Origin of the sequence: Pseudomonas agarici, from assembly GCF_900109755.1 — a bacterium.
GTDB lineage: Bacteria > Pseudomonadota > Gammaproteobacteria > Pseudomonadales > Pseudomonadaceae > Aquipseudomonas > Aquipseudomonas agarici.
Window position 1 is genome coordinate 1 of the sequence record NZ_FOAR01000031.1, and the last position, 57,671, is coordinate 57,671.

53 protein-coding genes and 1 tRNA gene (1 of these 54 running past the window's edge) are annotated in these 57,671 nt (G+C 59.2%); 32 read left to right on the forward strand and 22 right to left on the reverse strand.

The window, feature by feature from the left end; translation table 11 throughout:
* Positions 1-110: 110 nt before the first annotated feature.
* On the reverse strand, positions 111-1,310 hold the full coding sequence (gene tyrS / locus BMX68_RS21945; protein ID WP_017129857.1) for a tyrosine--tRNA ligase: 1,200 nt from the start codon (positions 1,308-1,310) through the stop codon (positions 111-113).
* Positions 1,311-1,520: 210 nt separating this feature from the next.
* Here tyrS and BMX68_RS21950 point away from each other — a divergent pair, with 210 nt between their 5' ends.
* A complete protein-coding gene (locus tag BMX68_RS21950) occupies positions 1,521-2,939 on the forward strand; it encodes a peptidoglycan DD-metalloendopeptidase family protein (protein WP_017129856.1) in 1,419 nt (472 codons plus the stop codon).
* A gap of 3 nt (positions 2,940-2,942) precedes the next feature.
* Positions 2,943-4,034: an anhydro-N-acetylmuramic acid kinase gene (locus BMX68_RS21955; RefSeq protein WP_017129855.1), complete on the forward strand. Its 1,092-nt coding sequence runs from the start codon at positions 2,943-2,945 to the stop codon at positions 4,032-4,034.
* Between the two features lie 75 nt (positions 4,035-4,109).
* Here the strand turns inward: BMX68_RS21955 and erpA are convergent, their stop codons facing one another.
* Complete coding sequence (gene erpA / locus BMX68_RS21960; protein ID WP_003176443.1) at positions 4,110-4,460, reverse strand: iron-sulfur cluster insertion protein ErpA; 351 nt, start codon at positions 4,458-4,460, stop codon at positions 4,110-4,112.
* 293 nt (positions 4,461-4,753) lie between these two features.
* Positions 4,754-5,788: an N-acetyl-gamma-glutamyl-phosphate reductase gene (gene argC, locus BMX68_RS21965; RefSeq protein WP_017129854.1), complete on the reverse strand. Its 1,035-nt coding sequence runs from the start codon at positions 5,786-5,788 to the stop codon at positions 4,754-4,756.
* Positions 5,789-5,923: 135 nt separating this feature from the next.
* Between argC and hemJ the strand changes: the two genes are divergently transcribed.
* The 5 genes from hemJ (at position 5,924) to coq7 (ending at position 9,483) form a co-directional block, all read left to right on the forward strand.
* The gene (gene hemJ / locus BMX68_RS21970; protein ID WP_017129853.1) at positions 5,924-6,352 is read left to right on the forward strand and encodes a protoporphyrinogen oxidase HemJ; all 429 of its coding nucleotides are present in this window, start codon (positions 5,924-5,926) and stop codon (positions 6,350-6,352) included.
* A gap of 33 nt (positions 6,353-6,385) precedes the next feature.
* A complete protein-coding gene (locus BMX68_RS21975) occupies positions 6,386-7,354 on the forward strand; it encodes an NAD(P)H-dependent flavin oxidoreductase (protein WP_017129852.1) in 969 nt (322 codons plus the stop codon).
* 133 nt (positions 7,355-7,487) lie between these two features.
* Positions 7,488-8,276, forward strand: a complete 789-nt coding sequence (locus tag BMX68_RS21980) for an SDR family NAD(P)-dependent oxidoreductase (protein WP_017129851.1) — start codon at positions 7,488-7,490, stop codon at positions 8,274-8,276.
* Between the two features lie 95 nt (positions 8,277-8,371).
* Positions 8,372-8,710, forward strand: a complete 339-nt coding sequence (locus BMX68_RS21985) for a histidine triad nucleotide-binding protein (protein WP_017129850.1) — start codon at positions 8,372-8,374, stop codon at positions 8,708-8,710.
* A 125-nt stretch (positions 8,711-8,835) separates the two neighbouring features.
* The gene (gene coq7, locus BMX68_RS21990; RefSeq protein ID WP_017129849.1) at positions 8,836-9,483 is read left to right on the forward strand and encodes a 2-polyprenyl-3-methyl-6-methoxy-1,4-benzoquinone monooxygenase; all 648 of its coding nucleotides are present in this window, start codon (positions 8,836-8,838) and stop codon (positions 9,481-9,483) included.
* Between the two features lie 50 nt (positions 9,484-9,533).
* Here the strand turns inward: coq7 and BMX68_RS21995 are convergent, their stop codons facing one another.
* Entirely contained in the window at positions 9,534-9,956 is a 423-nt protein-coding gene (locus BMX68_RS21995; RefSeq protein ID WP_017129848.1) for an OsmC family protein, read from the reverse strand.
* A 205-nt stretch (positions 9,957-10,161) separates the two neighbouring features.
* Between BMX68_RS21995 and crp the strand changes: the two genes are divergently transcribed.
* Positions 10,162-10,806 carry a cAMP-activated global transcriptional regulator CRP gene (crp, locus tag BMX68_RS22000; protein WP_017129847.1) on the forward strand — a complete coding sequence of 215 codons (645 nt, stop codon included), beginning with the start codon at positions 10,162-10,164 and terminating at the stop codon, positions 10,804-10,806.
* Here crp and BMX68_RS22005 read toward each other — a convergent pair.
* The 7 genes from BMX68_RS22005 to rpe all read right to left on the reverse strand — a co-directional run bounded on the left by BMX68_RS22005 (position 10,803) and on the right by rpe (position 17,119).
* Positions 10,803-11,504: a lipoate--protein ligase family protein gene (locus tag BMX68_RS22005; protein WP_017129846.1), complete on the reverse strand. Its 702-nt coding sequence runs from the start codon at positions 11,502-11,504 to the stop codon at positions 10,803-10,805. The two genes, crp and BMX68_RS22005, sit on opposite strands and share 4 nt — an antisense overlap.
* Before the next feature lie 65 nt (positions 11,505-11,569).
* The gene (gene trpC / locus BMX68_RS22010; protein WP_017129845.1) at positions 11,570-12,409 is read right to left on the reverse strand and encodes an indole-3-glycerol phosphate synthase TrpC; all 840 of its coding nucleotides are present in this window, start codon (positions 12,407-12,409) and stop codon (positions 11,570-11,572) included.
* Positions 12,406-13,455 (reverse strand): anthranilate phosphoribosyltransferase, encoded by a 1,050-nt coding sequence (trpD, locus tag BMX68_RS22015; protein ID WP_017129844.1) that lies wholly within the window; start codon positions 13,453-13,455, stop codon positions 12,406-12,408. The genes trpC and trpD overlap by 4 nt, the downstream gene beginning before the upstream one ends.
* Before the next feature lie 9 nt (positions 13,456-13,464).
* A complete protein-coding gene (locus BMX68_RS22020; RefSeq protein WP_017129843.1) occupies positions 13,465-14,058 on the reverse strand; it encodes an aminodeoxychorismate/anthranilate synthase component II in 594 nt (197 codons plus the stop codon).
* 13 nt (positions 14,059-14,071) lie between these two features.
* The gene (trpE, locus tag BMX68_RS22025; protein WP_017129842.1) at positions 14,072-15,559 is read right to left on the reverse strand and encodes an anthranilate synthase component I; all 1,488 of its coding nucleotides are present in this window, start codon (positions 15,557-15,559) and stop codon (positions 14,072-14,074) included.
* A 70-nt stretch (positions 15,560-15,629) separates the two neighbouring features.
* Complete coding sequence (locus tag BMX68_RS22030) at positions 15,630-16,448, reverse strand: phosphoglycolate phosphatase (protein ID WP_060781932.1); 819 nt, start codon at positions 16,446-16,448, stop codon at positions 15,630-15,632.
* A complete protein-coding gene (rpe, locus tag BMX68_RS22035) occupies positions 16,445-17,119 on the reverse strand; it encodes a ribulose-phosphate 3-epimerase (RefSeq protein ID WP_017129841.1) in 675 nt (224 codons plus the stop codon). The genes BMX68_RS22030 and rpe overlap by 4 nt, the downstream gene beginning before the upstream one ends.
* A 298-nt stretch (positions 17,120-17,417) precedes the next feature.
* On the opposite strand from rpe, the gene BMX68_RS22040 reads away from it, so the two are divergent.
* Positions 17,418-18,398: an alpha/beta hydrolase family protein gene (locus tag BMX68_RS22040; protein ID WP_060781930.1), complete on the forward strand. Its 981-nt coding sequence runs from the start codon at positions 17,418-17,420 to the stop codon at positions 18,396-18,398.
* Positions 18,399-18,425: 27 nt separating this feature from the next.
* On the opposite strand, the gene BMX68_RS22045 is transcribed toward BMX68_RS22040, so the two are convergent.
* Genes BMX68_RS22045 through BMX68_RS22055 form a run of 3 tightly spaced genes read right to left on the reverse strand, consistent with a single transcriptional unit; the run spans position 18,426 to position 20,891 of the window.
* Positions 18,426-19,193, reverse strand: a complete 768-nt coding sequence (locus BMX68_RS22045; RefSeq protein WP_017129839.1) for a DnaJ domain-containing protein — start codon at positions 19,191-19,193, stop codon at positions 18,426-18,428.
* Position 19,194: 1 nt separating this feature from the next.
* Positions 19,195-19,869, reverse strand: a complete 675-nt coding sequence (gene murU / locus BMX68_RS22050) for an N-acetylmuramate alpha-1-phosphate uridylyltransferase MurU (RefSeq protein WP_017129838.1) — start codon at positions 19,867-19,869, stop codon at positions 19,195-19,197.
* A complete protein-coding gene (locus BMX68_RS22055) occupies positions 19,866-20,891 on the reverse strand; it encodes an aminoglycoside phosphotransferase family protein (protein WP_017129837.1) in 1,026 nt (341 codons plus the stop codon). Before BMX68_RS22055 ends, murU begins: the two co-directional genes overlap by 4 nt.
* A 131-nt stretch (positions 20,892-21,022) precedes the next feature.
* On the opposite strand from BMX68_RS22055, the gene BMX68_RS22060 reads away from it, so the two are divergent.
* The 11 genes from BMX68_RS22060 (at position 21,023) to BMX68_RS22110 (ending at position 35,192) form a co-directional block, all read left to right on the forward strand.
* Entirely contained in the window at positions 21,023-23,854 is a 2,832-nt protein-coding gene (locus BMX68_RS22060) for an LPS-assembly protein LptD (RefSeq protein ID WP_017129836.1), read from the forward strand.
* Positions 23,835-25,160, forward strand: coding sequence for a peptidylprolyl isomerase (locus tag BMX68_RS22065; protein ID WP_017129835.1), 1,326 nt, complete (start codon positions 23,835-23,837; stop codon positions 25,158-25,160). Before BMX68_RS22060 ends, BMX68_RS22065 begins: the two co-directional genes overlap by 20 nt.
* Positions 25,157-26,146, forward strand: a complete 990-nt coding sequence (gene pdxA, locus BMX68_RS22070) for a 4-hydroxythreonine-4-phosphate dehydrogenase PdxA (RefSeq protein ID WP_017129834.1) — start codon at positions 25,157-25,159, stop codon at positions 26,144-26,146. Before BMX68_RS22065 ends, pdxA begins: the two co-directional genes overlap by 4 nt.
* Positions 26,143-26,961: a 16S rRNA (adenine(1518)-N(6)/adenine(1519)-N(6))-dimethyltransferase RsmA gene (rsmA, locus tag BMX68_RS22075; protein ID WP_017129833.1), complete on the forward strand. Its 819-nt coding sequence runs from the start codon at positions 26,143-26,145 to the stop codon at positions 26,959-26,961. The genes pdxA and rsmA overlap by 4 nt, the downstream gene beginning before the upstream one ends.
* A 119-nt stretch (positions 26,962-27,080) precedes the next feature.
* On the forward strand, positions 27,081-27,461 hold the full coding sequence (gene apaG, locus BMX68_RS22080) for a Co2+/Mg2+ efflux facilitator ApaG/CorD (RefSeq protein ID WP_017129832.1): 381 nt from the start codon (positions 27,081-27,083) through the stop codon (positions 27,459-27,461).
* A complete protein-coding gene (locus tag BMX68_RS22085) occupies positions 27,461-28,336 on the forward strand; it encodes a symmetrical bis(5'-nucleosyl)-tetraphosphatase (protein ID WP_017129831.1) in 876 nt (291 codons plus the stop codon). The genes apaG and BMX68_RS22085 overlap by 1 nt, the downstream gene beginning before the upstream one ends.
* A gap of 35 nt (positions 28,337-28,371) precedes the next feature.
* A complete protein-coding gene (gene glpE / locus BMX68_RS22090) occupies positions 28,372-28,701 on the forward strand; it encodes a thiosulfate sulfurtransferase GlpE (protein WP_017129830.1) in 330 nt (109 codons plus the stop codon).
* A 301-nt stretch (positions 28,702-29,002) separates the two neighbouring features.
* Positions 29,003-30,925 (forward strand): PrkA family serine protein kinase, encoded by a 1,923-nt coding sequence (locus tag BMX68_RS22095; RefSeq protein WP_017129829.1) that lies wholly within the window; start codon positions 29,003-29,005, stop codon positions 30,923-30,925.
* A gap of 135 nt (positions 30,926-31,060) precedes the next feature.
* Positions 31,061-32,332: a YeaH/YhbH family protein gene (locus BMX68_RS22100; protein ID WP_017129828.1), complete on the forward strand. Its 1,272-nt coding sequence runs from the start codon at positions 31,061-31,063 to the stop codon at positions 32,330-32,332.
* Positions 32,329-33,900: a SpoVR family protein gene (locus BMX68_RS22105; protein WP_017129827.1), complete on the forward strand. Its 1,572-nt coding sequence runs from the start codon at positions 32,329-32,331 to the stop codon at positions 33,898-33,900. Before BMX68_RS22100 ends, BMX68_RS22105 begins: the two co-directional genes overlap by 4 nt.
* Before the next feature lie 62 nt (positions 33,901-33,962).
* Complete coding sequence (locus BMX68_RS22110; protein ID WP_017129826.1) at positions 33,963-35,192, forward strand: multifunctional CCA addition/repair protein; 1,230 nt, start codon at positions 33,963-33,965, stop codon at positions 35,190-35,192.
* Between the two features lie 25 nt (positions 35,193-35,217).
* On the opposite strand, the gene folK is transcribed toward BMX68_RS22110, so the two are convergent.
* Together folK and folB are read right to left on the reverse strand one after the other, a co-directional pair.
* A complete protein-coding gene (gene folK, locus BMX68_RS22115) occupies positions 35,218-35,736 on the reverse strand; it encodes a 2-amino-4-hydroxy-6-hydroxymethyldihydropteridine diphosphokinase (protein ID WP_017129825.1) in 519 nt (172 codons plus the stop codon).
* On the reverse strand, positions 35,727-36,080 hold the full coding sequence (gene folB, locus BMX68_RS22120) for a dihydroneopterin aldolase (protein ID WP_017129824.1): 354 nt from the start codon (positions 36,078-36,080) through the stop codon (positions 35,727-35,729). Before folB ends, folK begins: the two co-directional genes overlap by 10 nt.
* A gap of 74 nt (positions 36,081-36,154) precedes the next feature.
* Here folB and plsY point away from each other — a divergent pair, with 74 nt between their 5' ends.
* Positions 36,155-36,724: a glycerol-3-phosphate 1-O-acyltransferase PlsY gene (plsY, locus tag BMX68_RS22125; protein WP_017129823.1), complete on the forward strand. Its 570-nt coding sequence runs from the start codon at positions 36,155-36,157 to the stop codon at positions 36,722-36,724.
* Between the two features lie 44 nt (positions 36,725-36,768).
* On the opposite strand, the gene tsaD is transcribed toward plsY, so the two are convergent.
* The gene (tsaD, locus tag BMX68_RS22130) at positions 36,769-37,794 is read right to left on the reverse strand and encodes a tRNA (adenosine(37)-N6)-threonylcarbamoyltransferase complex transferase subunit TsaD (RefSeq protein ID WP_017129822.1); all 1,026 of its coding nucleotides are present in this window, start codon (positions 37,792-37,794) and stop codon (positions 36,769-36,771) included.
* A 195-nt stretch (positions 37,795-37,989) separates the two neighbouring features.
* On the opposite strand from tsaD, the gene rpsU reads away from it, so the two are divergent.
* The 4 genes from rpsU (at position 37,990) to BMX68_RS22150 (ending at position 42,844) form a co-directional block, all read left to right on the forward strand.
* Positions 37,990-38,205 carry a 30S ribosomal protein S21 gene (gene rpsU / locus BMX68_RS22135; protein ID WP_002551877.1) on the forward strand — a complete coding sequence of 72 codons (216 nt, stop codon included), beginning with the start codon at positions 37,990-37,992 and terminating at the stop codon, positions 38,203-38,205.
* 435 nt (positions 38,206-38,640) lie between these two features.
* Positions 38,641-40,605 carry a DNA primase gene (gene dnaG / locus BMX68_RS22140; protein ID WP_026012955.1) on the forward strand — a complete coding sequence of 655 codons (1,965 nt, stop codon included), beginning with the start codon at positions 38,641-38,643 and terminating at the stop codon, positions 40,603-40,605.
* A gap of 67 nt (positions 40,606-40,672) precedes the next feature.
* Positions 40,673-42,520 carry an RNA polymerase sigma factor RpoD gene (rpoD, locus tag BMX68_RS22145; RefSeq protein WP_017129820.1) on the forward strand — a complete coding sequence of 616 codons (1,848 nt, stop codon included), beginning with the start codon at positions 40,673-40,675 and terminating at the stop codon, positions 42,518-42,520.
* A 247-nt stretch (positions 42,521-42,767) separates the two neighbouring features.
* Positions 42,768-42,844 (forward strand) — tRNA-Ile (locus BMX68_RS22150).
* A 518-nt stretch (positions 42,845-43,362) separates the two neighbouring features.
* Here the strand turns inward: BMX68_RS22150 and BMX68_RS22160 are convergent.
* From BMX68_RS22160 to BMX68_RS22180, 5 genes are all read right to left on the reverse strand, one after another.
* Complete coding sequence (locus tag BMX68_RS22160; RefSeq protein ID WP_060781917.1) at positions 43,363-44,352, reverse strand: M14 family metallopeptidase; 990 nt, start codon at positions 44,350-44,352, stop codon at positions 43,363-43,365.
* A 97-nt stretch (positions 44,353-44,449) separates the two neighbouring features.
* Positions 44,450-45,760: an MFS transporter gene (locus BMX68_RS22165; protein ID WP_017129819.1), complete on the reverse strand. Its 1,311-nt coding sequence runs from the start codon at positions 45,758-45,760 to the stop codon at positions 44,450-44,452.
* A 299-nt stretch (positions 45,761-46,059) separates the two neighbouring features.
* Positions 46,060-46,998, reverse strand: coding sequence for a LysR family transcriptional regulator (locus BMX68_RS22170; protein WP_017129818.1), 939 nt, complete (start codon positions 46,996-46,998; stop codon positions 46,060-46,062).
* A 594-nt stretch (positions 46,999-47,592) separates the two neighbouring features.
* Positions 47,593-48,288: a nucleoside/nucleotide kinase family protein gene (locus tag BMX68_RS22175; protein ID WP_039792017.1), complete on the reverse strand. Its 696-nt coding sequence runs from the start codon at positions 48,286-48,288 to the stop codon at positions 47,593-47,595.
* Between the two features lie 190 nt (positions 48,289-48,478).
* Positions 48,479-49,315 (reverse strand): hypothetical protein, encoded by an 837-nt coding sequence (locus tag BMX68_RS22180; protein ID WP_244159607.1) that lies wholly within the window; start codon positions 49,313-49,315, stop codon positions 48,479-48,481.
* A gap of 707 nt (positions 49,316-50,022) precedes the next feature.
* Here BMX68_RS22180 and BMX68_RS22185 point away from each other — a divergent pair.
* From BMX68_RS22185 to pqqC, 7 genes are all read left to right on the forward strand, one after another.
* Positions 50,023-50,484: an Lrp/AsnC family transcriptional regulator gene (locus tag BMX68_RS22185; protein WP_017129815.1), complete on the forward strand. Its 462-nt coding sequence runs from the start codon at positions 50,023-50,025 to the stop codon at positions 50,482-50,484.
* 283 nt (positions 50,485-50,767) lie between these two features.
* Complete coding sequence (locus BMX68_RS22190) at positions 50,768-52,450, forward strand: flavin monoamine oxidase family protein (protein WP_017129814.1); 1,683 nt, start codon at positions 50,768-50,770, stop codon at positions 52,448-52,450.
* A gap of 14 nt (positions 52,451-52,464) precedes the next feature.
* Positions 52,465-53,259 carry a carbon-nitrogen hydrolase family protein gene (locus BMX68_RS22195; RefSeq protein WP_017129813.1) on the forward strand — a complete coding sequence of 265 codons (795 nt, stop codon included), beginning with the start codon at positions 52,465-52,467 and terminating at the stop codon, positions 53,257-53,259.
* A gap of 48 nt (positions 53,260-53,307) precedes the next feature.
* The gene (pqqF, locus tag BMX68_RS22200) at positions 53,308-55,773 is read left to right on the forward strand and encodes a pyrroloquinoline quinone biosynthesis protein PqqF (RefSeq protein ID WP_074862624.1); all 2,466 of its coding nucleotides are present in this window, start codon (positions 53,308-53,310) and stop codon (positions 55,771-55,773) included.
* A gap of 154 nt (positions 55,774-55,927) precedes the next feature.
* Entirely contained in the window at positions 55,928-56,002 is a 75-nt protein-coding gene (gene pqqA, locus BMX68_RS22205) for a pyrroloquinoline quinone precursor peptide PqqA (protein WP_010444206.1), read from the forward strand.
* A gap of 86 nt (positions 56,003-56,088) precedes the next feature.
* Complete coding sequence (gene pqqB / locus BMX68_RS22210) at positions 56,089-57,000, forward strand: pyrroloquinoline quinone biosynthesis protein PqqB (protein ID WP_017129810.1); 912 nt, start codon at positions 56,089-56,091, stop codon at positions 56,998-57,000.
* Positions 57,001-57,012: 12 nt separating this feature from the next.
* Positions 57,013-57,671, forward strand: the 5' portion of a protein-coding gene (gene pqqC, locus BMX68_RS22215) for a pyrroloquinoline-quinone synthase PqqC (protein WP_017129809.1). Its footprint extends 94 nt past the window's final position; 659 of the gene's 753 nt are visible here — the first part of the coding sequence; its start codon is at positions 57,013-57,015; its stop codon lies off the right edge, out of view.

The window sequence follows — 57,671 nt, forward strand, 5'->3', positions numbered from 1 at the left end:
TCTAAATCTACTTAACTCACTGAATGAAAAGGAGTTTTTCGTTTCGACCGCGTCGGAAGTGGGGCGAATTATAGGCCCATGGAATTCGCCGTCAAGGGCTATTTTCAGGTTTATTCGGATTTCAGCGTAATGCGCGCAAATGCTTTCTTCCCGGCCTGACAAACATGGGTAGCACCCAGCTTGTATATAAAGGTGCGATCAACAACCTCGCCATCTATACGCACCCCCCCCGACCCTAGCAGATCACGAGCGACCGCCGAATTCTTCACCAGACCCGCTTTATTGAGGATCGCGGCGATTGGCATGTCTTCAGCCGCCATCAACTCAATCTCCGGCAGATCATCCGGCAGTTCGCCATCCTTCATCCGATTGCCGGCACCACGGTGAGCATTGGCGGCAGCTTCCTCGCCATGGAACCGCGCAACAATTTCTTCCGCCAGCTTGATCTTGATATCACGCGGATTCGCACCCGCCTCGACATCTTGGCGAAACCGGTTGATCTCATCCATCGACCGAAAGCTCAGCAGCTCGAAGTAGCGCCACATCAGCGCATCGGGAATGGACACCAGTTTGCCGTACATCACCCCCGGAGCCTCCTGGATACCGACGTAGTTACCCAGGGACTTGGACATCTTCTTCACGCCGTCCAGACCTTCGAGCAACGGCATAGTGAGAATGCATTGCGCCTCCTGCCCATAGGCACGTTGCAACTCACGCCCCATCAGCAGATTGAATTTCTGGTCGGTGCCACCCAGCTCGACATCGGCGCGCAACGCAACGGAGTCATATCCTTGCACCAACGGATAGAGGAACTCATGGATCGCGATTGGCTGGTTGGTGGTATAGCGCTTGTCGAAGTCGTCACGCTCGAGCATGCGCGCTACGGTGTACTGCGAAGTCAAGCGAATGAAGTCCGCCGGCCCCATCTGGTCCATCCAGGTGGAGTTGAACGCCACCTCAGTCTTGGCCGGGTCGAGAATCTTGAAGACCTGAGCCTTGTAGGTCTCGGCATTATCGAGCACTTGCTCTCGCGTCAACGGCGGACGCGTTGCACTCTTGCCGCTTGGATCACCAATCATTCCGGTGAAATCGCCAATCAGGAAGATGACCTGATGACCCAGCTCCTGGAACTGGCGCAGCTTGTTGATCAGCACCGTATGCCCCAAGTGCAGGTCCGGCGCCGTCGGATCGAAACCAGCCTTGATACGCAGCGGCTGGCCGCGCTTGAGCTTCTCGACCAGTTCCGACTCGACCAATATCTCTTCCGCACCACGCTTGATCAGCGCTAGCTGCTCTTCAACCGACTTCATAACCAACCTGCAAGGCTCAAATTCAAAGGGAACCAACCATACAAGATCGCCGCCCAAATACAAGTTTTGCCCGGCGCACGGCCAAGGTTCTGCTGGCCGGTACATGACAGACTTGCTTCAAAGATGTTTTGGTTATATTTTATACAGTTATTTCATCTTCATCATGTCATTCATCTTTTCCAATTCATCTTCTTCAAAGTCAAATTACCTATGACCACCAAGCCGTCTAAAGCACCGCCGCTTTATCCGAAGACCCACCTGCTAGCCGCCAGTGGTATCGCCGCCCTCCTCAGCCTGGCACTGCTGGTATTCCCTTCCAGCGATGTCGAAGCGAAAAAGACCACTCTGAGCCTTGAACTGGAAAGTCCTGCTGCTCAACTGGCACAAGACAATGACGCTGTAGAACTCGATCCGGCCACAAATGAAGGCAATCCATCGCCCTTCGCGCAGATCGCTAACGGTGCCGAAGACACTCAGGACACCGCCCAGACCGAGGCGGCGCCAGTCCCCGAAGAGAAAAAAGCCCCCGGCCACCGGGAGGTTATCGTGGCTCGCGGCGATACACTCTCCACGCTGTTCGAGAAGGTCGGCCTGCCGGCTGCTTCAGTACATGAGGTCTTGGCCAGCGATAAACAAGCCAAGCAGTTCTCCCAGCTCAAGCACGGCCAGAAACTCGAGTTCGAACTGAGCCCTGATGGCCAACTGAACAACCTGCACAGCAAAGTCAGCAACCTGGAAAGCATCACCCTGACCAAGGGCCCAAAAGGCTTTACTTTCAATCGCGTGGTCATCATGCCCACTGTACAGTCGGCTTATGTCCATGGCGTCATCAACAGCTCCCTGTCCCTTTCGGCCCAGCGCGCAGGCATGCCCCACAGCCTGACCCGGGAAATGGCCAATGTGTTCGGCTATGACATCGACTTCGCCCAGGACATCCGCCCAGGCGACGAATTCGAGGTGATCTACGAGCAGAAGGCGGTCAATGGCAAGACCGTCGGCACCGGCAATATCCTTTCCGCCCGCTTTACTAACCGCGGCAAGACCTACACCGCGGTGCGCTACACCAACAAACAAGGCGCCAGCAGCTACTACACGGCTGACGGTAACAGCATGCGCAAGGCCTTCATTCGTACACCGGTGGATTTCGCACGTATCAGCTCGCGCTTCTCCATGGGGCGCAAACACCCGATCCTGAACAAGATCCGCGCCCACAAAGGCGTCGACTATGCAGCCCCGCGCGGCACCCCTATTAAAGCAGCAGGCGATGGCAAGGTGCTATTGGCAGGTCGCCGCGGGGGCTACGGCAACACCGTGATCATCCAGCACGGCAACACTTACCGCACGCTCTACGGTCACATGCAGGGCTTCGCCAGGGGTATTCAAACCGGCAGCAACGTCAAGCAAGGCCAGGTGATCGGCTATATTGGCACCACCGGCCTTTCCACCGGTCCGCACTTGCACTATGAATTCCAGGTCAACGGCGTCCACGTCGATCCGCTGGGCCAGAAACTGCCCATGGCCGACCCGATTGCCAAGTCCGAGCGTGCGCGCTTCCTGGCCCAGAGCCAGCCGCTGATGGCGCGCATGGACCAGGAAAAGCCCATCAAGCTCGCTTCAACCAAGCGCTGACCCATGACGCTCTATATCGGCGTGATGTCCGGCACCAGCCTGGATGGGCTGGATATCGCGCTGGTCGAGCTGAGTACACGGATCAGGCTACTGGCAACTCACTACATCCCCATGCCCAGCGCCCTACGCACAGAGCTGCTCGGTCTGTGCGCCAGCGGGCCGGATGAAATTGCCAGGGCCGCGATCGCCGAACACAACTGGGCGACGCTCGCCGCTCAAGGCATCAATACCCTCCTCGCACAACAGCTATTAATGCCCGAGGCGATTCGCGCCATCGGCAGCCATGGCCAGACCATCCGCCACGAACCCTCTCGCGGTTTTACCGTGCAAATCGGCAATCCGGCGCTGCTGGCAGAGTTGACAGGCATCAGTGTCATCAGCGATTTCCGCCGTCGCGACGTCGCCGCCGGTGGTCAAGGCGCCCCGTTGGTCCCTGCCTTCCATGAAGCGCTGTTCGCGGAACGCTCTGGCAATAGCGCGGTGCTGAATATCGGCGGTTTCAGCAATCTGAGCCTGATCGAACAAGGCAAACCCGTCTCAGGCTTCGACTGCGGTCCCGGCAATGTGCTGCTAGATGCCTGGATCCATGACCAGCGCGGCGAGAGCTATGATCGCAACGGCCAATGGGCGGCCAGCGGCCAGGTCGAACCGACGCTGCTGCAAGCGCTGCTCAGCGACCCGTTCTTCCGGGCCACCGGGCCCAAGAGCACCGGGCGCGAAGTTTTCAACCTGAGCTGGCTGAAGCAACAACTGGGACGATTACCCAGCTTCAATGCCGAAAACGTTCAAGCCACGCTGCTCGAACTGACAGCACAGACTATCATCGGCTCGCTAACCAGTGCGCAGGCTGACACACAAGAGTTACTGGTATGCGGTGGCGGTGCCCATAACGCGACGCTGATGAGCCGATTGAGCCAACTGCTGCCAGGTGCCACGGTTGCCAGCACTACAAGCCGTGGTGTCGACCCCGACTGGGTGGAAGCCATGGCGTTCGCCTGGCTGGCCCATTGCTGCCTTGAGGGCATCCCGACCAACCGCCCCAGCGTCACCGGCGCACGCGGCTTGCGCGTACTGGGCGCGATCTATCCCGCCTGAGCCTCTTAGCCAAAAAGCCCACACAGCAAAACGCCGCGAAGATTCGCGGCGTCAAGGGTGAGGCTGGCTGATCAATCAGATCGAGAACGACGAGCCGCAACCACAGGTAGTGGTGGCATTCGGGTTCTTGATGACAAACCGAGAACCTTCCAGGCCTTCCTGGTAATCCACCTCCGCGCCTGCCAGATACTGGAAGCTCATTGGATCGACCACCAGGCTGACGCCTTCGCGCTCGACGATGGTATCGTCATCGGCGACATCTTCATCGAAGGTGAAGCCGTACTGAAACCCGGAACAACCGCCGCCCGTAACGAATACGCGCAGCTTCAAGCGATCATTACCCTCTTCATCGACCAGGCTCTTCACCTTGTGCGCGGCACCGTGGGTGAATTGCAAAGCCGTGGGGGTGAAGGATTCGACGCTCATGCTGACTATCTCCCGGCGTTACGCCGTCATAATGCGTGATGACGCGCATTATCCACTTCTCCTAGAAAAGCGGTCAACTATTGTTAGGCTATATCAATCAATCCACACGGCATCACAGTAGGCAAAAGCCCCACTTGCAGCCCTAACACCGCTCATCGCGGTGCGTCAGGCAGAACGCAGTACTGCGGCGTCACGACAAACCTGCTCACGACAACAGATACGCACAACCGCAAGCGCTTTAGATGAACAACGTTGCGCTCGCCGGGCTTTTTTCGGTAAGCGAGATCAAGGCCTTACGGTAGCATGCCGGCATGGGACAAGCCCAAGCGCTCATCCAGGCCAAACAGAATATTCAAGTTCTGTACCGCCTGGCCCGATGCGCCTTTGACCAGATTGTCGATTACCGACAACACCACCACCAGGTCACCATCCTGTGGACGATGCACCGCAATCCGGCACACGTTGGCGCCACGCACACTGCGGGTTTCCGGATGGCTGCCGGCTGGCATCACGTCGACGAACGGCTCGTCGGCATAGCGCTTTTCAAACAATGCCTGCAGGTCGACGGAACGATCCATCACGGTTGCGTAGAGCGTCGAATGAAGACCGCGAATCATCGGGGTAAGGTGAGGAATGAAGGTCAAGCCGACCTCCTGGCCCGCCGCGCGGCGCAGGCCCTGGCGGATTTCCGGCAGATGGCGATGGCCCTTGACGGCATAGGCCTTCAGGCTTTCCGAGGCTTCGGAGTACAACGAACCGACACTGGCACCGCGACCGGCACCACTGACACCGGACTTGCAGTCGGCGATCAGCCGCGAGGTATCCGCCAACCCAGCTTCGAGCAACGGCAGAAAACCCAGTTGAGTTGCAGTCGGATAGCAGCCCGGCACGGCAATCAGGCGCGCCTGCCAGATCTTCTCGCGATTCACTTCCGGCAGCCCATAGACGGCTTCGTCCAACAGCGCCGGCGCACCGTGCGGCTGGCCGTACCACCTGGCCCACTCGTCGGCATCCTGCAGGCGGAAGTCCGCGGACAGGTCGATCACCTTGGTGCCGGCAGCCAGCAACTCACCGGCCAGGGCATGGGCGACACCGTGAGGCGTGGCGAAGAACACCACGTCACAGGCCCCGAGGGTCTTGATATCCGGCACGCTGAATGCCAGGCCATCGTAATGACCGCGCAGGTTCGGATACATGTCGGCCACGGCCAGACCAGCCTCGGATCGAGAAGTGATGACCACCACCTCTGCTTGCGGATGCTGTGCCAACAGACGCAGCAATTCGACACCGGTGTAACCCGTGCCGCCGACGATACCGACCTTGACCATGACCTGCCCCTCAACGAAACCACTGGAAAGCCCACGATAATAGGGGCCGCGCGCGCCTGCGACAACCATCAAGATGACGTGCGGACGCTCAAGCCTCTACTATTGAGCCTACCGTGAACCTGGGAATAACCAAAAATGCTCTATTTATGGCTCAAAGCTTTTCATATCGTCAGTGTCGTCTGCTGGTTTGCCGGCCTGTTCTACCTGCCACGCCTGTTCGTCTACCATGCCCAGAGCGAGGATGTCGTCAGCAAGGAGCGCTTCAGCGTCATGGAGCGCAAGCTGTACCGAGGGATCATGGGGCCGGCGATGATCGCCACGCTGATCTTCGGCGGCGGGTTGATCGCCCTTAACCCAGGCATCTTCAGCCAGGGCGGCTGGATACACGCCAAGCTGACGCTGGTGGTCGTGCTGATCGGTTACCACCATATGTGCGGCGCCCAGGTGAAACGTTTCGCCCGTGGCGAGAACACTCGCAGCCATGTCTTTTATCGTTGGTTCAATGAAGTGCCGGTTCTGCTATTGCTGGCTATTGTCGTTCTGGTTGTGGTCAAGCCGTTCTAAATCCTACCAGCGTTCACTTTCGGAGTGCCGCCAATGTCGCTGCCAGCCTTGCTCGAACAACGTCTGCGTCTGCCGGTCGTGGCCGCGCCCATGTTCCTGATTTCCAACCCGCGGCTGGTGATAGCCTGCTGTCGCAACGGCGTGGTAGGTAGCTTTCCGGCCCTCAATCAGCGGGAAAGTAGCGGCCTCAAGGCCTGGCTGGAGGAAATCCAAACCGGGTTGGCGCAGCTGGACAACCCGGCGCCCTACGCCGTCAACTTGATCGTACATAACAGCAACCCACGCCTGCAGGCGGATCTGCAAATTTGCATCGAGCACAAGGTGCCAATCGTCATCACCAGCTTGGGCGCGGTCAAGGAACTGGTCGATGCGGTCCATCATTATGGCGGCCTGGTCTTTCACGATGTGACGACCCGGCGCCATGCCGAAAAAGCCGCCGAAGCCGGCGTCGACGGCTTGATCGCGGTGGCCGCCGGTGCCGGCGGTCATGCCGGAACCTGGAGTCCGTTTGCGCTGATCGCCGAAATCCGCCAGTTCTTCGACAAAACCTTGCTGCTGGCCGGCTGCCTGAACCACGGTCATGAGATTCTCGCGGCACAATTGCTGGGGGCCGACTTGGCCTATTGCGGCACGCGCTTTATCGGCACTACCGAAAGCCATGCCCCCGACGCCTATAAGGACATGCTACTGACGTCCAGGGCCGCCGACATCATCCATACTCCCGTCGTCTCAGGCGTACCGGCCAGCTTTATGCGCCAGAGCCTGGAAAACGCCGGCTTTGACCTCGCCGCGCTGCGAGGCCAAGGCGAGGTCAATTTCGGCTCGAAGCTCAAGCCTCTCGACGACGAAGCTAAAGCCTGGAAGACGGTCTGGTCAGCAGGTCAGGGCGTCGGCTCGATCAATGACTTGCCAGGCATCGACCAACTGATCGCTCGGCTCGAAGACGAATACCGCAAGGCCCAAGCTCTCGCCGCCCAACTGCCACGCTGCTGGCCGCGTTAATCAAAACCAAGGGGCCTGCAAACAGCGACGAAGCGGTTCAAGTCGCCACGGCCACTGTAAACTATGGGAAAGAGCAGCGCTGACCTTGTAACCGTCCGTTCCAAGGTGCCGCGCTGTTGCCATGGAGAATTGCATGACCCGTTACGCTCTGATCACTGGCGCTTCCAGCGGTATCGGCCTGGCCCTGGCCGAAGCCCTGGCGCGCCGCGGTCGCCACCTGATCCTGGTGGCCCGTCAACGCGATCGGCTGGAAAGCATTGCCATCGAGTTGACCCAGCGCTTCGGCGTCGAGGTGCTGTTTCGCGCCTGCGACTTGAGCGAGCCGCTACGCCTGTCCGGATTCCTGCTGGAGCTGGAGGAAGGCGAGCACCTGATCGACCTGCTGGTCAATTGTGCCGGCATCGGCACTTGCGGCCCGTTCCTGGCCCAGGACTGGAGCACCGAGCAAGACCTGATCGAAGTGAATATCCTCGCCCTCACTCGCCTTTGCCACTCCTTGGGCAACCTGATGGCGATACAAGGCGGTGGGCAGATCCTGAACGTGGCCTCTATCGCCGCGTTTCACCCCGCGCCCTGGATGAGCAGCTATTACGCCAGCAAAGCCTATGTATTGCACTTCAGCGAAGGGTTGCGCGAGGAGCTGAAAAAAACCGGGATCCAGGTCTCGGTACTCTGCCCAGGCCTGACCCGTACCGCCTTTTTTGATAACGCCCACCTGCAGGTCGCCAAGCTCCAAAACAGCAAACTCATGATGAGTCCCGAAGAGGTGGCGCTCTACACTGTCCGCGCCCTGGAAAAAAACCGTGCACTGATCATCCCCGGTTGGCGCAACCGCTGGCTGTCTCGAGCCCCACGCCTGGGTAGTCGCTGGATGGTGCGCAAACTCGCCGGCTGGATCAACCGCGCCTACTGCCCGCGCTAATACTTGCGCCCTCGATACTTGAGTTCCCGATACTTGAACTTAAGGAACGCTGCAGACAGACTCAGGCCCGCCCCCCTACCTAAGGAGAAACATCTGTGGATACTCTGTTCACCAAGATCATCAACAGAGAAATACCCGCGAAGATCATTTACGAGGACGACCAGGTGCTGGCCTTCCACGACATTGCCCCACAGGCCCCGGTGCATTTTTTGGTGATTCCGAAGAAGCCAGTGCGCACCCTCAATGACCTGACCGAGGATGACAAGGCCCTGGCCGGGCATATCCTGTTCACCGCCCAGCGCCTGGCCCTGGAACTGGGTTGCGAAAAAGGCTTTCGTGTGGTGATGAACTGCAACGAACAGGGTGGACAGACGGTCTATCACATTCATATGCATGTGCTGGGTCAGCGCCAGATGAACTGGCCGCCGGGCTGATCACCTGCCGAGGCTGGCTCATCGGGACGTCGTAACGCATCAACAGCCATCGGCTCGATGGCCCAGCCTGAACCTTCCCTCACGATTGCGGTAAACTGCGGGACGAGATTCCTCTGGAGGTCAGCATGACTACCCAACGTCACTACTCGCCGATTGATCGTCTGCTACTGCAAGCCGATACCGCCATGCGCACCTTGCTGCCCTTCAGCGGCCAACCGTATCGCCCGTCGCCGGCCATCGTCCGGCCCGAAGCACAGATGAGCGAGAACGACACCCGTCACGTCGCCGGACTGATGCGCATCAACCACACCGGCGAAGTCTGTGCCCAGGCGCTGTATCAAGGCCAGGCGCTGACCGCCAAGCTGCCTCATATACGTGAGGCGATGGAGCAGGCTGCCGAGGAAGAAATCGATCACCTGGCCTGGTGCGAGCAACGCATCCGCCAGTTGGGCAGCCGTCCCAGCGTATTGAATCCCTTGTTCTACGGACTGTCTTTCGGTATCGGCGCGGCCGCTGGTTTGATCAGCGACAAGGTCAGCCTTGGGTTCGTTGCGGCGACCGAGGATCAGGTCTGCAAACACCTGAACGAGCATCTCGAACAACTCCCCGCAGAAGATGAAAAATCCAGGGCGATTCTCGAACAGATGCGTATCGATGAAGAACATCACGCTGAATCCGCGCTCGACGCTGGCGGCTTTCGTTTCCCGACACCGGTGAAGTTCGGTATGAGTCTGCTGGCCAAGGTCATGACCAAAAGCACCTACCGCATCTGAAGCAGTCGGGCGCGAAGCGCAAAAAAGCGCCAAACAGGCGCAATTTCGACTCAACCGAGCTCGATAATCTCGTAGTCATGACTGATAGCGACGCCAGCGGCCCCGAGCATGATCGAGGCCGAACAGTATTTCTCGGCGGACAGTTCGATCGCTCGTTTGACCTGGGCGTCCTTCAAGCCACGCCCCTTGACCACGAAGTGCAGATGGATCTTGGTGAACACCTTCGGATCTTCGGTCGCCCGCTCCGCTTCGAGAAAGGCTTCGCAGCTTTCGACGGCCTGGCGCGACTTCTTCAGAATGCTGACCACATCGAAATTGCTGCAACCGCCCATACCCAGCAGGACCATCTCCATGGGGCGCACGCCCAGGTTGCGACCACCGCTTTCCGGCGGGCCGTCCATCACCACCACATGCCCGCTACCCGACTCTCCGAGAAACATGGCTTCGCCAGCCCATTGGATGCGTGCCTTCATTGCAAGACTCCACCGTTAAAAAAGGGTTGCCAGCTTAGCACAGCGCTTGCTACAGCCAGGTGGCGACTGGCTGATCGGCTAGGTAAATTCCGCAATCTTCGCACAATGTGTCTGTTAAGCTGGCGCCAAATCGATGGCGTTATGCCATCCTTCGCACTACAACAAAAAAACTAACCACACTGCGCAGTCTTTTCGGGAAATAACCATGGTTGCTCTGGCTTCCACCCCCAAGATCAAAAACCTCGACAAACTGCTGATGCATTGTCAGCGCCGACGCTACCCGGCCAAGAGCAATATCATTTGCGCCGGTGATCGCTCGCAAACCCTGTTTTTTATTGTAAAGGGTTCGGTCACCATCCTGATCGAGGACGATGACCGGCGAGAAATGATTATCGCCTATCTCAACGCCGGCGACTTCTTCGGTGAACTGGGATTGTTCGAGCAGGCTGGCCACGAACAGGAGCGCAGCGCCTGGGTGCGCGCCAAGATCGAATGTGAAGTGGCGGAGATCAGCTACAGCAAATTCCGCGAGCTGGCCCAACAGGATCCGGACATTCTTTACGCCCTCAGCGGCCAGATCGCCCAGCGCCTGCGCAATACCACCCGCAAAGTCGGTGACCTGGCGTTCTTCGACGTCACCGGACGTGTCGCTCGCTGCCTGCTGGAGCTGTGCAAGCAGCCGGACGCCATGACTCACCCGGACGGTATGCAGATCAAGATTACCCGCCAGGAAATCGGGCGTATCGTCGGCTGTTCGCGGGAAATGGTCGGTCGTGTGCTCAAGGGGCTGGAGGAACAGAATCTGGTACACGTCAAAGGCAAGACCATGGTGGTGTTCGGCACCCGCTAGACAGACTGTATATCCTCCAGCATCTGCTGGTATCGCCCGGCCAGATGCTCAAGGAATAGGGGGGCTGGATACACTTCATGCAGGGCGATATGGCTGGAAGCACGCACGCGCGACGCCAACCCGCACGCCTGATTGAAACGATTGACCGCCGCGATCATCGAATCGCGCTCATCGTCAATCAGCATCGCGCCATGTATCAGCCCTACCGGACGGGTTCCGCCCCTGCTTTGCCGCCAGCGCTGGGCGGTGCCGACCAGTTTGCGACCATTGAGATTGACGTTATAGCGACCATCGCAAAACGCGCCATCAATTTCCCCCAGGGAAGCCGTTCCGCCCAACTCGTCCAGCCCATCGCAGATCGGCCGGCACAAACGCAAATAGCCGGTTTCAATCCGGTTCTGATCGCCCTCACTGCGCGGCGGCGCATAGACCAGGGCGATATTGACCGTCGAGGCAGATTGCGGCACCGGTTCGCCACCGGTCTCGCGCAACAACACCGGCCAGCCGCTGGCAGCCAGAACGTCACCAGCAGGCGCGAAGCCCGGCAGGCGGCTCAGGCGTCGTGGCACAACCAGCGCACGGTCGGTAGGCCGCCAGAACAGCAGGCCCCCTTCCTGCTCGCCGGCACAGACCGCCGCCAGCAAGTCCTGCTCGGCGCGCAAGCCGGCTTCGATGCTAAGGGCAACGGGCAATGTCATCGCAAATTTCCTTGGGTCGCCCCTCTAAAGAGGCCGGCAATGCCAGCTTCCTCCACCCGCTCGACTCAATCCAGGGCGCAGCAACTGACCAGCGGTGCCCCGCGCTCCGGAAAGAACAGCCGTTGCAATTCGTCTCCCGGGCTTTCGGCACGCATGAACGCTTCACCCACCAGGAACGAGTACACCTCGCTGATTTCCATCAGCTCGACATCGGCCCGATTGAGGATACCGCTTTCGGTGATCACCAGGCGGTCGCGTGGCACCATCGGCAACAGGTCGAGGGTGGTTTCGAGACTGACCTCGAAGGTGTGCAGGTTACGGTTGTTGATGCCGATCAGCGGTGTATCGAGATGCTTCAGCGCCCGTTCCAACTCGGCGGCGTCATGGGACTCCACCAACACGTCAAGGCCGACACTCTTGGCGACCGCGGCCAACTCGACCATTCGCACATCGTCCAGCGCAGCAACGATCAACAGGATGCAGTCGGCGCCCATCGCCCGGGCTTCGACGATCTGGTACGGGTCGACCATGAAATCCTTGCGGATCACTGGTAACTTGCAGGCAGCGCGAGCCTGCTGCAGATACAGGTCCGAACCCTGGAAATAATCCACGTCGGTCAGTACCGAAAGACAGGTCGCCCCACCCTTCTCGTAGCTCATGGCGATATCAGCCGGGATGAAGTTCTCGCGAATGACGCCCTTGCTCGGCGAGGCCTTCTTGATTTCGGCAATCACCGCCGGATGCTTGAGCCTGGCCTGCTCAATCAGCGCCTTGGCGAAGCCACGCGGGGCGTCAGCGGCTCGGGCCAGGTTCTCCAGCTCGGCCAGACCCACCCGAGCGCGACGTTCAGCCACTTCCTCGGCCTTGCGCCGCAGTATCTTTTCCAGAACGGTTGGTATACTCATGCTTCATTCTCCTGCTTGAACACGGCGGTGAACGCGCCCAACTCTTCGAGCTTCTCACGGGCCAGGCCGGTGTGAAGCGCGTCGTGAGCCAGGGCAACGCCCTCTTTCAGGCTGCTGGCATGATCGGCGGCATATAGCGCGGCACCGGCATTAAGCATGATCATTTCCGCGGCTTTCTGACCATTCTCGGTTTTGCGGCGACCCAACGCATCATGGATCAACGCCAGGGAGGCCGCCGGGCTGTCAACCACCAGGCCGAACAGGCTCTGGCTTTTTATACCCAAGTCTTCGGGCTGAACCCAATATTCTGTTATTGCGTCGTTTTTCAACTCGGCCACATAAGTTGGCGCCGCAAGGCTGAATTCGTCCAGACCGTCCTGGGAGTGCACCACCAGCACATGCTTGCTGCCCATACGTTGCAAGACTTCCGCCAACGGTCGGCAGAGTGCCTGGTTGAAAACGCCGATCACCTGATGTTTCACGCCGGCCGGATTCGTAAGCGGGCCGAGCATGTTGAACAAGGTGCGCAGGCCGAGATCACGGCGCGGGCCAGCCGCGTGCTTCATGGCACTGTGATGAGTCTGGGCGAACATGAAGCCGATGCCAACATTATCGATGCAACGTGCTACCTGGACAGGCGTCAGGTTCAGATAGATGCCGGCCGCTTCGAGCAAATCGGCGCTGCCGCTCTTACCCGATACAGCGCGGTTGCCGTGCTTGGCGACGGTACAACCCGCCGCCGCGACCACGAAGGCCGAGGCAGTGGACACATTGAAGATATTCGCACCGTCGCCGCCGGTGCCGACCACATCGACCACGCCATCGAGGCTCTTGAGCTCGACCTTGTCCGCCAGCTCGCGCATGACCGATACCGCACCGACAATCTCGTCGATACTTTCGCTCTTCATGCGCATGGCCATCATGAATGCGCCTATCTGCGCCTCGGTGCATTGCCCGGTCATGATTTCACGCATGACATCGCGCATTTCTTCGGTGCTCAGGTCCAGATGACCGACGATACGGCTCAGGGCAGTCTTGATATCCATGAAAAGTCCTTAGCGCACGCCGCCGGTCTGCTTGAGAAAGTTGGCGAACATCTGGTGGCCCTGCTCGGAGAGAATCGATTCGGGGTGGAATTGCACCCCTTCAATGTTCAGTGTCTTGTGGCGCAGGCCCATGATTTCGTCGACCGAACCGTCTGCCAGTTGCGTCCAGGCGGTCAGCTCCAGGCAGTCAGGCAGGGTTTCGCGCTTGACCACCAGGGAATGATAGCGGGTGACCGTCAGTGGCAGCTTGAGACCTTCGAACACACCCTTGCCCTCATGGAACAACGGGCTGGTCTTGCCGTGCATGACCTGGCGGGCACGCACCACGTCGCCACCAAAAGCCTGGCCGATGGATTGATGCCCCAGGCAGACACCGAGAATCGGCAGTTTGCCGGCAAAATGCATGATTGTTTCCAGGGAAATGCCGGCCTCGGTCGGCGTGCAAGGGCCTGGCGAAACCACGATACGCTCGGGCTTGAGGGCTTCGATTTCGGCCACGGTCAGTTCGTCGTTACGCACGACCTTGACATCCGCGCCCAACTCACCGAGGTATTGCACGACGTTGTAGGTAAACGAATCGTAGTTATCGATCATCAGCAACATGACAAAAAGCTCCTCAGGCGTCAGACGCAGGGGGTTGTTCAGCAAGGGCTACCGCACGGAACATCGCACGACGCTTGTTCAGCGTTTCTTCCCATTCCAGCGCCGGTACCGAGTCGGCGACGATGCCGCCACCGGCCTGCACATGCAATTCGCCGTTCTTGATCACCGCGGTACGAATGGCGATGGCAGTGTCCATGTTGCCGTTCCAGGCGTAGTAACCGACCGCGCCGCCATATATGCCGCGCTTGACCGGTTCGAGTTCGTCGATGATCTCCATGGCGCGGATCTTCGGCGCACCGGACAAGGTGCCGGCCGGCAAGATGGCCCGCAGTGCGTCCATGGACGTCAGCCCGGTCTTCAACTGACCGGTGACGTTGGACACGATATGCATGACGTTGGAATAGCGCTCGATCACCATCTTCTCGGTGAGTTTCACCGAGCCGATCTCGGAGACCCGACCGGTATCGTTGCGCCCCAGGTCGATCAACATCAGGTGCTCGGCGATTTCCTTGGCATCGGACAGCAGGTCTTCTTCCATGGCCCGATCAGCTTCTTCGTTGGCGCCTCGCGGGCGGGTACCAGCCACTGGCCGCACGGTGATCAGGCCGTCTTCGACCCGCACCAGTACTTCCGGCGAACTACCGACGACATGGAAATCACCGAAATTGAAGAAGTACATGTACGGCGTCGGGTTGAAGCAGCGCAACGCCCGGTAAAGGTCGATGGGCGCGGCCTTGAAGTCGATGGACATGCGCTGGGACGGCACCACCTGCATGCAGTCGCCGGCCAGGATGTATTCCTTGATGGTATCGACTGCGCGCTCATAGTCGTCCTGGGTGAAACTCGAACGGAATACCGGGTCGGCGGCGGGCGGCCGATCCAATTCCAATCCACGACGTGGCGTGATTGGCTGGCGCAACTGTTCCAGCAGCTCGCGCAAACGCGTCTGGCCTTGTTCGTAGGCATCGTCCTGGGAGGGATCGGCCAGGACGATGGCGTGCATCTTGCCGGCGAGGTTGTCGAATACCACCACGGCGTCGGAAACCATCAGCAGGATATCCGGCACACCCAGCGGATCTGGATTCGGGCATTTGCCGAGGCGTTTTTCCACATAGCGCACACAGTCATAACCGAAGTAGCCCACCAGGCCGCCGTTGAAGCGCGGTAGACCGGCGATGGTCGGTACGTTGTAGCGGGCCTTGAACTCTTCGACGAAGGCCAGGCAATCTTCGGCCTCGCGACTTTCGATCTCGACGCCGTCGTGGGTCACGCTGATCCGCTGGTCATGCACCCGCAGTACTGTGCGGCACGGCAGGCCGATAATCGAGTAACGGCCCCATTTCTCTCCGCCCTGCACCGATTCCAGCAGGTAGGAGTTGGGCTGGTCGGCCAGCTTCAGATAGATCGACAGCGGAGTATCGAAGTCGGCCAGGGTTTCGCAGGCAAGCGGGATGCGGTTATAGCCGGCAGCGGCCAAACGCAGGAATTCTTCGCGGGTCATGATAGGCCTCGTGGCTTGAGGTTCAAACAGTCAGGTATGCAAACGCGCCGCACAGGCGGCCAGGATCATATCAGGCGCGCCAACGCCAACGGGCCAGGGCCTTGATGACTTTCATCCAGAGTTTGCGAGTGACCACCACGATGGCGTTTCCAGAAGGGGGTTGAAGACAGTCCATCGACATTAGCTCAGCGCCAGCTTCCAGGCAACCGGGAATCAGTGCGCGCAGGTCGTCGATGACCAACGCCGGCTGCTCCTCGGCGATTGGCCGGCCATGGTTGTAGCCATAGCTGAGGGCCACACAGATGACACCGGCAGCCTTGGCAGCCTGCACATCATTGCATGAATCGCCGACGAATAGGCACTGCGACGGCGCAATACCGGCCATTTTCATCACATGAAACAGCGCGGCGGGATCGGGCTTGCGCTGCGGCAGGGTATCGCCGCCGATAATCCAGCGGAAAAACCGCCCCAGCTTCATTTCATCGAGCAACGGGGCGACAAAGCGTTCGGGCTTGTTAGTGATCAAGGCCATTTCCACGCCCTGCTTGTGCATCCACTTCAAGGCTTCACGCACACCGGGGTAGACCGTAGTCAGGTGATGACCGTCGCCGTAGGCTGCCATGAAGATTTCCAGTGCCTGTTCGGCGTCGCTGTCGGCCACCGCCGCATGATCGAGGCCGCCGGCCAACGCCCGACGCACCAACACCAGGGCGCCGTTGCCGACCCATTCGCGTACGGCCGCAAGGCCCGCGGCGGGCCGTCCCAGGGTGAGCAGCATTTTGTCCACTGCTGTCGCCATATCTGGCACCGAATCGATCAACGTACCATCCAGATCGAACATCACCAGCTTGGGTAGACAGCCCGCAAAGAGCTGCTCGAAGCCGCTCATGGATGAGCCATCGCCAACTCGGCGCGCATTTTCTGGATGACTTCCCGATAGTCAGGGGCGTTGAAGATCGCCGAGCCGGCGACAAAGGTATCGGCCCCGGCGGCTGCGATTTCGCGGATGTTGTTCACGTTCACGCCACCGTCGATTTCCAGGCGGATATCGCGTCCCGAAGCATCGATCAGTGCCCGTGCTTCCCGCAGTTTGTCGAGGGTGCCAGGGATAAACTTCTGTCCGCCGAAGCCTGGGTTGACGCTCATCAGCAGGACCATGTCGACCTTGTCCATCACGTACTTGAGCACGTCGAGCGGCGTCGCGGGGTTGAACACCAGGCCGGCCTTGCAACCGCCCTCACGGATCATCTGCAGGGAGCGGTCGACGTGCAGCGTGGCTTCCGGGTGGAACGTGATGTAGGTCGCACCGGCCTCGATGAAGTCGCCGATGATGCGATCCACCGGACTGACCATCAGATGCGCATCGATCGGCGCGCTAATGCCGTACTTGCGCAACGCCGCACAGACCATCGGGCCGATGGTCAGGTTGGGGACGTAATGGTTGTCCATGACATCGAAGTGAACGATGTCAGCGCCAGCGGCGAGAACGCGGTCCACTTCCAGGCCCAGGCGGGCGAAGTCGGCGGAGAGAATCGACGGAGCAATTGCGAAGGGCTGCATGACGCACCTTTTTAAGCAGAATCACGATGGCGCGCATTGTATACCTCCTGCTTCGCCACGCGCACCGTGACCGCGATGGAACGTTGTCAATGGCAATGCGTAGCCGCCGACGGTCATCGAGCCGGCGCCGGTGCGCGCTGAACAACGGCAGGCGCGGCCTGGTGGAAAGCGATCAAGGTAAAACACAAACAGCCGATAACCCACAGGCAGCAAAAAACGCGTGATACGACTCATCCACACTGACAAATACTGACCAACCCATTAGGCTGCCAGGATTGTTTCTGGCCTGGAAAATCCGATGCACTCTGTCTACCGCTGGGCACTCCCCGCGCTGTGCCTGTCGTTGATATTACCGTTTGCCGCGCCGGTACTGGCGGCCGATCCGGCACCGGCGCAACTTGCCGTCGAAAAACCGCTTGAACGCCCGCCCTTGCCCGAGCGCAGCCAGGAAGACGCGAGCGCGCTGGAACGCCAACTACCAGCGCAGGAGCAACAACCCCTACAAGCCGCGGGCGACAACTTCCTCGCCTTGTGGAAGCCGGCCAACGCACCGTCCCCCATTGGTGTAGTGATCATCATCCCTGGCACCGGCGAAACCGCCGACTGGCCTCAGGTAATCGGACCGTTGCGGCGCAAGCTGCCGGACGCCCGCTGGAGCAGCCTGAGCCTGACACTCCCTGACCTGCAAAGCGACGCCAGCCTGCCACGGGTAGTCGCGGCGCCGCAGCCCACAGAGCTTGCCTCCACCAACAGCAAGGACGGCAGCACCACCGCCCACCCCATCGAACAGGCAGCCAGCGCCGGTGCCGATAGCCCCGAGCAACCAGCGGTGGAAAATACCGAAGACCCGCTCAAAGCCGATGCCGAACGGATCTTTGCCCGACTCGACGCCGCCATTGCCTATGCGCAGTTGCAGAATGCTCGCCGTATCGTTCTGTTGGGACATGGAACAGGCGCCTATTGGACCACCCGCTACCTGATCGAGAAAGCCTCACCGGCGGTGCAAAAATCGGTACTGGTGGCAGCGCAAACGCCAGTCAGCGCCAAGCCGGATCTAGGGCAACTGATACCCGGACTGAAGCTGGCGAGCGCCGACTTCTTCTATCAAGATAACCCGCAGGATCGCAAAAGCGCCTTGCAACGCCTGCAGGCCAGCAAGCGCCAGCAGACCTCCAGCTACACTCAAGTGTCGCTGAAGGCACTGCCAGGCGATCCAGGGCAGGAACAATTATTTCGCCGTATTCGCGGATACCTGAATCCTCAGGATGACAGCCAGTAGTTCTCTGGCGGTTCCTGTGGCAGCCCCCTAGCGAAAATTCCGGCGCTCGCGGATCAGTGCATACGCCTGGTGCAGTTCACGGGTTTTCTCGGTGGCATCCTGCACTTGGGCGGGTGTCGCACCACCGCCAGCCACTTTGTCTGGATGATGGCGACTGAGCAAACGCCGATACGCCCGCTTGATCTGTGCCGGTTCGCTGGTGGGTGCTACCCCCAGGACCCGCAGGGCATCCTGATAGCTGCCGACACCGACCCTCAGTGGCCTGCGAGCAGGCTCGTAGTCGCTGGCCAGGGCCTGGATCTGTGGCGATGTCCAACCCAGCCATTTGCCCCACAGCAGAATCAGTTCACGCTCCTCCCGCCCGGCCCGGCCATCGGCCCAGACCATTCGCCAACAGGCGCGCAACACACCTTCCGCCGCATGGGGCTGAGCTTTGACGTGTCGCAGGTAACCACGCAGCCGGTCATGTCCCGACTTGCCGCGATTGAACGAGGCAATCGCTCGGCGCCGCGCTGCCTCGCCCATGTCCAACTGGCGCATTTCCTGGCGTGCCTGCTGGATATGGCCCTCCACCACTCGCCCATCGCTCTTGGCAAGACGCCCGAGCAAGACAAACAATAACTCGTCATTGCGCAGCGCCGGCTTTCCGCCCAGGCGCTCGCGCAGATGCGCCAGGCTATGCAACTGCAGGCGCCGATCCAGCGCCTGCCCGAGTAGTGCGCCCAGCATTGCCCCCGGAATGCTGGCAATGGCAAAGCCCGCTCCGGCTCCAATCAGCGTCCCTGGCCACAGCATATCAGTCTCTCTCTTCCAGCAATTGCTCGACTTGAGCCAGACGTTCGAGGGTGCCGACATCCACCCAATGCCCCTGCAGATGCTCTCCACTAACCCGACCCTGGGCCATGGCCCGGCGCAAAAGTGGCGCCAATTTGAACATTCCCGCAACGCACCCGATAAACAACCTGGGGTCCAACACCGAGATACCGCTGTAGGTCAGCTTGGTCGCACCCGGCTCACCGTCAAACACCTGACCGTCATTCAACACAAAGTCTCCGCCCGCCGGATGATGCGGCGGATTGTCGACCATCACCAGGTGTGCCAGTCCGGCCAGCGGACGACGAAGCGTCGAAAAGTCATAGTCGGTCCAGATATCGCCGTTGAGCACCATGAAGGGTTGCTCTCCCAACAACGGCAGAGCCCGGAAGATGCCACCACCGGTTTCCAGTGGTTCACCTTCCGGCGAATAGACGATACTCAGGCCGTAGCGCGAACCATCGCCGAGGTAGTCTTCGATCTGCTGCCCCAGCCAGGCGTGATTGATGACAACCTCCTCGAAGCCCGCCGCCGCCAGAGCCCGCAGGTGGTAATCGATCAACGGGACGCCTTTGGCCCGCACCAGCGGCTTGGGCGTGTGCAAGGTCAACGGGCGCATGCGCTCGCCTTTGCCGGCAGCGAGGATCATCGCCTTCATACAACGGCCTCGGCGGGCAGGCGCAAGCTGGTCAGCAACTCGCCTAGCTCGGCGAGCTCCGGGCGGCGGGCCAATACCGCTTCGATATAGGCGAAGAAGCGCGGCACATCGGCCAGATAGCGCGGCTTGCCATCGCGATGACAGATACGGGCGAAGATCCCGATCACTTTCAAATGACGCTGCACGCCCATCAAGTCACTGGCCCGGCGAAAATCCTCGAAGTCCGGCTGGACCGCAATACCCAACTGCCCGGCGCGCTGCCAGTAGTCATGTAACCAGTCCACGACCCGCGCCTCCGGCCAACTGAGGAAGGCGTCTTTGAACAGGCAGGTGATGTCATAGGTCACCGGGCCATAAACCGCATCCTGGAAATCCAGCACGCCCGGATTAGCCTCGCTCAACATCAGGTTGCGGGGCATGTAGTCGCGGTGCACCAGCACTTTCGGCTGCGCCAGTGCGCTGTCGATCAACAGGGCGCTGACCCGTTGCCAACGCTCGAGTTGCATCGGGCTGAAGCCAATGCCCAGCTCACGTCCCACGTACCATTCGGGAAAGAGTTCCAACTCGCGACGCAGCAGCGCGACATCGTAGCTCGGCAACCCGGCGTCCATCGGCAGTTGTTGAAGAGCCAGCAAGGCGTCGATTGCAGCAGAGAACAAAGCATCGGCGTTTTCGGCGTCCATCACGTCCAGATAAGTCTGGTTGCCCAGGTCGCTGAGCAAAAGAAATCCGTTTTGCAGATCCTGCGCATGAATTTTTGGCACGTTGATACCGGATCTCGCCAGCAAATGGGCGATATCCACGAAGGCTTTGCAGTTTTCCTGGGGAGGGGCGGCGTCCATCACGATCAGGCTGCGACCCTCGCCTTGCCAACGAAAATACCGGCGGAAACTCGCGTCGCTGCTGGCCGCAGTCAATGTGGCGGTGGGCACGCTGCCCCAGCCTTCGGCCAGGAACAGCGTCGCCAACTGCTTATCCAGCCAAACTTTCAGGTGTTGCAAGCGTAGATCTTGGTCGGGCATTACAAGGGTCTCCGACGGCGCTAGCCGTCACGCGGGTCATGCTTTATTATCCAGCATCTTTTTCAAACCATCGATAGGCGTGCGGCCCTTTACCGCGGGCAGATGGCACGCAGGAAGCCCGGACTAATAAGATGGCATTGAAATCCCCCGCGTTTCGTAGAAAGTTTCCGTTGCTGGTCACCGGCGGTTTGCTGGCCCTGCAACCTTTAGCCACTTCGTTTGTAGTCGCCGCTGAACAGTACGACTGTTCCGCCTCCGCCTCCGCCTCCGGCGCCTGGAGCTGCGCGCCCAAGGCGACTACCGTCCAGTTGCCACCGCGCCCCATGCATGAAGCAGGCTCGGTCGGCGGCAGCACCGAGGCCACGGCTCAAAGCGGTTCCGGCGGCGACTCCGCGCCAGCCACCAAACTGGTCACCGAAGCCGAGGGCCGCGGCCTGAAATCGCGCAGTGCCGACTACAGTCACCTCGATTGGGTTCCACGCGAGAAGCTGACACCTGCGCAGCTAGCCGAAACCGGTCCTTATTGCTCGGGTTCTTATATCGAACCGATTCGTCCCGGCATGAATGACAAGACGAGCAAAAGTGACTCGCCGACCTTTATCGGCGCCAAGGTTTCCCGTTACGAGCAGGACCAGCAGCTCGCCAGCCTGGCCGGCGACGTGGTCATGCGCCAGGGCAGCATGCAGGTCGAGGCCGATGAAGCGAGCCTGTACCAGGCGGAGAACCGTGGCGAACTGAATGGCAACGTGCGTGTGCGCGACAACGGTGCGCTGCTGGTCGGCGATCACGCCGACGTGCAGTTGGACACCGGCGAAGCCAAGGTCGACAACGCCGAATACGTGCTGCACAAATCACGTATCCGTGGCAGCGCGCTCTATGCCAAACGTGCCGAAAACGCGATCATCCGCCTCAAGGACGGTACGTACACCACCTGCGAACCGAACAGCAACGCCTGGCAGCTCAAGGGCAACAACATCACCTTGAACCCGGCCACCGGTTTCGGCACCGCGACCAACGTGACACTGCGGGTCAAGGACATTCCGATCCTGTATACGCCGTACATCTACTTCCCGATCGACGATCGTCGCCAATCCGGCTTCCTGCCGCCGAGCTTCAGTTCGGGCGGCGATACCGGCTTTACGCTGGTCACGCCATACTATTTCAACCTGGCGCCGAACTACGATGCCACGTTGTACCCACGCTACATGACCAAGCGCGGCTTGTTGATGGAGGGCGAATTCCGCTACCTGACCAAGTCCAGCGAAGGCCAGTTCGGTGGCGCGTACCTGAACGACGAGAATAACGATCGTTCCAAGCAGACCGACTCCAAAAAAACCCGCTACATGCTCAACTGGCAGCACAAGGGCGGCCTGGATTCGCGTGTACTGACCGAGGTGGACTACACCAAGATCAGCGACCCTTACTACTTCCAGGACCTGCAGAGCGATCAGATAGGGGTCGAGAGCTCCAACTCCTACGTCAACCAGCAGGGTGCCGTCAGCTACCGTGGCGACGACTACACCGCACGCCTCAACGTACAGGCCTACCAGCTTTCCAGCGTATCGAACATCACGCCTTACAACCGGCTGCCGCAACTCACTCTCAACGGTGAACTGCCTTATCACCCCGAAGGCCTGAACTTTACCTACGAGACTGAAGCGGTCCGTTTCGAGCGCAGCCTGGAAACCGGCAACTTCTTCGACAAAGATGGGGGGCCGTTCGATGGGAGCGGCAACTCCGCAGGTACGCCTCGCCTGGACACCAACGTCGTGGGCCTCGCGCGCGCCAACGGCAATCGTCTGAACCTCAAGCCGGGTGTCAGCCTGCCGCTCAACTGGACCTATGGCTACATAACGCCATCGCTTAAGTACCAGTACACTCAATATGACCTGGACCTGGGATCCAAGGGCAAGGATCAACTGGCCAGCAACTTTGGCAACGCTTCGGCTCTTGGCGAAACCTTCAACAGTTCGCAAAACCGCGGCGTACCGATCGCCAGCATCGACAGCGGCCTGTACTTCGACCGCAGCACCAGCCTGTTTGGCACCCACTATCGCCAAACCCTGGAACCACGCCTGTTCTATCTCTATGTGCCCGAGAAAGACCAGAAAGACATTCCCGTATTTGACTCTGGCGAATACAGCTTCAACTACGCCTCGTTGTTCCGCGACAACCGCTTCTCCGGCTCGGACCGGGTAGGCGACGAGAACAAATTGTCTCTGGGTGTTACCAGCCGCTGGATCGAAGACAATGGCTTCGAGCGCCAGCGCATCAGCATCGGCCAGGCACTGTACTTCAGAGACCGTAACGTTCAGTTGCCCGGTGTCGATTACCGCACCCGCGCAGACGCCCAGGCCAATGTCTCCCCCTATGCCCTGGAGTACGGCTACCGCTTCAACCACGACTGGCGCGCCACAGCCGACTACAACTGGGACCCGGACAGCCACAGTCCGCGTTCGGGCAGCGCGATGTTCCACTACCAGCCTGAAGACAATCCAAACAAAGTCTTCAACGCCGGTTATCGCTATCGCAACGACCAGGTGATCTACAACCAGAACACCGGTCAATGGCAGTTCGGCGGCGACTACGGCACTCCGGGCACTCCTGGCTTCGTGAAGGATTACTACAAGATCCAGCAGCACGACTTCTCGGTGATCTGGCCAATCGTGCCGCAGTGGAACGTCATTAGCCGCTGGCAGTACGACTACAACCGCAACCGTACTTTGGAAGCCTTCGGCGGGTTCGAGTACGACAACTGCTGCTGGAAACTGCGCCTGATTAACCGTTACTGGGTCAAGTATGACGAATTCAGTCAAGACGCCCCGCAAAACGAAAAAGGCGACCGTGGCATCTTCCTCCAAATTGTTCTGAAGGGACTCGGTGGCGTTGTTGGCACCAAAGTAGAGAGCTTCCTCGACAAAGGCATCCAAGGTTATCGTGAACGTGAAGATCAAGCTTTCTGATTGTCTGCGCCCGCTGATGCTGGGCGCGCTGGTCCTGAGTGCGGCGGTTCACGCCGCCGTGCAACCCCTCGACAACGTCGTGGCGATCGTCGACAACGACGTGATCATGCAGAGCCAACTGGACCAGCGCGTCCATGATGTCCAGCAGAGCATCGCCAAGCGCGGCGGCGGCGTACCACCGACCAATGTACTGGACCAGCAGGTCCTCGAACGCCTGATCGTCGAAAACCTGCAGTTGCAGATCGGCGAACGCTCCGGCATTCGCATTTCCGACGAGGAACTGAACCAGGCCATCGGCACCATTGCCCAGCGCAATAACATGTCGGTGGATCAATTCAAGGCCGCGCTGGCCCACGATGGCCTCTCCTATGAGGACGCACGGGATCAGGTTCGCCGCGAAATGATCATCAGCCGCGTGCGCCAGCGCCGGGTTGCCGAACGAATCCAGGTTTCCGAGCAGGAAGTGAAAAACTTCCTCGCCTCCGACCTGGGCAAAATGCAGCTCTCCGAAGAGCTGCACCTAGCCAATATCCTCATTCCCACACCGGACAGCGCCAGCTCGCAGGTTATCCAAGCCGCAGCGGCCCAGGCCCAAGACATCTACCGGCAACTCAAGCAGGGGGCCGACTTTGCCCAGTTGGCGATTGCCAGGTCCGGCAGCGACAACGCCCTCGAGGGCGGCGACATGGGCTGGCGCAAGCCGGCACAATTGCCACCCCCGTTCGACCACTTGCTGAGCAGCATGCCAATCGGCGATATCACCGAGCCAGCCCGCACCGCCGGCGGCTTCATCATCCTGAAGGTGCTGGAGAAGCGCGGCGGCGAGACTCAGATGCGCGACGAAGTGCATGTTCGCCACATCCTGATCAAGCCGAATGCCATTCGCGGCGAAGCCGAGACCCAGGTCCTGGCCGAAAAACTCTACGAGCGCATCCAGAATGGCGAAGACTTCGCCACTTTGGCCAAGAGCTTCTCGGAGGATCCGGGCTCTGCCCTCAACGGCGGCGACCTGAATTGGATCGATCCGAAGGTGCTGGTTCCGGAATTCCAGGAAGTGATGGCAAAGACGCCACAAGGCGTGCTGTCTAAACCGTTCAAGACCCAATACGGCTGGCATGTGCTGGAAGTCCTTGGCCGTCGCGCCACCGACGGCACCCTACAGGCACGCGAACAACAAGCCATGACCGTACTGCGTAACCGCAAGTACGACGAAGAGCTGCAAACCTGGCTGCGTCAGATCCGCGACGAAGCCTACGTTGAAATCAAGCTCCCTGGCGCGGACCAGGCAGACCAGGCAACCCAGTGAAACCCAAGCGTTTTGCGTTGACACCCGGCGAGCCGGCGGGCATAGGTCCAGACCTTTGCCTGCTGCTGGCCTCGCAACCCCAGCCTCATCCCTTGATTGCCATTACCAGTCGTGAGCTGCTCGCCGAGCGGGCCGCACAACTGGGCGTGGTCGTTGACCTACTGTCGGTCGGGCCGCACAACTGGCCCAACCAACCAGCACCGGCGGGCAGCCTGTATGTATGGGATACGCCACTGGCGACCCAGGTCGTCGCCGGGAAGCTGGACAAGGCCAATGCGGCCTTTGTGCTAGAGACCCTGACCCGCGCCGGCCAAGGCTGCTTGGACGGCGATTTCGCCGGCATGATCACCGCCCCGGTTCACAAGGGCGTGATCAACGATTCGGGAATCGCGTTTTCCGGGCACACGGAATTCCTCGCCGACCTGACCCACACCCACCAGGTGGTCATGATGCTGGCCACCCACGGATTGCGGGTGGCACTGGTCACCACTCACCTGCCCTTGCGTCAGGTAGCGGACGCGATCACCCCGCAGCGCCTGGAACGCGTCACACGCATCCTGCATACCGATCTCAAGGAAAAATTCGGCATTGCCCAACCGCGCATCCTGGTTTGCGGGCTCAACCCCCATGCCGGCGAAGGCGGCCATCTGGGCCACGAAGAGATCGACATCATCGAACCCACCCTGGAGCGTCTGCGCAGCGAAGGCATGGACTTGCGTGGCCCGCTGCCTGCCGACACTCTGTTTACCCCCAAATATCTGGAGCACTACGACGCAGTGCTGGCGATGTACCATGATCAGGGCCTGCCCGTGCTGAAATACCAAGGTTTCGGCGCGGCAGTCAATGTGACCCTGGGCTTGCCGATCATCCGCACCTCGGTCGACCATGGCACCGCCCTGGATCTGGCCGGCGGCGGCGAAATCGATACCGGCAGCCTGCAGGTTGCCCTGGAAACCGCCTACCAGATGGCCGAGACCCGTTTATGAGCGAGCATTACCAACACCGGGCGCGCAAGCGTTTCGGGCAGAACTTCCTGCATGACGCCGGCGTGATCGACCGCATCCTACGCGCCATTCATGCCAGGCCCGAAGACCGCATGCTAGAGATTGGTCCAGGCCAGGGTGCCTTGACCGAAGGTCTGTTGGGCAGCGGTGCCCAACTGGATGTGGTCGAGCTGGACAAAGACCTGATCCCGATCCTGAACCAGCAGTTCGCCACCAAGACGAACTTCAACCTGCATCAGGGCGACGCGCTGAAATTCGACTTCACCAGCCTGAACGCCGCACCGAACAGCTTGCGGGTGGTTGGCAACCTACCGTACAACATCTCCACGCCGCTGATTTTCCACCTGCTGCACAACGCCGGCCTGATCCGCGACATGCACTTCATGCTGCAAAAGGAAGTCGTCGAGCGCTTGGCCGCAGGCCCTGGTGGCGGCGACTGGGGGCGCCTGTCGATCATGGTCCAGTATCATTGCCGCGTGGAGCACCTGTTCAATGTCGGTCCCGGTGCGTTCAATCCACCACCGAAAGTCGACTCCGCGATTGTCCGCCTGGTGCCTCACGCCGTGCTGCCGCACCCGGCCAAGGACCATCGCCTGCTGGAACGAATCGTTCGCGAAGCGTTCAATCAGCGCCGCAAGACCTTGCGCAACACGCTCAAAGCCCTGCTCAGCAACGCCGAGATCGAAGCTGCCGGTGTCGATGGCAGCCTACGCCCGGAACAATTGGACCTCGCAGCTTTCGTAAGCCTGGCTGACAAACTCAGCGAACAGTCTGGTAGCGCAACCGTCGCCGGCTGACACCGCCTCATCGCGCCAGGGTATGCCGCCAGATTCCATATCTGGCCTACTACCCGGCACTTGACCTAGACTGAGCAGCACCAGTCGCATCTTCCGCTTTTGTTTCCAAGGCCTCTCGCATGTCCGATCCTCGTTATCAGGTCGACGTCAGCGTCGTCACCCGCTTCCTCGCTGAACAATCACAACCCGAGCAGAACCGTTTCGCCTTTGCCTACACCATTACCGTGCGCAACAACGGCCAACTGCCCGTCCGGCTGCTTTCACGGCATTGGGTGATCACCGATGGCGACGGCCATGTCGAGGAAGTCCGTGGTGCCGGCGTGGTCGGTCGCCAGCCGCTGATTGCCGCCGGAGATAGCCACACCTACAGCAGCGGCACGGTGATGACCACCACGGTCGGCAACATGCAGGGCAGCTACCAAATGCTCGCCGAGGATGGCAAGCACTTCGATGCCATCATCGCTCCGTTCCGTCTGGCCGTACCCGGAGCCCTGCACTGATGGCGGTATACGCCGTTGGCGATCTGCAAGGTTGCCTGGAACCGCTCAAATGCCTGCTGGAGCGGGTCAGGTTCAACCCAGCCGAGGATCGCTTATGGCTGGTGGGCGATCTAGTCAATCGCGGTCCGCAATCCCTGGAAACCTTGCGTTTCCTGTATGGAATACGAGACTCGCTGGTAGGCGTGCTCGGCAACCACGACCTGCACCTGCTGGCGGCCTCGCAGCACATCGAGCGCCTGAAGAAAAACGATACCCTGCGCGAGATCCTCGACGCTCCCGATGGCCCCGAGCTGCTCGACTGGTTGCGCCGGCAAAAACTGCTGCACCATGATCCCGAGCGCAATATGGTCCTGGTCCATGCCGGTATTCCCCCACAATGGACACTCAAGAAAGCCCTGAAGCTTGCCGCCGAAGTCGAAGATGCCTTGCGCGATGACAATCTCTTCGCGCCCTTCCTGGATGGCATGTACGGCAACGAACCGAACAAATGGGAAGGCAGCCTGCAAGGTGTCGCACGCTTGCGGGTGATTACCAACTACTTCACCCGCATGCGCTTCTGCACCGCGCAAGGCAAGCTCGACCTCAAGGGCAACGAGGGCGCCGATACCGCGCCGCCCGGCTACGCTCCGTGGTTCAGCTACAAGGAACGCAAGACCCAGGGCCTGAAGATCATCTTCGGCCACTGGGCGGCCCTCGAAGGCCAGTGCGATGAGCCGGGGATCTTTGCCCTCGATACCGGCTGCGTCTGGGGCGGCGCCATGACCTTGATGAACGTCGATACCGGCGAACGCCTGACCTGCAAATGTGACGCCCAGGGCGGCGTCGCGCCACCACCCACCCTGGCCGAGCGATTCCGAGCCTGGCTCTATCGCTAACCTGCACGATACACTCGCCCCAGACGGAGCCCATGATGAGCGAATTCAAACGCATCCCCCCCGAACAAGCCCAGGCCCTGCGTGAGCAAGGTGCCGTGGTTGTCGATGTCCGCGATCCGCAGGCGTTTGCCCAGAACCACATCAGTGGTTCAACGCACCTGGACAATCATTCCCTGCATGATTTCATCACCAAGGCCGACCTGGACCAGCCCCTGGTGGTGTGCTGCTACCATGGCAACTCCAGCCAGGGCGCGGCGGCCTATCTGGTCAGCCAGGGCTTCTCCGAGGTCTACAGCCTCGATGGCGGCTTCGAACTGTGGCGTGCGACTTTTCCCTCGGAAACAACCCGGAATATTTCCGAATAATTTTTTTCTTTCGCTCCAGCCCGTACAAACAGCGGGCTAGAGTGCTTTCTGACGAACGGTCAGGCGCAACTAATTGCGCATCTCGCCTTGATCTCCCGGATTCCGAACTATCCTTAAGCTCAGGCCATCCAAATCAGGGGAGAGCCGGTACACCGGCATGCGGGTCATCGGGAGTAATTTTCAAGGCTATCGTCGCCTTGGGGGTGTTCTGGGGGGGTAAACAGCAACTGCTCAGCGGTTGCATGCCAGCACTCGACTGACTGATCCGGCACCGGCTCCAAGTATCGAGCGAGGTGACGTCATGAGCATATTCAGCCATTTCCAACAACGCTTCGAATCCACACGGCAAGAAGAACTCACGTTGCAGGAGTATCTCGACCTGTGCAAAAAGGATCGTAGTGCCTATGCGTCGGCAGCCGAAAGGTTGCTCTTGGCAATCGGCGAACCCGAACTGCTGGACACCTCCACCAACTCACGGTTGTCGCGCATCTTCTCCAACAAAGTGATCCGTCGCTATCCGGCCTTTGAAGACTTCCACGGGATGGAAGAATGCATCGACCAGATCGTCTCGTATTTCCGCCACGCCGCCCAAGGCCTGGAAGAGAAGAAGCAGATCCTCTACCTGCTCGGTCCTGTCGGAGGCGGCAAGTCGTCCCTGGCCGAAAAACTGAAACAGCTGATCGAGAAAGTCCCCTTCTATGCCATCAAGGGCTCGCCGGTCTTCGAGTCGCCCCTGGGCTTGTTCAACGCCACGGAAGATGGCGCGATCCTCGAGGAAGACTTCGGGATACCCCGGCGCTACCTGAACACCATCATGTCGCCGTGGGCCACCAAGCGCCTGGCCGAGTTCGGCGGCGACATCAGTCAGTTCCGCATCGTCAAGCTCTACCCGTCGATCCTCAACCAGATCGGCGTGGCCAAGACCGAACCGGGTGACGAGAACAACCAGGACATCTCCGCGCTCGTGGGCAAGGTCGATATCCGCAAGCTGGAAGAATTCCCGCAGAACGACGCCGATGCCTACAGCTATTCGGGAGCACTGTGCCGGGCCAACCAGGGCCTGATGGAGTTCGTGGAAATGTTCAAGGCACCGATCAAGGTGCTCCATCCACTGCTGACCGCCACCCAGGAAGGCAACTACAACAGCACCGAAGGCCTCGGCGCCATTCCCTTCACTGGGATCCTGCTGGCTCACTCCAACGAGTCGGAGTGGCACACCTTCCGCAACAACAAGAACAACGAAGCCTTCATCGACCGCATCTACATCGTCAAGGTCCCGTACTGCCTGCGGGTCAGCGACGAAGTGAAGATCTACGACAAGCTGTTGTTCAACAGTTCCCTGGCCAAAGCCCACTGCGCGCCCGACACCCTGAAGATGCTCGCTCAGTTCACCGTGCTCTCGCGCCTCAAGGAGCCGGAAAACTCGAATATCTACTCAAAAATGCGAGTCTATGACGGCGAAAACCTCAAGGACACCGATCCGAAGGCCAAGTCGATTCAGGAATACCGCGACAGCGCAGGCGTCGACGAAGGCATGAACGGCCTGTCGACCCGCTTCGCCTTCAAGATCCTGTCGAAGGTCTTCAACTTCGATCCCCATGAAATCGCCGCCAACCCGGTACATCTGTTGTATGTGCTGGAGCAGCAGATCGAACAGGAACAGTTCCAGGCCGAAACCCGCGAACGCTATCTGCGCTTCCTCAAGGAATACCTGGCGCCGCGCTATATCGAGTTTATCGGCAAGGAAATCCAGACCGCGTACCTGGAGTCCTACAGCGAGTACGGCCAGAACATCTTCGATCGTTATGTGCTCTACGCCGATTTCTGGATCCAGGACCAGGAGTACCGCGACCCGGAAACCGGGGAAATCCTCAATCGCGTGGCCCTGAACGAAGAGCTGGAAAAAATCGAAAAACCGGCCGGTATCAGCAATCCGAAGGACTTTCGCAACGAGATCGTCAACTTCGTACTGCGGGCTCGGGCCAACAACAATGGCAAGAACCCAACCTGGCTCAGCTATGAGAAGCTGCGGGTGGTCATCGAGAAAAAGATGTTCTCCAACACCGAGGACCTGCTGCCGGTCATCAGCTTCAACGCCAAAGCGAGCAAGGAAGACCAGCAAAAACACAACGACTTCGTTACGCGCATGGTCGAACGCGGCTACACCGACAAACAGGTACGCCTGCTCTCCGAGTGGTACCTGCGGGTCAGGAAGTCGCAGTAAAGGCAGCTGCAAGCGCCAGACTGCAGGTCTCGGGCACGTGGTCGAACGTGTCCGAGTGTTCGGTCGACCGCTTGTCTTTAAGCTTCCAGCCTGCTGCAGGAAGCTTGTAACTTGAGGCTGCCCGGAGGGCTCCCCATGAGCTATGTGATCGACCGACGTCTTAATGGCAAGAACAAGAGCACGGTGAACCGTCAGCGCTTCCTGCGACGTTATCGTGACCATATCAAAAAGGCGGTAGAGGAAGCCGTGAGCCGCCGCTCCATCACCGATATGGAGCACGGCGAGCAGATCAGCATCCCGGGTCGCGATATCGATGAACCGGTGCTGCACCATGGGCGTGGCGGCAAACAGACCGTGGTCCATCCCGGTAACAAGGAATTCACCAGCGGCGAACATATCCCCAGACCACCGGGCGGAGGAGGTGGCCGCGGCCCTGGCAAGGCCGGCAATTCCGGTGAAGGGATGGATGAATTCGTCTTCCAGATCACCCAGGAAGAATTCCTCGAGTTCATGTTCGAGGACCTGGAGCTGCCCAACCTGGTCAAGCGCAATCTCACCGGTACCGACACTTTCAAGACCGTTCGCGCCGGAATCAGCAACGAAGGCAACCCCTCGCGCATCAATATCATCCGGACCCTGCGCTCGGCCCATGCGCGGCGCATCGCCCTGTCTGGCAGCAGTCGCGCGAAACTCAAGGAGGCCAAGGCCGAACTGGAGCGGCTAAAACGCGAAGAACCCGACAATTTCGGTGATATCCAAGACATCGAGGCGGAAATCGAAAAACTCAGCGCACGCATTCATCGCGTGCCGTTCCTCGACACCTTCGACCTGAAATACAACCTGCTGGTCAAGCAACCCAACCCCAGCTCCAAGGCGGTCATGTTCTGCCTGATGGATGTCTCCGGCTCCATGACCCAGGCGACCAAGGACATCGCCAAACGCTTCTTTATCCTGTTGTACCTGTTTCTCAAGCGCAACTACGACAAGATCGAAGTGGTGTTCATCCGTCATCACACCAGCGCCCGGGAAGTCGATGAGGAGGAATTCTTCTATTCGCGGGAAACCGGCGGCACCATCGTGTCCAGCGCCTTGAAACTCATGCAGGAAATCATGGCCGAGCGCTATCCGACCAATGAATGGAACATCTATGCGGCCCAAGCCTCCGACGGCGACAACTGGAACGACGACTCACCGATCTGCCGCGACATCCTGATCAACCAGATCATGCCGTTCGTGCAGTACTACACTTACGTAGAGATCACCCCTCGCGAACACCAGGCTCTATGGTACGAATACGAACGCATCAGCGAGGCGTTCAAAGATACGTTTGCCCAACAGCAACTGGTCTCGGCCGGCGATATCTATCCGGTCTTCCGTGAACTCTTCCAGCGCAGGTTAGTGACATGACCGCCAGAGAGCAGAAACAACAGAAGCGCCAGCCTATTTCCACCGGTTCGGAATGGACATTCGAGCTGATCCAGGCCTACGACCGCGAAATCAGCCGTATCGCCGAACGTTATGCCCTGGACACCTACCCCAACCAGATCGAAGTGATCACCGCCGAGCAGATGATGGACGCCTATGCCTCAGTGGGCATGCCCCTGGGCTACCACCACTGGTCCTACGGCAAGCATTTCCTCAGCACAGAAAAATCTTACAGCCGGGGCCAGATGGGTCTGGCCTACGAAATCGTGATCAACTCCGATCCCTGCATCGCCTACCTGATGGAGGAAAACACCATTTGCATGCAGGCGCTGGTGGTGGCCCATGCTTGCTATGGCCATAACAGCTTCTTCAAGGGCAACTACCTGTTTCGGACCTGGACCGACGCCAGTTCGATCATCGATTACCTGGTCTTCGCCAAGCAATACATCATGCAATGCGAGGAACGCCACGGCATCGACGCGGTCGAGGACCTGCTCGACTCCTGCCATGCCCTGATGAACTACGGCGTCGACCGCTACAAACGCCCCTACCCGATTTCCGCGGAGGAAGAACGGCGGCGACAGAAAGACCGAGAAGAACACCTGCAAAAACAGATCAACGACCTGTGGCGTACCATTCCCAAGGGCGCGGATAAGCTCAGCGACAAGGACAATGCCCGCTTCCCTTCCGAGCCCCAGGAAAACATTCTCTATTTCATCGAGAAACATGCGCCGCTGCTGGAGCCATGGCAGCGGGAAATCGTGCGCATCGTGCGCAAGATCGCCCAGTATTTCTATCCGCAGCGCCAGACCCAGGTAATGAACGAGGGCTGGGCGACGTTCTGGCACTACACGCTGATGAACGACCTCTACGACGAAGGGCTGGTCACCGAAGGCTTCATGATGGAATTCCTCACTTCCCATACCAGCGTGGTGTTCCAACCCGGTTTCGACAGCCCCTATTACAACGGTATCAACCCCTACGCCCTGGGATTCGCCATGTACCGGGATATCCGACGGATGTGCGAGGAGCCAACGGAGGAGGATCGTCGCTGGTTCCCGGAGCTGGCCGGCAGCGATTGGCTGTCCAGCATCAAGTTCGCCATGAGCAGCTTCAAGGATGAGAGTTTTATCTTGCAATACCTGTCGCCCAAGGTGATCCGCGACCTGAAGCTGTTCAGCATCCTCGATGACGATCAGCGCGACGACCTGCTGGTCCCGGCCATCCACGACGAGGGCGGCTACCGGACCATTCGTGAAACCCTGGCCGCACAATATAACCTCGGTAACCGCGAACCCAACGTACAGATCTGGAGCATCGATCGCCGTGGCGATCGTTCACTGACCTTGCGCCATCAACAGCATGACCGCAAACCTCTGGGCGACTCGACCGAGGAAGTGCTCAAGCATCTGCACCGCCTCTGGGGCTTCGATATCCATCTAGAGACCCTGCAGGGCGACCAGATCATGAAAACTCATCACGTACCGCCCAGAAGCGAGTACAGCGAAAGCGACTACGGTCGACTGGACCTGGCCATGACTCATCTCTGAGCAAACGATGCCTGCGTTAGCCGGCCACACGGGTTATCCTGCGGGGCTAACGGAGGTTTTTCATGCAGATCTATAAAGTCGGCGGTGCGGTTCGTGATCGCCTGCTGGGCCAACCGGTCACCGATATCGACTGGGTTGTGGTCGGCGCCACCGCTGACGACATGCTCGCCAAAGGATTTCGTCCGGTCGGCGCCGACTTCCCGGTCTTTCTTCACCCTAAAAACGGCGAGGAATACGCCCTGGCCCGCACCGAACGCAAAAGCGGGCGTGGCTACGGCGGCTTTACCTTTCATGCCAGCCCCGAAGTCAGCCTCGAAGAAGACTTGATCCGCCGTGACCTGACAATCAACGCCATGGCCGAGGACGACCATGGCAAGCTGATCGACCCTTATCATGGCCAGCGAGACCTTGAGGCCCGCGTACTCCGCCATGTTTCCCCCGCGTTCGCCGAAGATCCGCTGCGGGTGTTGCGTGTTGCCCGCTTCGCGGCACGCTACGCCGACCTGGGTTTCAAGGTCGCACCGCAGACCCTCGCCCTGATGCGTCAACTGGCCGAATCGAGCGAACTGCAAGCCCTGACCGCCGAGCGTAGCTGGAAAGAAATCTCCCGCGCCCTGATGGAAGACCAACCCCAGGTGTTTATCCAGGTGCTGCGCGAGTGTGGTGCGTTGGCGGTACTGCTTCCAGAAGTCGATGCCCTGTTCGGTGTCCCGCAACCCGAAGCCCACCACCCTGAGATCGACAGCGGCCTCCACACCCTCAGGGTGCTGCAGCAGTCCGCCCGCTACCGGCAGCCGCTCAGCGTGCGCTGGGCCTGCCTGCTGCACGACCTGGGCAAAGGCCTCACACCCGAGAGCGAATGGCCAAGACATATCGCCCATGAGTTCAAGGGACTGAAACTGATCAAGGCCGTCAACGAACGCTACAAGGTACCCCGCGACTGCCAGGAGCTGGCGTTGCTGGTGGCCGAGTACCATACCCACGGCCATCGCGCCTTGGAACTGAGGCCCTCGACCTTGCTGGAGTTATTACAGAGCTTCGATGTTTATCGCCGCCCACAACGTTTCGAGGAGTTTATCGTCGCCTGCGAGATGGATGCCCGGGGCCGCCAAGGGCTGGAAGAGCGGGACTATCTACAGGCCGCCTATCTGCGCGGCGCGGCACTCGCGGCCAAGGCGGTGGCAGTGCAGCCACTGCTTGAAAAGGGCATCAAGGGGCCGGAGCTGGGTGAAGCGCTCAAGCATGAGCGCTTGAAGGCTCTCAAGACCTACAAAGAAAAAGCCACCGGCTGAAACACAACCCGTGCCGAAGCCGGCTCTACAACAGATCCGGCGGCGTCAACGCAGTGCCACGCCACTCGAACGCAACCGGTGCCAGCACCTGATCGATGCTCGCCTCCTGCCACAGTGCCGCAAAACTCTTGCCTACTTCAGGGTGCAGTTTTGTTGGCGCAATCAACGACAATGGCCACAAAACGAAGGCGTTTTTCAGAATTTCCGCACGGGGCAGAATCAGCCCATCGAAATTCCCCACCTGCTCGCCATACAGCAATACATCGATGTCCAGCGGCAACCCCTTGCGACCTGGCGCATAACGACCGTTGTCGGCCTCGATGAACTTCAACCGGCGATCCAGCTCCAGCAACGGCAGGTCAGTGGTAGCCGATACCACCAAATTGAAGAATGGCCCGCTCTTGATCCCCACCGGCTGGCTTTCGAACACCGCCGAACAGCGAATATCCAACAGAAAACCGGCCAGCGCCTCCAAGCCAGCCCGCACATGGGTTTCGCGCTCGATATTGCTGCCGAGCCCGAGATAAACCTGAGTTAGCGACATCCGCGCTCGATCTCCACGCCCACACCCCTGGCCGCCGCAACGGCACCCGGCTTGGTCAACTTGAGGCGCAACCAGGAAATCTGGAACTCGCTCATCAGCACTTGTGCCAGTCGTTCGGCGAAGGTTTCCACCAATTGGAATTGCGATTGCGCGGCAAAGGCCTGGATACGCGCCGACACGCTCGCATAGTCGAGGGCCAGGGTCAGGTCATCACCCGCCGCCGCAGGACGATTGTCCCAGGCGAAACTGCAGTCAAGACGCAGGCATTGCTTGATGCCACGCTCCCAGTCATAGGCACCGATCACGGTGTCGACTTCCAGGCCCTCGATAAACACTCTGTCCAAGCGCTCTTCTCCACCGCACGACAAGGGCGCAATGCGCCGTTAGAATCAGGGCATCCTCACCCGGAATAGTTAGCATGTTTTGGTTACTGGCGATCCTCGCCTACCTGCTCGGCTCTCTGTCCTTTGCCATTTTGCTCAGCCACCTGAGCGGAAACCCCGACCCCCGCATGAGTGGCTCGGGCAATGCCGGTGCGACCAACATGCTGCGCCTGGCTGGCAAGAAGCTGGCAATCCTGACGTTGCTCGGCGATTTGCTCAAGGGCCTGCTGCCCGTGCTGATCGCCGGATTTGCCGGGCTGTCACTGCAACAACAGGCCTGGGTCGGGCTCTGCGCCGTCCTCGGCCATCTGCTCCCACTGTACTTCCGCTTTCGCGGAGGCAAAGGCGTCGCGACAGCCGCCGGCATGCTGCTGGGGCTTTACCCGCCCGCCGCCTTGCTGGCCATCGCCGTCTGGATCCTGACCTTCTACCTCACCCGCACCAGCTCGCTCGCGGCCTTGATCGCCACACCGCTGACCCTCCCGCTATTGGCCTGGCAGGAACCGGCGGCGCTGTTGCCGATGAGCCTGCTCACCGGCCTGATCGTCTGGCGCCACCGTGGCAATCTACGCGACCTCTTTGCCGGTCGCGAACGACATTTCTGATCGTCGCGGATGAAAATACTGCAACCCTATCCACAGCCCAGCAGTCAAAGTGGCGACAACTGCTCCATCGGCCAACGCGCCCGCACGCTGATCGCCAGGCTTTCCTGCTGGCCGGCCTGCAGCCGCTGACAACCGGCAAATGCGATCATCGCGCCGTTATCGGTACAGAACTCAGGACGCGCGTAGAACACCTTGCCCTTCATCTCACTGAGCATTGTCTCCAGCGACACGCGCAAGGCCTTGTTGGCACTGACGCCGCCAGCAATCACCAGACGCTGCATACCTGCCTGCTTCAACGCCCGCTTGCACTTGATAGTCAAAGTTTCCACCACTGCCTGCTGGAAGGCCAGCGAGATGTCGCAACGGGTTTGCTCACCGTCGTCCCCAGTGCTGACACACTGCTGCCAGGTGTTGAGCGCGAAAGTTTTCAGGCCGCTGAAGCTAAACGCCAGGCCTGGCCGATCGCACATCGGTCGCGGGAAGACGAAGCGTCCGGGTACACCCCGTTCGGCTAGGCGGGCAATTTCTGGCCCGCCTGGGTAATTGAGGCCGATCATCTTCGCGGTCTTGTCGAAGGCCTCGCCGGCGGCGTCGTCCAGGCTTTCGCCCAGCAGCTCGTATTGACCGATGCCGTCGACCCGAACCAACTGCGTATGACCGCCCGAGACCAGCAACGCGACAAACGGGAACTGCGGTGGCTGCGCTTCCAACATCGGGGCCAGCAAATGACCTTCCATATGATGCACGCCCAGGGCCGGTATCCCCCAGGCAAAGGCCAACGCCTGGGCACACGAAGCCCCGACCAACAAGGCTCCGACCAAACCAGGACCGGCGGTATAGGCGATCGCGTCGATCTCGCTGGGCAGGCAATTGGCCTCGGCCAGCACCTGGCGAATCAGCGGCAGCATGCGCTTGACGTGATCACGGGAGGCCAGCTCCGGCACCACCCCGCCATAGGCTCGATGCAGGTCGATCTGACTGAACAGCGCATCGGCCAGAAGCCCGCGCTCACTGTCGTACAGCGCGACGCCGGTTTCGTCGCAGGAAGTTTCCAATCCCAGTACTAGCATGGATTTACGCCCTGAGGCTGAATTCGAAGGCGCGCATCATAGTCGCCACCCCGGGCTCAGACCAGTGGTTTTCGATCAGAGGCTTTGCATTCCTGACGATGAGAGGTTAACATCCGCAACCCTTAAAAACCGACGATCTCCAGTGCGCTTTTGCCTGAGGACGTCGACCCCGGTAATGAATGAAGGTAGCTCTGGATGCCAGCCGTCAAAGTTAAAGAGAACGAACCCTTCGACGTAGCTCTGCGTCGTTTCAAGCGCTCCTGCGAAAAAGCCGGTGTTCTGGCTGAAGTTCGTAGCCGCGAATTTTACGAGAAGCCGACTTCCGAGCGTAAGCGCAAAGCAGCCGCTGCTGTTAAGCGTCACGCCAAGAAAGTTCAGCGCGAACAGCGCCGCGCCGTTCGTCTGTACTAATACACAGACGTCCGTCGCAAGCTTCTGCCAAGCCCGGCTCTTAGCCGGGCTAATGGCATTTGCGGATATCGCTTGATGCTTCACCGTCAAAGCCGCCGATGCGACCCAGACGAACCCGCTTCAGCACGTCAGACCTGGCTTCTTGCCAGTGGTGCGCGTCTTTACTGACGAGCCTACCAAGGCTACCGACGAGCACACCCTTTCCAGCTTGCGGCGTTGTGCGGTCATTTTGACCGGCGGTGCGCCCGACAGCGACAGTTATAAATCGAAACCTGAAAAGCTGATTAAATTAAGGTCAGTGAGTTTTCGGCAGATACACTTCCCGACGATGATTGAGCAGACGACGAGCAATCGAGCAGCGCACATGCCTGCACGCCCCGACGACGTCCCGCCCCTTTCGGGATCCCCTTGCAGCGCAGCAACGACGAGAACGCCATGGCCGGGCTAATTCCCCAGAGCTTCATTGACGACCTTCTGAACCGCACCGACATTGTCGACGTGGTCAGCTCGCGCGTGCAAATGAAAAAGGCCGGCAAGAACTACACCGCCTGCTGCCCTTTTCACAAGGAAAAGACCCCGTCCTTCAGCGTCAGCCCGGACAAGCAGTTCTACTACTGCTTTGGCTGCGGCGCGGGAGGCAATGCCCTCGGTTTCATCATGGACCACGACAACCTGGACTTCCCCCAGGCCGTCGAAGAGCTGGCGAAAGCCGCCGGCATGGAGATCCCCCGCGAGGAAAGCGGCCGGCCGCACAAGCCGCGACAACCCACCGACTCACCGCTCTACCCGCTGCTGACCGCGGCAGCCGATTTTTATCGTCAGTCGCTGAAAAGCCACCCGGCCCGCAAAGCTGCCGTGGACTACCTCAAGGGTCGCGGCCTGACTGGCGAAATAGCCCGCGACTTCGGCCTGGGCTTTGCCCCGCCGGGCTGGGACAACCTGTTCAAGCACCTGTCCAGCGACACGCTGCAGCAAAAAGCCATGATCGACGCCGGCCTACTGATCGAAAACGCCGAGACTGGCAAACGTTATGACCGCTTCCGCGATCGCGTGATGTTCCCGATCCGCGACAGCCGCGGCCGTATCATCGCCTTCGGCGGCCGGGTGCTGGGCGACGACAAACCCAAGTACCTGAACTCACCGGAAACCCCGGTATTTCACAAGGGCCAGGAACTCTACGGCCTGTTCGAGGCTCGCAAGAACAACCGCAACCTTGACGAGATCATCGTCGTCGAGGGCTACATGGATGTCATCGCCCTGGCCCAGCAAGGTCTGCGCAACGCCGTAGCGACGCTCGGCACCGCGACCAGCGAAGACCACATGAAAAAGCTGTTTCGCATCGTGCCCAACGTGCTGTTCTGCTTTGACGGCGATCAGGCCGGCCGCAATGCCGCCTGGCGCGCACTGGAAGCGACTTTGAGCAGCCTGCAGGACGGACGGCGTGCGCGCTTTCTGTTCCTGCCCGAAGGCGAAGACCCGGATACCCTGATCCGCACGGAAGGCACTGATGCCTTTCGCGCCCGGATCAACCAGCACGCGCAGCCACTGGCCGATTATTTCTTCCAGCAACTGACCGAAGAAGCCGATCCTCGCTCACTGGAAGGCAAGGCCCACATGGCCACTCTCGCCGCGCCGCTGATCGACCAGATTCCTGGGGCGAATCTGAAGATCCTGATGCGTCAACGCCTCACGGAAATCACCGGCCTGACCCACGAAGCCGTCAGTCGGCTGGCGCACAGCGCCCCGATGGATGGTCCACCACCCGCTTATGATCCCGGCATCGACTACGACGCCCTCCCAGACTACTCGGACTACCACCCACCGCAGGAGGCCTATGCGCCCCAGCAGGAGTGGAGCCCGAAAAAACCAGGCGCCGGCGGCAAGAAATGGGACAAGAAACCCTGGAACAAAAATGGCAAGCACGGCGCTGATCGCGACCAGCCACGTGCCCCGAGAGTCCCGACCGCCGTCGAACCACCGACCCTGACCGCCTTGCGGACCCTGGTCCATCATCCGCGACTGGCCGAGAAGGTCGAGACCGCTGGTCACTTCGCCGATGAAGACAACACCAATACACAGCTTCTGGTGGCCTTGCTCGAAGCCGTGCAAAAGAATCCTAAGCTAAGCTCATTTCAGTTGATCTCGCGTTGGCACGGCACCGAACAGGGCCGATTGCTGACCCGCCTGGCGGAAAAGGAGTGGCTGATCGAAGGGGAAAACCTTGAACAACAGTTTTTCGACACCATAACTAGCTTGTCAGCCCGTCAGCGCGAGCGAAAGTTGGAACAACTTCTCAGGAAGTCGCGTCAAAGCGAATTGAGCACCGAAGAGAAATCTTTGCTGCTTGATCTGCTAAAACGCAATCTTCCTGCCTCAAACCCGACCTCAACTGGCGCGTGAGGTCATAGCTCGGGTATAATCCTCGGCTTGTTTTTTGCCCGCCAAGACCTTCAGTGGATAGGGTGTTATGTCCGGAAAAGCGCAACAGCAGTCTCGCCTCAAAGAGTTGATCAGCCGTGGTCGTGAGCAGGGTTACCTGACTTACGCGGAGGTCAACGACCACCTGCCGGAGGATATTTCAGATCCGGAACAGGTGGAAGACATCATCCGCATGATCAACGACATGGGGATCAACGTATTCGAGAGTGCTCCGGATGCGGATGCCCTTTTGTTGGCCGAAGCCGACACCGACGAAGCAGCCGCCGAAGAAGCGGCTGCGGCGTTGGCGGCCGTGGAAACCGACATTGGTCGCACTACCGACCCAGTGCGCATGTACATGCGCGAAATGGGTACGGTGGAGCTGCTCACGCGTGAAGGCGAAATCGAAATCGCCAAGCGTATCGAAGAGGGCATTCGTGAAGTGATGGGCGCAATCGCGCACTTCCCTGGCACGGTTGAACACATCCTCGGCGAATACACCCGCGTCACCACCGAGAGTGGTCGCCTGTCCGACGTCCTCAGCGGTTATATCGACCCGGACGACGGCATTGCGCCGCCTGCCGCCGAAGTTCCGCCGCCCATCGATGCCAAGGCTGCCAAAGCAGACGATGACAGTGACGACGATGAAGCCGAGGCCAGCGACGACGAAGAAGAAGCCGAAAGCGGTCCTGATCCAATCATCGCCGCCCAGCGCTTTGGCGCCGTGGCCGACCAGTTGGAGATCACCACCAAGGCGCTGAAAAAGCACGGTCGCCACAACAAGGCGGCCATCGCCGAACTGTTGGCCCTGGCCGAGCTGTTCATGCCGATCAAACTGGTACCGAAGCAATTCGAAGCCCTGGTCGAGCGTGTTCGCGGTGCCCTGGATCGCCTGCGTCAGCAAGAACGCGCCATCATGCAGCTGTGCGTGCGTGATGCCCGGATGCCACGTGCCGACTTCCTGCGCCAGTTCCCAGGCAACGAAATCGACGAAAGCTGGACTGCTGCTCTGGCCAAGGGTAAGAGCAAATATGCCGAAGCCATCGGCCGCTTGCAGCCGGACATCGTCCGTTGCCAGCAGAAGCTGAGCGCGCTCGAAGCCGAAACCGGCCTGACGATTGCCGAGATCAAGGACATCAACCGTCGCATGTCGATCGGCGAGGCCAAGGCCCGTCGCGCGAAGAAAGAGATGGTTGAAGCCAACTTGCGCCTGGTGATCTCCATCGCCAAGAAATACACCAACCGTGGCTTGCAGTTCCTCGACCTGATCCAGGAAGGCAACATCGGCTTGATGAAAGCGGTGGATAAGTTCGAATACCGTCGCGGCTACAAATTCTCGACCTATGCCACCTGGTGGATCCGTCAGGCGATCACTCGCTCGATCGCCGACCAGGCCCGCACCATCCGTATTCCGGTGCACATGATCGAGACAATCAACAAGCTCAACCGCATTTCCCGGCAGATGCTGCAGGAAATGGGTCGCGAACCGACCCCGGAAGAGCTGGGCGAACGCATGGAAATGCCCGAGGACAAAATCCGCAAGGTATTGAAGATCGCCAAAGAGCCGATCTCCATGGAAACCCCGATCGGTGATGACGAAGACTCTCACCTGGGTGACTTCATCGAAGACTCGACCATGCAGTCGCCAATCGATGTTGCTACCGTCGAGAGCCTCAAGGAAGCGACTCGCGAAGTTCTCTCCGGCCTCACCGCCCGTGAAGCCAAGGTCCTGCGCATGCGCTTCGGCATCGACATGAACACCGACCACACCCTTGAGGAAGTCGGCAAACAGTTCGATGTCACCCGCGAGCGGATTCGTCAGATCGAAGCCAAGGCGTTGCGCAAGCTGCGCCACCCGACGAGAAGCGAGCATCTGCGCTCCTTCCTCGACGAGTAACAGCAAAACCCCCGGCCCGCCGGGGGTTTTGCTTTCTGGCTCATCTGCTGACCAGCCTCATGAGCGGCTGCAGCTAGGTTTCGCTCTATGCCGAAGTGCTGCAAAGTTGTGAACAGATCCAAGGGTATACCTCGTCAGCCTGCCGCTGGTGGTCGAGGAACCAGTTGCGGCTTTTCTTCATATAACTCTTTCGGAGTTTTCGGATAGCGCAAGCGAGAAACCGTCGCTATAATTCGCGGCCTACTGAGGGCCTATAGCTCAGTTGGTTAGAGCAGAGGACTCATAATCCTTTGGTCCACGGTTCGAGTCCGTGTGGGCCCACCAACTCCAAAGCCGCGCATTGCGCGGCTTTCTCGCTAGCCACGCTGGTATCCAGCGCAACGGCTCCGAACGCATGATGCTGGAAGCAGCCCTCAAGCGCCACCTGAACGGCATGTCCTCCACCGCTCAGCCTAGCGAAACCCCGAAAGCCAAAAAAGCTCATCGGATACTTGGGTACATCCTTTCTGACTGTTCTCTCCGCTGAAATCATCACCGGCTATTGCGACAAGCGTCCGGACGAACCCAGCCGTACTGGGAACATCAGCAACAATTGAGCGCTCCACGCCATCCGGCCACCTGTTCCACGATCATCCGGCCGGGCAATCGGAGCGCAACGACGCGGGTTGGCATTGTCAGTCCGAAGCCTCTGCCGCGGTTAATTTCGTTAAACACCTGCGCATCGATCCGCCCTGGCGTTCGATGCGATAAGCGTTATGCGCCAACTGCTTTAAGATCCCATCACCTCAAGCCGGATTACCAATCGGGCCTGCGAGCGCGAGGTGCAAGCCCAGGAGGCGGTGTTAGAGCGGGATGTCGAGAACTCTGGCCAGTCGCACTACGGTGACGCCTGGCCCAAGATGCCTAAGCGACGGCTGGACCAACACGCAGTTGTCATAAGGCGTGACAATCTCCCGATCGCCGTCTCGGGCGATGACCGTTCCAGAGCGCGCTATCAGCTCCAGGCCGCGAAAGTCCTCGACAAAGCTGAAATCCATACTGTTGGCGACGATCGATTCGGTCACTTGGAGGAAACGCTGGGGGTCGGGTTTGACGCTGCTTAGAAACTGTACGACGTCTTCTTCACACACCACTTGGGTCGTGATCAGAAAGCGCGCCGCCACATCCAATGCAACCTGCCGGCTTTTTTGTGAAAAATGTTGCCCGGTCTCTATCAGCAGCGCGTTCTTCTCACTCGCACTCTCGTTGAAATCATCGTAATCACGCATGCGACGACCGTTGGCGTGACCGGAGTCAACGACTACTGTTGCTGGCACACCGAGGGTGGCGGCGAACTCCATGCCCTTGATACATGCACCACACATCATCAGCGGCGCGGATTCTTCATGCATCGAGTGGATATCAAGCAGCAGGTCGACGCTGTCAATGAGAGGACGCAACTCGCGCGCCCGACGCAATTCGATAGAGCTTTGATCGCCGTCGAGTTTCGATGGTAACCAGACCCGGTTCATGTCTTCGTCCAAGTAACGAGTCGCGTCGATGTTCTGTGGGTCGAAGCGCTGGTAGGCCTCGACGTTGCCGAACGCCAGGCTCAACCGACCCTGACGCGGGCGTAAACCGCTGCGCAGGAAGGCGTCAACCGCAATAGCACCACTGACTTCGTTGCCATGAGTCAACGCCATGATCAATACGTGTGGCCCCGGTACGCCACTGTCGAAACTGTGAGCGTAATCAATTCCGCAGTTACCCGTTTTCCATGGGTGGATATCGGGAAACTCAACTTCCACCGGATAAGGTTTCAGGGACGCACGAATTTGTTCAAGGGTCTTCATTTGGATCTCCGACAGATAATAGTTCCCGTTTGCCGAGTAACCTGCAGGTGCGGCATATACGGTGATTTAAGAATGGAATGGAGCGAACGGCTTAAGATCAGTTAGAGATGTTATGACGCATACGGCGGCTAAGGCAGATCACCGCGATGACACTGATAAGCGCTGTCGCCATGACGTAGAAGCTGGGCGCTAACTTATTGTCGGTGGCACCAATCATCCAAGTCACGATCAGCGGGGCAAAACCGCCAAACAAGGTGACCGAAAAGTTGTAGCTGAGCGCCAGGCCAGTACCACGAATGCTGGTGGGAAATATGTCGGCCAGCATCGCGGGGATCGGCCCCAGGCCGGCAGCGATCAAAATGCCGACAATGGTTTGCACCAACAGCAAGACCCATATAGTGGGAAAGATATTGAGCAGCAGAAACATCGGGTAAGACGACAAACCTGTAATCAGCAATGCGATGGTCAGCACCCGAAACCGACCATAGCGATCCGAAAGGCCACCGAACACCGGAGCCATGATCATCAGGGTAGCCCCGGTCACCAGCGCCCCAAGGTACGAGGAGGTGGCTGCGATGTGTAGCTGCTTTAAGGCATAGATCGGCATGTAGAGCTTGTGCACGTAGTTGAACGCCGTCGCACCGGAGACCACCCCGATAGCCAGCAGCAAGCTTACATGCTCCTTGATCAACACATTTCGCAGTGGAGTTTTATGGTGAACGTTCGCGACGGTTTTCTGGAATTCCGGGGTTTCATCAATCTGGCTACGGATGTAAAAACCCACCGGCCCGATCAGTAAACCAATGCCGAAAGCAACACGCCAGCCCCAGTCATTCAATTGCACATCCGACAACGTGTAACTGAGTAGGGCACTGACCCCTGCCGCCAATACAGTCGCCAGGCCTTGGGTTGACAACTGCCAACTGGCGAAGAAACCACGTCGTTTAGCATCAGCGTGCTCGACCATGAATGCGGTCGCGGCACCGAACTCCCCACCCGTGGAAAAACCTTGCAGCATACGAGCAACAATAATCAGCAGCGGTGCGGTCAAGCCAATCTGCTCATAGGAAGGAACGACAGTGATCATCGCTGTGCCGAGCATCATGATCGTAATCGACATCGTCAATGAGGCCTTGCGCCCTGCCCGATCCGCGTATGAGCCCAGTACGATTGCGCCCAGCGGACGCATCAAAAAAGAAATGCCAAATGAGCCAACGCTGAGCAGTAGTGAAGTAGTTTCGTTGTCAGACGGGAAAAACATCCTCCCAATCACCACTGCGAAATAGCCATAGATCAGCAAGTCGTAAAATTCCAAAGCGTTGCCGATACTGGCTGCGACGATTTCCTTCCATGGACCTCGCTTGGTAGAGGCTTGTGCGGGAAGCACGATGGATGATTGAACGGTCATGATTTAGTCCTGGGTCTGTTTCACTGTCGGCGACCGTACTCACCGAGCCGCAACACGGTTCGGTGACATCGATGGCAGTAATTGTTATGGGTGAAAACAACCGAGTACCAAATGAAGATCCTGTCTTAATCGCTACTCAGCCCGGAACCAAACTGAATCAAGCCTTGAGCAATGACAATTGCTGTTTGGGCACATCTTTGGGCTGATTCAGCACATGCCGTTTAGCTCAGCCCTTTGAGAACCTTCGAAACGCTGATTTGTTTTCGAATGTCCGTAATTAGTGTGTTTTTGAGTTGGCTTCACAGCAACTTTGGGCCGTGTTTCGAGCCGTATTCCGCATGGCGCAAGACCAGCCCCTGCCAGATTCTCATCACTAGTTCGCTCTGATTGGAACGCAGGCGATGCAAGGACACGTCGAAGCTGATCTGAAACTCTGGATCTCCCGCAATCACCAACTCGCTAGACACAAGGGCATCTTTGGCGACCATTCGCGGCAGCCAGGCGAGACCATTGCCTCGCTTAGCCATTTCCAGAATGGCGTCGTAAGAGTCAGCTTGATAAATCATGCGCAACGCCAACGGCTGAGGCAATCTTGCTAAGTGCTGGGCTAGCACTCCGCGCAGTGCGAGGGTTGGCGAGAACGCCAGCCAGGGGATCGTCAACGCGCTACTGCTGGCGGAAATATGAAACATCGGTTGGCCACGGTCGTCTGGCGCACTGACCGGCAGCAATTCTTCATTGGCGAGAACCAGCGAGTCGAAACGCTCCGGATCAATCAGGACCTGCGTAAGCGGATTGGAAAAAATCAATAGCAAGTCCGCGTCACCGGCGGACAATCTCATTATTGCCTCTTGCGCGCCACTGGTAACCAGTGACACTGGGAAGCAGCCGAACTGTTGGTTCAGAGACTCGTACCAATCGGGGAAAAAAGTACTTGCCAGGGTTCGGCCCGTAGCAATGCGCACCGGCTCGTCACGGCTCAATCTTCCCCCCTGAAACTGTGCCCGCACCGCTCCCAGTAACTCCACCGATTGCGTTGCGGCATCGAGAAACAGTAGACCGCTGGGCGTCAACGACAGCGGCTGTTTGCGCTCGATCAGCGAAGAGCCGACCCACTCTTCCAACGCTCGAATACGCCGACCGAATGCAGGATGTGTCACGCAACGGATCTCTGCGGCACGGGACAGGCTGCGAGTGCGGGCCAGTTCGATAAAGTCTTCGAGCCATTCGAGTTGCATCGTAATTTCCTAAAGACGTGATCGTTTTGTGGCAGTGGATCTCCTTGTCCATTGGCTCGACTTTTTGTTCGAGACTCCGACGCGCTGCATCAACTGCACGGACAAAGCGCGCGGTTGCCCAGCGACCTCTCCGCCTTCGAAGACCTCAATCGGGTGGCTGACAGCTACCATTCGAACCAATCGCTCTGATGCCACAGGATCGACGGCCATTTTTTCCGCCTACGTTGGTCAAGCATCAAGATCGACGCATTGAATAACATCTGCAAACTGCGCTCGTGTAAATCAAGGCTACGCCTATAGCTTGAAAAAAGTGCAGAAATCGCTTCCTTGACCTGAGGCAGCCGTTCCGAACCTTAAGCCAAGCAGTTCAACTGGAAGAAACGGCTGGAGCTATCGTTAGCTCGGTACATAAGGCGAAGCCGAGCGTGATAAAACAAATGAAGTTAACCGCTCAGGCCACCAGGGTTGTAAATGAGTATTCCGGTCCGCTGTCAACGCCACATGGGCGAGCGCAGATACATTTCATAAGAACCTGCGAACGGTCCCACTGAGCAACTCCACGCTGCGGCTTGCTGAATCATCAAGTTTTACAAATCAATAATTTTTCATAACAGCACTAACGACCGCACGGGACTGCTCAAGAACTACCTCCAAAGGTTGTGTAGAGTCGATATCGACGATTGGAGCACCATTGAAAGATAACTTTGGGACAACGTTGATCTTTTTTTCCAGGGAAGCAGGAATGTGGTCGGGCTTGCGCCGAATGGCTGTTTCAAGGTCAACGTTTAGTCGCAGAACCACATCGGGCGTCACTGCCGCCATCTTCTTATAGAGCCAGAATTCCACATGCATGAGCATCTTTGCTCCGCCATCCGTGAGTTTTCGACCCGTTAAGTGAGGACCATCCATTTCCCCAGGCTCGACAGTTTGTGGATATCGATCCGTTAGGATGGCTCGTCCCATGCCACGAAAAAAACACATTCTCGTGAATCGGATCACGCGTCTCATGGACGCTATGAACATGACCAATGCGACTGGGAAAGATATACCTTTTTTGCGTGCGGAGGCTCCAACTTTGCTGATACGGCTATCAACTTTTTTACCCAGAGGATTTTTTCGCATCGCCCTGCGAAGATTGCCCGTCTGTTTACCCAGGTGACACAGCGTTGTAGGACGATAATCTGACATGAAGCGCAATAATTCATGGCTTACGGTCGTTTTCCCGCTGCCGTCTGTTCCGACGATAGCAATAATCGGAACTTTTCGTCCCGGCACTTTGCAATAGTTCATATTTTTATACTGTCCATTATAGGGTACTCATCGCCGCAACTGTCTATGTGTGGCCGCGCCCACCTTAGGAGAGTGCCATGGAGTCAAAATAACATGATTTCGACAAATGACGATACGCCGCACGGGGCGTCGCAGGCTCACTTTTGCGACGTCGGTCATCACTCTGCCAATGCGATGCTTGAGCCACAGGTTAAAGACTGCCTTGCGTCGTGACCCATGCTCGTATCCGGCCAGCTATTTCATCGGGTAATTTAAACAACTCGTTATCATAGTCGAGTTCATTACGAGTTTTTTTCAGGACCAGATCATCATGCATCCCCCCCATAAGGCCATTTATGGTGGCGAGGAAACGCGAAACGGCATCAAGCTCAGGAGTGGGATGGAGTGCCCGGCGGGTATCGTTCAACGCTATGCGGCGGCTTATGACCTTGCGTAACTCGTGAAACCGCCTAGCGGTGAGAAGTGGGTTTTCTTGCACCGCGGCGACGAGGTGCTGATCTTCCGTCGCGATATAGCGCTGGAAGCTTTCTACCGTAGAAAGTCCAGCCTTAACGAGGATTTCACGTAGTTCTTCAAAGAAATCGCTGCGAAGACGACACCAAAGCTTGATACCAAACCAGAAGGTGCGCAAATTCTGACCACTCTTGTACGCATCCTGGAAAACACCCATAAGACGAGTGATGGAGTGCAGCCTTTCGGGTGGGGCGTGTTGTTCACTGTAGTTAGCACAGGCAAAACGCATCTTCTTGAAGCGTGCGCGCATAAGTTTGAAGCTTAAGGCTTGCTCGGGCGTAGCTGAGCGGCGAATAGCGATGGTGAAAACAAGGCGGCGTGTAGAGGATATGCTCATACCGGAAGTCAGGAGCTGCCAAGCAAGACGGTAACAATCTGCCAGTTCTTCTTCTGTAAAGTCCGGTGCAGGGTTTGTTGGGCAATAAGCTTCGAGATTAATCTCGTCATTATCCAGGATATTTTGGGTCAAAGCCGCCAACTGAGCTTGGGTGGCTTGTGGAAAATCGAGAGACAACGAAGACCTCGGCATTAAGCACCTGCACAAAATTAATTAGGTATTTTTTCGCAACCTGACGGCAGTGACACAAAGTTGCCGATAGCGGCCCAAGAGCGCCAGGCACGAGTATTTTGTATAAAGCATGCTTGCCATTCAGGGGCTTTTCGTATGATTATTTAGGTTATAGCATAATCTGATGACGTGAAAATGACGTCTTCTAGCTATGCAAGTCTTGGTTCCATCTACCAAAAAGACATAAATCTGCATTTTTTCATGTCCGAAAATTTTGTTTTTTTGAGATCAAAATAATTGCTCTTCTACTTTGAGCCACTCTATCAGAGCGATCATGAAGAATTCGTCATTGCCGCACAGGGTCCTTCGGGCACTGATCATCATCGACCTTTAGCGGCTACAGGCCGAGCTCTGGCCTTCGGGGCGTATGGTTCGTTAGCCTAAACAGTGCGAAAACAGGCAATACGGGTTTCCAACCATGCCAAGCTACGTTCGCTTACGAACGCTTTCTCCAGGCATATCCGCTCGTCCACTCGCTCGTGATTTTTTGATCCATGGTCCAAGCCCGTGCCTTGAGGGCCTGAGAAAAGCATTGGCAACCAGCAGATTTCGAGCTGGGCACTTTGACCTCCCAAGGAATAGATCACACAATCGGCTCATCTGATGAGCCGGGTGGACGATTTATTCGGCTCATGCTCAACCGGAGTCTCACTTTGCCCGACGCCCGCCCTCCCGCACTCGACGAAATCGACCGTCAACTGATCGCCGCCCTGCAGATCAACGCCCGTGAAAGCGTGGCAAGGCTGGCCCGGCAGCTGGGGATTGCCCGCACCACCGTCACCTCTCGACTGGCACGTTTGGAGAGAGCCAAAGTAATCACCGGCTACGGCGTGCGCCTGGGGCAACGCGTGGTGGACGGCGGCCTGCAAGCTTATGTTGGGATCACGGTGCGGCCACGCTCGGGCAAGGATGTGGTCCGGCGCCTCAGTGCCATGGCGCAGGTCCAGCAACTATGCACGGTGAGCGGCGAGTTCGACTACGTCGCCTGGTTGCGCAGCGATTCGCCGGAGCAACTGGATCAATTACTCGATCAGATCGGCAGCGTTGAAGGCGTGGAAAAAACCACCACCTCGATCATTCTCAGCAGCAAAGTAGATCGAGGCCAACCACTCTAGTTGGCGCGGGGGCGAACATGCCCGAGGGGGGTTTGTGCTTTTGAGAGTTCCTTCGCGGATAAATCCACCTAACCCCCCCTAGGAGGTAGACTTATCTGCCGAGGAATCGGCACTCTCGCTGCAATATGCAGCTTGTGTTCGTCATAAAGTATCGCCAACAATCAAAACGACGACATTTTGCGCCTTAATTTAGGTAGGCTTCGCTCCTTACAATGGTGCCCGTCTTTTCCTATCCTCACTCCAGCTGGGTATCACCCGACTCGAGTCGCCAGCTAGGTCCGCCATGAACCAGAACAGTCGCCACCCTGCCGACGGCAAAAAACCGATCACCCTCTTCGGTCCGGACTTTCCTTTCGCCTTCGATGATTGGATTGAGCACCCAGCCGGGCTCGGCAGCATTCCCGCGCATAATCATGGCGCCGAAGTGGCGATTGTCGGCGCCGGTATCGCCGGGCTCGTCGCCGCCTACGAACTGATGAAGCTGGGCCTCAAGCCAGTGGTTTACGAAGCTTCGAAAATGGGCGGTCGCCTGCGTTCCCAGGCCTTCGAAGGCGCCGAGGGCATCATTGCCGAACTCGGCGGCATGCGCTTCCCGGCCTCCTCCACCGCGTTCTATCACTATGTCGACAAGCTGGGCCTGCACACCAAACCCTTTCCCAACCCGCTGACCCCGGCCTCCGGCAGCACGGTGATCGACCTCGAAGGACAAACCCATTACGCACAAAAGCTGTCCGACCTGCCAGCGCTGTTCCAGGAGGTCGCCGACGCCTGGGCCGATGCCCTGGAAGAGGGTTCGCGCTTCGGCGATATCCAGCAGGCCATCCGCGACCGCAATGTGCCGCGCCTGAAAGAACTGTGGAACACCCTGGTGCCGCTCTGGGACGACCGCACTTTCTACGACTTCATCGCCACCTCGAAAGCCTTCGCCAGCCTGTCCTTCCGGCACCGCGAAGTATTCGGCCAGGTCGGGTTCGGCACCGGCGGGTGGGATTCGGACTTCCCCAACTCGATGCTGGAAATCTTCCGCGTGGTGATGACCAACTGTGACGATCATCAGCATTTGGTGGTGGGTGGCGTGGAACAGGTGCCGCTGGGTATCTGGCGGCATGTGCCGCCGCGTTGCGCCCATTGGCCGGCCGGCACCAGCCTCAGCTCGTTGCACCATGGGGCGCCACGCACCGGGGTGAAACGCATCGACCGCGCCGCCGACGGCCAGTTCGCCGTGACCGACAACTGGGGTGATACCCGCCATTACGCCGCCGTGCTAACGACCTGCCAGAGCTGGTTGCTCACCACTCAGATCGAATGCGAGGAATCGCTGTTTTCGCAGAAAATGTGGATGGCCCTGGACCGCACGCGCTACATGCAATCGTCGAAGACCTTCGTCATGGTCGACCGACCATTCTGGAAGGATAAGGACCCGCAAACCGGCCGCGACCTGATGAGCATGACCCTGACCGATCGCTTGACCCGTGGCACCTATTTGTTCGACAACGGCGACGACCAGCCCGGCGTGATCTGCCTGTCGTACTCGTGGATGAGCGATGCGCTGAAGATGCTCCCGCAGCCGATCGATAAGCGGGTCAAGCTGGCCCTGGACGCGTTGAAGAAGATCTATCCGAAAGTGGATATCGCCGCCCGCATCATCGGCGACCCGATCACCGTCTCATGGGAAGCCGACCCGCACTTTCTCGGTGCCTTCAAGGGCGCATTACCGGGCCACTACCGCTACAATCAGCGGATGTATGCGCATTTCATGCAGGCCGACATGCCGGCCGAACAACGCGGAATCTTCATTGCCGGCGACGACGTTTCCTGGACACCGGCCTGGGTCGAAGGCGCGGTACAGACCTCGCTCAACGCCGTGTGGGGCATCATGAATCACTTCGGCGGCAGCTCCCACGCCGAGAACCCCGGGCCGGGCGATGTGTTCGCTGAAATCGGCCCGATCGCCCTGGCCGACTGAACGGAGTCGAATCCATGCGCATAGCTCTTTACCAATGCCCGCCGCTGCCACTGGACGTGAAGGGCAACCTGCGCCGATTGCAACAACTGGCGGTTGAAGCACGCGGGGCCGATGTGCTGGTGGTGCCGGAGATGTTCCTGACCGGCTACAACATCGGCGCCGAAGCCGCGGCCCTGTTGGCAGAGGCCCGTGATGGCGCGGCGGCGCAACATATCGCCGCACTCGCCACGGCCTCGAATATCGCCATTGTGTATGGCTACCCGGAGCGGGCCGAGGACGGTCGAATCTACAACGCCGTACAGTTGATCGATGCCCGTGGCCGCAGCCTGTGCAACTACCGCAAGACGCATCTGTTCGGCGACCTCGATCACTCGATGTTCAGCGCCGGGCCGGACGACTTCCCAGTCGTCGAACTCAATGGCTGGAAACTCGGGCTGCTGATCTGCTACGACGTGGAGTTTCCGGAAAACACTCGACGCCTGGCCCTGGGCGGCGCCGAACTGATCCTGGTGCCCACGGCGAACATGGTGCCCTTCGACTTTGTCGCCGAGGTGACCATCCGCGCACGGGCGTTCGAGAACCAATGTTACGTGGCCTATGCCAACTACTGCGGTCATGAAGGCGAAATCCAGTACTGCGGCCAGAGCAGCATTGCCGCCCCGGACGGTAGCCGGATCGCTCAGGCCGGTCTGGATGAAGCGCTGATCACCGGCACCCTGGATCGCTCGCTGATGCAGCAATCGCGGTCCAGCAACCGCTACTTGCTGGACCGCCGCCCCGAACTCTACGGCGACCTGGGTCGGGACTGACTCGCCGTTATCCGCTAGCATGAACGCTTCTTTGTAACGGAAGCGCTCATGTCTGCGACGATCTCCCCCACCCCCGAATGGACGATCCTGGCCAACGGCCTGCGAGTCTCGTGGCGCCATGTGCCACAACTCAAACGCAGCGCGGCCGTGCTGCGGGTCGCGGCGGGCAGCCATGACACACCGCCGGCCTGGCCGGGCCTGGCGCACTTTCTCGAACATTTGCTCTTTCTCGGCACCGAGCGTTTTCCCGCCGCCGAAGGGCTGATGGCCTATGCGCAGCGCCAGGGTGGCCAGGTCAACGCACGCACAGGCGACAGAAATACCGATTTCTTTGTCGAACTCCCGCCCCAGGCCTTTGCTGGCGGGCTGGAGCGCTTGTGCAACATGCTCGGCCACGCGCGCCTGACGCTGGACGAGCAACGGCGCGAACGCGAGGTGCTGGAGGCGGAGTTTATCGCCTGGTCGCGGGACGCCCTGGCACAGCAGCAGTTGAGGCTCTACGCCAGGCTATCTCCCGATCATCCGTTACGCGGTGTACATGCGGGCAATCGCAGCAGCCTGCAAATCGACGAACCGGCCTTTCAGCGGGCACTGCAAACCTTCTATCAGGACTTCTACCAGACCGGGCAAATGACCCTGAGCCTGGTCGGTCCGCAGTCGCCGGATGAACTGCGTGCCCTGGCCCAAGCGCTGACGACCGACCTGCGTCCTGGGCAAGCGATCCCGCAACAGGCGCCGCCGACGTTGCTCGAAGCCAGCGGGCAACGTTATTCACAGCTCGACAGCCAGCGCTTCGATCTGATCCTGGCTTATGAAGCCTTGCCCGCCGGCTCACGCCAGGCCCTGGACTTCCTCTGTACCTGGCTGAACGACAACCAACCGGGCGGACTATGGGCCGAGTTGCGCTCGCGCCTGTGGATACATTCGCTGACTGCCACACCGGTCTATCAATTTGCCGGCCAGGCCTTGTTGCATATCGAATTCCAATTGACGCCCCAGGGCGCCAACCGCACCGCTTCGATCCAGACACTGTTCGGCGACTGGCTGGCATTCTTCCGTAGCCATGCCGACTGGCCGACGCTACGCCAGGAATATCGTTTGCTGCAAGGCCGCAAGGCACGCGGTGGCAGCGCCCTGGAACGAGCCCGGCGGGACAGCGAGGAATGCTCGGCGCAACTCACCGAGCCGGGCCTGGCGGCTCTCAAGGAACTGCTCCGCCAGACCTCCTCGGCGCCTGTGGATAACGCCACCGCGTCCTGGCAACTGCCGAGCGCCAATCCCTTCCTGCGGTCCACGGCGCCTGCCGAACATCCGGGCCTGATCCGTGGACAGACCAGCGCCCATCGGGGCCTGCGAACCTTCGCCCAGGACCGTCTGCGGGGTCGTCACATCTCAGCCATCGCTTATCGCCAGATCCTGGACGACAGTACACAAGCCGTGGTTTACCTGCGTTGGCAACTGGACACTCCCGGTGACACTCATCCCCTGCATGCACGACTGGACCACGGCCTGCAAACCCTGCGTTCCCAAGCGCGCCAGGCGGGAGTGGAACTGTCTTTGACGATTCACGGCACAGCTTGGCAACTCAAACTGAGCGGTTTCCGGGAGCCGATTCCGGCGATCCTCAGACAAACCCTGCAGGCACTGACCCACCCTGCCGACAGTTTCTGGCAGAGCGGCGCGGACACCCCCGAGCGGCCCCCCCGAATTCCCATCCGCGAGCTGCTCCAGCAACTGTCCGAACAACCACGACTCGATAAGGGTGCCGCACCACTCCAGAGTATCGAGGATCTCCAGGCACTCTGGTCCGGCGCCAGTTGGCACGGACTGGCACTGGGCTTCCCGCCAGCCACACAGCCGGCGCTCAATGCCGTGCTGAGCCAGGTTCCCGGTCGCGCCACGCAACAGCCGACTGCGCCGCCATTCGCGGCGGGCGAAAAGCATTGGCAAACAATCTCCTGCGACACCCACGAACCAGCCTTGCTGTTGTTCTGCCCGAGCCCCACCCCAACCCTCGCTGACGAGGCTTGTTGGCAACTGCTCGGCCACCTGCTCCAGATGCCCTTCTACCAGCGCCTGCGCGGCGAGTTGCAACTGGGTTATGCGGTCTTCAGCGCCGTCCGCCAAATCGATGGCCGCACCGGTCTGTTGTTGGGCGTGCAATCCCCGACCACCTCGCTCGGCGAATTGCTCGGCCATATCGAAAGCTTCCTCTCGCAGCTTACCGAAATGCTCAGCGCCCTTGATGACACCACTTGGGACACCCAGCGCGAAGCCCTGGCCGGACAGTTCGTAGTCGGCGACAGGCCCTTGGACGAGGCCGCCGAGTTGCTCTGGCAGGCCCATCTGGCCGACCATTCATCGGATTATCTCGAACAACTCGGCTCGGCCATTCGCACCCTGGGACGCGAACAACTCCTGAGGGCCGTCGGGCAGCTCAATCAGGCCGAGGGTGGCTGGTTGTGCCTGGCAAACGGGCCGGGGCCGGCCTCAGGCTGGCGGGTCATCAGATGATCGTACCTTGGCCGCCAGGGGTTTTCTCCACCGAGGCGCTCTATCCTCAAGGTCAAATTGAGTAACATTAACCTCTTAACTATCTGAACATCTCCGGTCGCAGGTGGACTATATGTATAGAGACCAACCGTCCACCTACCCAAAGGAGCCATTCATGTCCTGGACCAAACCCGCCTATACCGACCTACGCATCGGTTTCGAAGTCACGATGTACTTCGCCAACCGTTGAGCCGCGCTTTTATTTCACTGCATGCAGTGCAACGCCTCGGTTCGCCGGGGCGTTTTATTTTCAGACCTTGAGTGAGTAACGCGGCCATGTTCGTCCAGATCCTAGGTTCCGCCGCCGGCGGCGGTTTCCCCCAGTGGAACTGCAACTGCGCCAATTGTGCGGGGTTTCGTGAGGGCAGCCTGCGGGCCACGGCACGTACCCAGTCGTCCATTGCCCTCTCCGACGATGGCCTGAACTGGGTGCTGTGCAATGCATCACCGGATATCCGCGCTCAGCTCCAGGGCTTCGCCCCGATGCAACCGGGCCGGGCCGCGCGCGACACCGGCATTCGCGCTCTCATCCTGATGGACAGCCAGATCGACCACACCACCGGCCTGCTTAGCCTGCGCGAGGGCTGTCCGCATCAGGTCTGGTGCACCGAGATGGTCAAGGAAGACCTGAGCACCGGCTTCCCGCTGTTCAGCATACTGAGCCACTGGAATGGCGGCCTCGACTGGCAACGCATCGAGCTGGGCGGCCACTTCACTATTGCGGCCTGCCCCAACCTGTGCTTCACCCCACTACCGCTGCGCAGCGCCGCGCCACCTTATTCACCGCATCGCCTCGACCCACACCCCGGCGACAATATCGGCCTGATCGTCGAAGATCGCCACACGGGCGGCAAATTGTTCTATGCGCCGGGCCTGGGCAAAGTCGACCGTTCCCTGTTGGAGATCATGGCCGGCAGCGATTGCCTGCTGGTGGACGGCACGCTGTGGGACGACGATGAAATGCAGCGCCGTGGCGTCGGCACCCGCACCGGCCAGGAAATGGGCCACCTGGCCCAGAACGGCCCCGGCGGCATGCTCCAAGTGCTGACGCAACTCCCTGGGCCGCGCAAGGTGCTTATCCATATCAACAACACCAACCCGATCCTCGACGAGGACTCGCCGCAGCGCGCCGAGCTGCGCCGGCGCAACGTCGAAGTGGCCTACGATGGCATGAGTATCGAGCTGTAGGAGCACACCAGCATGAGCGACATCCCGATGTCCCCCGCCGAGTTCGAGCAGGCTTTGCGCGCCAAAGGCGCCTACTACCACATTCATCACCCCTACCATGTCGCGATGTATGAAGGTCGCGCCAGCCGCGAGCAGATTCAGGGTTGGGTCGCCAACCGCTTCTATTACCAGGTGAACATTCCCCTCAAGGATGCTGCGATCCTGGCCAATTGCCCGGATCGGGAGATCCGCCGCGAGTGGGTCCAGCGCCTGCTCGACCACGACGGCGCGCCAGGCGCGGACGGTGGAATCGAAGCCTGGTTGCGCCTGGGCCAGGCGGTTGGCCTGGACCCGCAGCAATTGCGCTCCCAGGAACGGGTGCTGCCCGGCGTCCGCTTCGCGGTGGATGCCTATGTCAACTTCGCCCGCCGCGCCAGTTGGCAGGAAGCGGCCGGCAGCTCGCTGACCGAACTGTTCGCGCCACAGATCCATCAGTCGCGCCTGGACAGTTGGCCCCGACACTACCCGTGGATCGATCCCGCCGGCTACGAGTACTTTCGCACACGTCTGGGTCAAGCCCGGCGCGATGTCGAGCACGGGCTGGCAATCACCCTCCAGTACTGCACCCATTACCAAGACCAGCAACGTATGTTGGACATTCTCCAGTTCAAACTGGACATACTCTGGAGCAT

Excerpts from the sequence above, each read along its gene's own strand:
- pqqB (WP_017129810.1), top strand. The coding sequence starts at position 56,089 with ATGTTCGTCCAGATCCTAGGTTCCGCCGCCGGCGGCGGTTTCCCCCAG.
- BMX68_RS21950 (WP_017129856.1), top strand. The coding sequence starts at position 1,521 with ATGACCACCAAGCCGTCTAAAGCACCGCCGCTTTATCCGAAGACCCAC.
- pqqF (WP_074862624.1), top strand. The coding sequence starts at position 53,308 with ATGTCTGCGACGATCTCCCCCACCCCCGAATGGACGATCCTGGCCAAC.
- BMX68_RS22195 (WP_017129813.1), top strand. The coding sequence starts at position 52,465 with ATGCGCATAGCTCTTTACCAATGCCCGCCGCTGCCACTGGACGTGAAG.
- trpE (WP_017129842.1), bottom strand. The coding sequence starts at position 15,559 with ATGACCCGCGAAGAATTCCTGCGTTTGGCCGCTGCCGGCTATAACCGC.
- murU (WP_017129838.1), bottom strand. The coding sequence starts at position 19,869 with ATGAAGGCGATGATCCTCGCTGCCGGCAAAGGCGAGCGCATGCGCCCG.
- apaG (WP_017129832.1), top strand. The coding sequence starts at position 27,081 with ATGTCCGATCCTCGTTATCAGGTCGACGTCAGCGTCGTCACCCGCTTC.
- rpoD (WP_017129820.1), top strand. The coding sequence starts at position 40,673 with ATGTCCGGAAAAGCGCAACAGCAGTCTCGCCTCAAAGAGTTGATCAGC.
- trpD (WP_017129844.1), bottom strand. The coding sequence starts at position 13,455 with ATGGATATCAAGACTGCCCTGAGCCGTATCGTCGGTCATCTGGACCTG.
- BMX68_RS22020 (WP_017129843.1), bottom strand. The coding sequence starts at position 14,058 with ATGTTGCTGATGATCGATAACTACGATTCGTTTACCTACAACGTCGTG.
- rpe (WP_017129841.1), bottom strand. The coding sequence starts at position 17,119 with ATGCAGCCCTTCGCAATTGCTCCGTCGATTCTCTCCGCCGACTTCGCC.
- BMX68_RS22055 (WP_017129837.1), bottom strand. The coding sequence starts at position 20,891 with ATGCCCGACCAAGATCTACGCTTGCAACACCTGAAAGTTTGGCTGGAT.
- BMX68_RS22030 (WP_060781932.1), bottom strand. The coding sequence starts at position 16,448 with ATGAGCGGCTTCGAGCAGCTCTTTGCGGGCTGTCTACCCAAGCTGGTG.
- crp (WP_017129847.1), top strand. The coding sequence starts at position 10,162 with ATGGTTGCTCTGGCTTCCACCCCCAAGATCAAAAACCTCGACAAACTG.
- BMX68_RS21955 (WP_017129855.1), top strand. The coding sequence starts at position 2,943 with ATGACGCTCTATATCGGCGTGATGTCCGGCACCAGCCTGGATGGGCTG.
- plsY (WP_017129823.1), top strand. The coding sequence starts at position 36,155 with ATGTTTTGGTTACTGGCGATCCTCGCCTACCTGCTCGGCTCTCTGTCC.
- tyrS (WP_017129857.1), bottom strand. The coding sequence starts at position 1,310 with ATGAAGTCGGTTGAAGAGCAGCTAGCGCTGATCAAGCGTGGTGCGGAA.
- erpA (WP_003176443.1), bottom strand. The coding sequence starts at position 4,460 with ATGAGCGTCGAATCCTTCACCCCCACGGCTTTGCAATTCACCCACGGT.
- argC (WP_017129854.1), bottom strand. The coding sequence starts at position 5,788 with ATGGTCAAGGTCGGTATCGTCGGCGGCACGGGTTACACCGGTGTCGAA.
- BMX68_RS22085 (WP_017129831.1), top strand. The coding sequence starts at position 27,461 with ATGGCGGTATACGCCGTTGGCGATCTGCAAGGTTGCCTGGAACCGCTC.
- rpsU (WP_002551877.1), top strand. The coding sequence starts at position 37,990 with ATGCCAGCCGTCAAAGTTAAAGAGAACGAACCCTTCGACGTAGCTCTG.
- rsmA (WP_017129833.1), top strand. The coding sequence starts at position 26,143 with ATGAGCGAGCATTACCAACACCGGGCGCGCAAGCGTTTCGGGCAGAAC.
- BMX68_RS22060 (WP_017129836.1), top strand. The coding sequence starts at position 21,023 with ATGGCATTGAAATCCCCCGCGTTTCGTAGAAAGTTTCCGTTGCTGGTC.
- tsaD (WP_017129822.1), bottom strand. The coding sequence starts at position 37,794 with ATGCTAGTACTGGGATTGGAAACTTCCTGCGACGAAACCGGCGTCGCG.
- BMX68_RS22105 (WP_017129827.1), top strand. The coding sequence starts at position 32,329 with ATGACCGCCAGAGAGCAGAAACAACAGAAGCGCCAGCCTATTTCCACC.
- BMX68_RS22110 (WP_017129826.1), top strand. The coding sequence starts at position 33,963 with ATGCAGATCTATAAAGTCGGCGGTGCGGTTCGTGATCGCCTGCTGGGC.
- dnaG (WP_026012955.1), top strand. The coding sequence starts at position 38,641 with ATGGCCGGGCTAATTCCCCAGAGCTTCATTGACGACCTTCTGAACCGC.
- folK (WP_017129825.1), bottom strand. The coding sequence starts at position 35,736 with ATGTCGCTAACTCAGGTTTATCTCGGGCTCGGCAGCAATATCGAGCGC.
- BMX68_RS22190 (WP_017129814.1), top strand. The coding sequence starts at position 50,768 with ATGAACCAGAACAGTCGCCACCCTGCCGACGGCAAAAAACCGATCACC.
- glpE (WP_017129830.1), top strand. The coding sequence starts at position 28,372 with ATGAGCGAATTCAAACGCATCCCCCCCGAACAAGCCCAGGCCCTGCGT.
- BMX68_RS22170 (WP_017129818.1), bottom strand. The coding sequence starts at position 46,998 with ATGCAACTCGAATGGCTCGAAGACTTTATCGAACTGGCCCGCACTCGC.
- BMX68_RS21995 (WP_017129848.1), bottom strand. The coding sequence starts at position 9,956 with ATGAAGGCACGCATCCAATGGGCTGGCGAAGCCATGTTTCTCGGAGAG.
- BMX68_RS21975 (WP_017129852.1), top strand. The coding sequence starts at position 6,386 with ATGTCGCTGCCAGCCTTGCTCGAACAACGTCTGCGTCTGCCGGTCGTG.
- BMX68_RS22100 (WP_017129828.1), top strand. The coding sequence starts at position 31,061 with ATGAGCTATGTGATCGACCGACGTCTTAATGGCAAGAACAAGAGCACG.
- BMX68_RS22165 (WP_017129819.1), bottom strand. The coding sequence starts at position 45,760 with ATGACCGTTCAATCATCCATCGTGCTTCCCGCACAAGCCTCTACCAAG.
- coq7 (WP_017129849.1), top strand. The coding sequence starts at position 8,836 with ATGACTACCCAACGTCACTACTCGCCGATTGATCGTCTGCTACTGCAA.
- trpC (WP_017129845.1), bottom strand. The coding sequence starts at position 12,409 with ATGAGTATACCAACCGTTCTGGAAAAGATACTGCGGCGCAAGGCCGAG.
- BMX68_RS21980 (WP_017129851.1), top strand. The coding sequence starts at position 7,488 with ATGACCCGTTACGCTCTGATCACTGGCGCTTCCAGCGGTATCGGCCTG.
- BMX68_RS22045 (WP_017129839.1), bottom strand. The coding sequence starts at position 19,193 with ATGCTGTGGCCAGGGACGCTGATTGGAGCCGGAGCGGGCTTTGCCATT.
- BMX68_RS22005 (WP_017129846.1), bottom strand. The coding sequence starts at position 11,504 with ATGACATTGCCCGTTGCCCTTAGCATCGAAGCCGGCTTGCGCGCCGAG.
- BMX68_RS22040 (WP_060781930.1), top strand. The coding sequence starts at position 17,418 with ATGCACTCTGTCTACCGCTGGGCACTCCCCGCGCTGTGCCTGTCGTTG.
- BMX68_RS22175 (WP_039792017.1), bottom strand. The coding sequence starts at position 48,288 with ATGAACTATTGCAAAGTGCCGGGACGAAAAGTTCCGATTATTGCTATC.
- hemJ (WP_017129853.1), top strand. The coding sequence starts at position 5,924 with ATGCTCTATTTATGGCTCAAAGCTTTTCATATCGTCAGTGTCGTCTGC.
- BMX68_RS22160 (WP_060781917.1), bottom strand. The coding sequence starts at position 44,352 with ATGAAGACCCTTGAACAAATTCGTGCGTCCCTGAAACCTTATCCGGTG.
- BMX68_RS22095 (WP_017129829.1), top strand. The coding sequence starts at position 29,003 with ATGAGCATATTCAGCCATTTCCAACAACGCTTCGAATCCACACGGCAA.